Here is a 55,752-nt window from a genome sequence, read left to right as displayed (position 1 = left end):
TGACGGCCAGCTGACCAAACGTGACGTACGGGCCATCACCCTGGCCCGCCTGGCCCCACAACCAGGCGAGTTGCTGTGGGACGTGGGCGCAGGCTGTGGCTCGATCGGCATCGAGTGGATGCGCGCCCACCCCGCCTGCCGAACACTGGCAATCGAAGCTGACGAGGGCCGTCAGGGCTTCATCGAGTACAACCGTGATGCCCTCGGCGTTCCCGGCCTGCAACTGGTGCGCGGCACGGCACCGCAGGTCTTGGCCGGGCTGGAGCGCCCCGATGCGATCTTCATCGGCGGCGGCGTCACCCGTGAAGGCGTGCTGCCGTTGTGCTGGGAGCGGCTGCGCCCCGGGGGGCGCCTGGTGGCCAATGCCGTGACACTGCAAAGCGAACTGGCACTGGCGCACTTTCGCCAACAGCATGGCGGTGAACTGACGCGCATCCATGTCGCCCAGGCCCAGCCATTGGGCGCCTTCGACACGTGGCGCCAGGCATTGCCGATCACATTGCTCGACGTGGTGAAGCCCCACGATGCGTGAAGAAACCCGCGAACAACCTGCGCCACTGCGCAGCGGCCTGACCACTGGCAGCTGCGCCACTGCCACCAGCCTGGCGGCAGCGCGCCTGCTGCTCACCGGTGTGTGCGCTGACGCCGTGAGCATCACCCTGCCCAAGGGCAAGGTGGTGCAGATGCGCCTGGAGTTCTGCCGCCGCGAGGGCGCGCGCGCCGAAGCCGGCACACTCAAGGATGCCGGCGACGACCCCGATGTCACCCATGGCGCGTTGCTCTACAGCCAGGTGCGCCTGCAGGAAGAACCGGGCATACGCTTTGTCGCAGGCGTAGGTGTCGGTACCGTCACCCGCCCCGGGCTGGTGCTCGCCGTGGGCGAGCCGGCGATCAACCCGGTACCGCGGCGCATGATCAGTGAGCACCTGCAGCAACTGGCCGACGACTGCGCCTACCGCGGCGGCTTCGAAGTCACGGTCAACGTACAGGGCGGCGAGCAGTTGGCGCTCAAGACCATGAACCCGCGCCTGGGCATCCTTGGCGGGCTGTCGATTCTCGGTACCAGCGGCATCGTGCGGCCCTTCTCCTGCGCAGCCTACATCGCCTCCATCCACCAGGGCATCGATGTGGCCCACACCAATGGCTATACCCATATCGCCGCCTGCACCGGCAATGCCAGCGAAGACACCATGCGCCGCGTGTACGGCCTGCCGGAAATTGCCCTGATCGAGATGGGCGACTTTGTCGGCGCGGTGCTCAAGCACCTGCGCAAGGTGCCGGTGCCACGCCTGTCACTGTGCGGTGGCTTTGGCAAGATCAGCAAGCTGGCCGCCGGGCACATGGACCTGCACAGCCGCCACTCGAGCATCGACCTGCCGCAACTGGCCGGGTGGGCCGCGGACATCGGCGCCGATGCCGACCTGCAGGCAGCGATCATGGCCGCCAACACCAGCCAGCAAGCCCTGGCCCTGGCACACGCCGCCGGCATCGCCTTGGGCGACGCGGTCTGCGCCCACGCCCTGGCGTTCGCCCGCAGCGTGGTGCCCGCACAGGTGCAGGTGGAAGTGTTCGCCATCGACCGCCAGGGCGGCATCGTCGGCATGGCAGGTGTGCAATGAACCGGCGCATCCTGCTGCTGGGCGGTGTCACCGAGGCACTGGCCATCGCCCGTCAGCTTGGCCCGGAGCATGTCTACAGCCTGGCTGGCATCGGCCGGGTGCCGCAGGGCCTGGCCTGCCAGGTGCGGGTCGGCGGCTATGGCGGGGCCGAAGGCCTGGCCGCCTACCTGCGCGAGGCGGGTATCACCCTGCTGATAGACGCCACCCACCCCTATGCCGCGCAGATCAGCCACAATGCCGCCGCCGCCGCACGGGCCGTGGGCATCCCGTGCTGGGCCTTGCGGCGCCCGGCATGGCAGGCCCAGCCCGGTGACGACTGGCGCGAAGTGGAGGATTGGGCGGGGCTGATCCATGCACTCAAGCCGTTCCGTCGGCCTTTGTTCACCTTGGGGCGCGAGCCGCTGCAGCATCTGGACGAGATTCCGCCAGAGCAGTTCTGGACCCTCAGGGCGTTGCAGGCCTGCCCTGGTAATGATCGCTGCGAAGTGATCGGTGCGCGGGGGCCGTTTCACCTTGACGATGAGCGGGTGCTGTTCGCACGGCGCGATATCGATGTGCTGGTCAGCAAGAACAGCGGCAGCGTGGCGACCGAGCCCAAGCTTGAGGTGGCGCGGGAGCTGGGGGTTCCAGTACTCATTCTGAAGCGCCCCACACTTCCACAGGTCGATGCTGAGTTCACCCGGTACTGCCTGTTGCTCAGCGCCCTGCATCTATGACTGGCAGCCTTTGGCAACGTATATCCCATTGACATATACCTTGCGGAATTTAAACTTCAGTCACAGTTTGCCGCTTCCAGGGAGGCCCATCATGGAGCAAGGTGCTGTCTTCAAAAGCAATCGTAGCCAGGCCATCCGCTTGCCGAAATCTGTCGCATTTCCCGAAGAGGTGACCCGCGTGGACATTGTTGCAGTGGGTCGAACCCGCATCATCACTCCCGCTGGTGAATCATGGGATAGCTGGTTTGACGGCGAAGATGCGAGCCCGGACTTCATGGCCAGCCGCGACCAACCTGCCGACCAGGAACGTGAAGGGTTTTAATGCTCAAGTACATGCTCGATACGAATATCTGCATCTTCACGATCAAGAACAAACCCCAGGTAGTTCGTGAAGCGTTCAACCGCCACCATGGTCAGCTGGCAATCAGCACCGTCACACTGATGGAGCTGGTTTACGGTGCAGAGAAATCGGCCGCTCCTGCACGAAATCTCTCGATTGTGGAGGGTTTCGTAGCGCGTCTTGAAGTACTCGACTATGACAGCCATGCAGCAGAACACAGCGGGCAGCTTCGCTCAGAACTGGCAAAGGCCGGTACGCCCATCGGTCCTTTCGATCAGTTGATTGCCGGGCATGCCCGCGCGCGGGGGCTTACCTTGGTAACCAACAACCTGCGAGAGTTCATGCGCGTTCCGGGGTTGCGGGTTGAGGATTGGCTGGCCACGCCAGGGTAAAAGACGTAGCCCTTTCCATATTCCGACAGTGGCTATCGACCATCGCTGCGCTGTGACCAGATACATTCATATGGCCGCTGGCCTGTCGTCAGTCTTAAACTCAACCCCCCTCCCCTCCGGAAAGCGTCAACCATATGGAAATGCAATGGTGGATCTGGCTGGTCTTCGGCATCGCGCTGATCCTGCTCGAACTGGTCCTGCCCACGTTCTTCATCATCTGGTTCGGCATCGGTGCCGTGCTGGTGTCGCTCATCTCGCTCGCCGCCCCCAGCCTGCAACTGGACATGCAGGTACTGTCGTGGGTGCTGTTCTCGTCGGTCACCACGGCACTCTGGTTCAAGCTGTTCCGGCGCAAGCAGCCGGATGTGCGCTGGACCGCCGAAAGCGTGATCGGCGAAGTCGGGCTGCTGATCAGCAGCGTTTCGCAATTCCAGAAAGGCCGTGTGCGGTTCCAGAAACCGATCCTGGGCAATGAGGAATGGATCTGCGTCGCTGACAGCGACATCCCGTCAGGCGAGCGTGTACGTCTCGTCGCCATCGAAGGCAATACTGCCCGGGTCATCCGGGCCTGACCGCATTAAAAGGAAGTTCGCATCATGACCAGCCTTATCGTCGTCGGCACCCTCGCCGTTTTCGTTCTGATCACTGTTTTCAAGGGTGTACGCATCGTACCCCAGGGGGAGGAGTGGATCGTCGAGCGCCTGGGCCGCTACCACAGCACACTCAAGCCCGGCCTGAACATCGTCATCCCGTACATGGACGTGGTCGCCTATCGCCTGCCGACCAAGGACATCATCCTCGATGTGCAGGAGCAGGAAATCATCACTCGCGACAATGCGGTGATCGTCGCCAATGCACTGTGTTTCGCCAAAGTGGTCGACCCGCAGAAGGCCTCCTATGGCGTGCAGAATTTCTCGTTTGCCGTCACCAGCCTGACCATGACATCGCTGCGCGCCATCGTCGGTGCCATGGACCTGGACGAAGCGCTGTCCAGCCGCGAGCAGATCAAGGCACGCCTGCGAGAGGCGATGTCCGAACAGACCGAAGACTGGGGCGTGACCGTGCGCTCGGTAGAAATCCAGGACATCAAGCCATCGGAAAACATGCAGCTGGCCATGGAACGTCAGGCGGCGGCCGAACGTGAACGTAAAGCCGACGTGACCCGTGCCGAAGGTGCCAAGCAGGCCGCCATTCTCGAGGCCGAAGCCCGCCTGCAGTCGGCCAAGCTCGATGCCGAGGCGCAAATCAACCTTGCCGAGGCTTCGGCAAAGGCGATTTCGCTGGTCAAGGACGCGGTGGGCAACGAGACGGTGCCAGCCATGTACCTGCTGGGTGAGCGCTATGTCGGCGCCATGGAGAACCTGGCCAGCAGCAACAATGCCAAGGTGGTGGTGCTGCCGGCTGATTTGCAAGAGACCGTGCGTGGCTTGATGGGCCGTAACAAGGCTTGATAGCTGCTGTAGCTTCATGGCCGGCTTGCCGGCCATGGGCTGCACAGCAGCCCCATCGACCCGCCTGCGTCACTTCACCGCACCCCATCATTTTTACCTATACTGCGCCGTACAATACCCGCCACGATTCCTGACCGGATCTCTCCATGCCCCCACGTCGGCACATCGCCTGGATAGCCTGCCTCGCAGTGCTGTTCAACCTGCTGGCCATGCCGCTGTCCTCTGCCGCGCCCAAGGGCCCGGCCGAACAGCTGCTGTGGGGGGCTTTCTGTTCCAGCATGGCAGGCAAGGCCAAGGTCGACGTCCAGGCACTGGCCAAGATCGACCTCGGCACGCAAAACGACGAGCATTCCAACATGCAGCACTGCTGGTGCTGTTCGGGAGCCTCGCCGCTGCTGGCCCTGCCAGGTTATCCGCCACAACTGCACAACCCGCCCACGTTGCTGGCCGCGCATGTTCCACCGCCAGCCGATTACCAAATGACGCCGCGCCAGCTCTGGCCCGCGCTCAACCCCCGCGCCTCTCCCCTGGTCTGAGTTCATCACGCTGTCTGCCTGAACCTGAACAGAACGGAGACTTACACCATGCTCAAGCAAGCTCTCGTAGTGGCCGCACTGCTGCTGCCCGGCGCCTTCGCCAACGCCCATGAATACACTGTGGGCGACCTGCATATCGCCCACCCCTGGTCGCTGCAACTGCCGCCGAACGCGCCCAATGTGGCCGCCTATTTCATCGTGCACAACAACGGCAAGGTCGATGACCGCCTGCTCAGCGTGGACAGCCCCATCACTGCTGACGCACAACTGCACGAACACGTGATGAGTGCCAACGGCGCCATGAAGATGCAGCAGGTGCCCAATGTAGTAGTGCCCGCCGGCAAGGACGTGGTCTTCGCCCCCAGCGCCTATCATGTGATGCTGATGCAGCCCAAGGACCGTAGCCTGCTCAGCGACGGCAAGCGCTTCCCGCTGACCCTGCATTTCGAGAAGGCAGGCGACATCACGGTCGACGTGGCTGTGCAGAGGCAGGCCCCGGCGGACCAGCCGCACGAACACGCACACTGACCCTTCGCTGACTGGCGCTCGCCTTCATGAGCCTGCCATGCAACAGACGCAGCCGTACCACCCGCCCTGAACGCAGACGCGTCGGTGGCGGCTGGCTGAGCCTGTTCGCCATGTGGATGATCTTTATCGGCCCGCTGATTTCCCAGTCGATGCCGATGGATCATCACGCGGGCATGAGCATGCCGATGGGCATGGCTCTGTCCTCGGAACACGGGCACGCCAGCGACTCGCATCACGGCCACGGCGACGATGGCCAACTGCATGTGATGTGGGAAAAATGCGGCTACTGCAGCCTGCTGTTCAACTGCCCTGCATTACCGCAGACCTTCAGCCCACTCGTTGCCGGGCACGCCCTGCCCGTCACCCTCATCCCTGCGGCAACCCTTCAGGGCCATGCCCGACAGGCCATATTCCCCGGTGCGCGCAGCCGCGCGCCACCGCCTTCGATCAGCGTCTGAATCCCTGCTGCCGCACGGAGCCTGAAGGCTCCGTGCCCACCCATGACTGATCGACTGGAATCACTATGTCCGGCTGCACCCCTGTATTCGCCCCCTCTCTGCGAGGGACATTCGCCGTGTTGTGCGGGTCGCTGCTCGCACCCATGGCCCTGGCCGCCGAACCTGGCCATGAAACGCACGAGCAAGCGCCGCCCGAGCTGAGCCCGACGGTGATCACCGCCATCGCGCCCAGCTCGCCCCTGACGGTCGTCACCAACCCCAAAGACCCGCGCCAGCCCGTGCCGGCCAGCGATGGTGCCGATTACCTCAAGACCATCCCTGGTTTTTCAGCCATCCGCGCCGGTGGCACCAACGGTGACCCGGTGCTGCGCGGCATGTTCGGTTCGCGCCTGAACATCCTCACCAACGGTGGTGTGATGCTCGGTGCCTGCCCCAACCGCATGGACGCACCGACCTCTTACATCGCGCCGGAAACCTATGACCGCCTCACCGTTATCAAAGGCCCGCAAAGCGTGATCTGGGGCCCCGGCGGCTCGGCCGGGACCATCCTTTTCGAACGTGAACCGGAAAAATTCGGCACCCTCGGCAGCCGGATCAACGCCAGCCTGCTGGCCGGCTCCAACGGCCACTTCGACCAGGTGCTCGACGCCGCCGCAGGCAATAGCCAGGCTTATGCGCGCTTCGTCGGCAACCAGTCGCGCTCGGACGACTACCACGACGGCAACGGCGACACCGTGCCTTCGCGCTGGGACAAATGGAACGGCGATGTGACCCTGGGCTGGACGCCCGACCAGGACACCTTGCTCGAACTCACCGCCGGTAAGGGTGACGGCGAGGCCCGCTATGCCGGCCGTGGCATGGACGGCTCGCAGTTCAAGCGCGAAAGCCTGGGCCTGCGCTTTGAAAAGTCCAACCTGGGCGAGGTGCTCGACAAGGTCGAGGCACAGGTCTATTACAACTACGCCGACCACGTGATGGACAACTACAGCCTGCGCACCCCATCGGGCAGCGGCATGATGGGCATGCCCATGGTCAGCAATGTCGACCGCCGCACAATGGGCGCACGCATCAAGGCCACCTGGCGCTGGGCCGACGTGCAACTGATCAGTGGCATCGACGCACAGACCAACGAACATCGCCAGCGTGGCGGCATGGGCGTTGATGCGCACAAGGGCCAGCCCTGGACCAAGGATGCCGACTTCCATAACTATGGGGCCTTTGGTGAACTGACCTGGTACGCCACAGGGGTTGACCGGCTGATCACCGGCGCCCGTCTCGATCGCGCCTCCGCCCGCGACTTCCGGGCTGGCAGCGCTACCGAAGGTGATACCCGCGCCGATACCCTACCCAGCGGTTTCGTACGTTATGAGCACGACCTCGCGGCGGTGCCGGCCACCACTTACATCGGCCTTGGCCATGCCCAGCGTTTCCCCGACTATTGGGAGCTGTTCTCGCCCAAGCTGGCGCCCTCTGGCGCCGCCAACGCCTTCGACGGCATCAAGCCAGAAAAGACCACCCAGCTCGACTTCGGCATCCAGTACCGCGACGAGCGCCTTGAAGCCTGGGCTTCGGGTTATGTCGGGCAGATCCGCGACTACATCCTGTTCGACTACCGTACCGGCATGATGGGCATGAGCACCTCCCAGGCGCAGAACATCGACGCCCGCATCATGGGTGGCGAACTGGGCGCCGCCTACAAGCTGACGGAAACCTGGAAGGCCGATGCGACCTTGGCCTACGCCTGGGGCAAGAACAGCAGTGACGGCAAGGCACTGCCGCAGATGCCACCACTGGAAAGCCGCATGGGCCTGACCTACAGCCGCGACACCTGGAGCGCCGGGGCCTTGTGGCGGCTGGTGGCTGCACAGAACCGCATCGCCGAAAACCAGGGCAATGTGGTCGGCAAGGACTACGAAAAAAGCGCCGGGTTCGGCGTGTTCTCGCTCAATGGGGCCTACAAGGTGAACAACAACCTCAAGCTCAGCGCAGGCGTCGACAACCTGTTCGACAAGGCTTACGCCGAGCACCTGAACCTGGCCGGGAACGCCGGGTTCGGCTACCCGGCTTCCGATCCACAGCCGGTCAACGAACCGGGCAGGACGTTCTGGACCAAGGTCGATTTCAGCTTCTGACAACAACAACGGGCGCAGCCGCTGGTTGCGCCCCTCAGCTGGTCAAACAGGAGGTTCCCATGAGCGGAACACGCGTTTCATTCTACAACCTGGCCTGGCGCTGGCATTTCTATGCGGGGCTGTTCGTCGCTCCGTTCATGATCCTGCTGGCGATTACCGGGATCATCTACCTGTTCAAACCGCAGCTGGACCCACTGCTGTACCGTGACCTGATGGTGGTCGAGGCCAGCCATCACCGCCAGGGCGCCGACGTGATGCTGGCCGAAGTGCGCCAGGCCTACCCCAAAGGCCATGTGGGCCAATATCTGCCACCCATCGATGCCGAGCGCAGCGCGCAGTTCGTGGTGCATGACGGTGGGCGCGAACTGAATGTGTTCGTCAACCCGTATAGCGGCAAGATCCTGGGCGAACAGGATGCCAAGCAGAACCTGCAGGCGGTCGCCCGCGCCCTGCATGGCGAGCTGATGGTCGGTACGCTCGGTGACCGACTGGTGGAACTGGCAGCCGGCTGGGGCATCGTGCTGGTGGTGTCCGGCCTGTACCTGTGGTGGCCGCGCGGGCGCAGCGGCAGTGGCGTGCTGTGGCCACGGCTGTCGGCGCGTGGCCGGCTGCTCTGGCGCGACCTGCACGCGGTCAGCGGCTTCTGGGGCTCGGCCCTGCTGCTGCTGATGCTGCTCAGCGGCATGACCTGGACCGGCCTGTGGGGCAAACAGTACGCCGACCTGTGGAACCGCTTCCCGGCGGCCATGTGGAATGACGTGCCCAAGTCCGATCAACAGGCCGGTGAACTGAACAGCGCCCACCGCCAGACGGTGCCCTGGGCCATGGAAAACACGCCGATGCCGCAGTCCGGTGCGCATGCCGAACATGCCGGGCACCACATGATGTCGAACAGGCCAGCGGCACCTCAGGTGAGCCTGCAGCAGGTTCAGGACCTCGCCACCGCGCGCGAGGTGGAACCCGGCTACAGCATCACCGTGCCGACCACTGCCGATGGCGTATTCACCATCGCCGTGTTCGCCGACGACCCGCGCAACGATGCCACCCTGCATGTCGATCAGTACACCGGCAAGGTGCTGGCCGACGTGCGCTGGCAGGACTACAGCCCGGTGGCCCGGGCGACCGAGCTGGGCGTCATGCTGCACGAGGGCAAGATGTTCGGCGTGCTGAACCAGATCATCATTCTGCTGGTGTGCCTGATGATTTTGCTGGGTTCGGTGAGCGGGCTGGTGATGTGGTGGAAACGCCGGCCGGCCGGTGGCCTGGGGGTGCCGGCGCTGCGCCATGACCTGCCGCGCTGGAAGGCGGCTGTCGGGGTGATGCTGGTACTTGGGGTGATGTTCCCGCTGGTGGGGGTGTCGATGGTCGTGATGTGGGTGGTGGACAGCCTGGTGGTAAGGCGCAGGGTGCTGGCCAGCACTTGAGGCCATTGGGGCTGCTGCGCAGCCCTTTCGCGACACAAGGCCGCTCCTACAGACGACCGCGTTGGCCTTGTGTCGCGAAAGGGCCGCACAGCGGCCATCTGCTACTGAAAAGTCGAGTCGATCTGTCGCGCCCCGATTTGGGACGCGCGTGTTAGCCTACGCGGCTTTCACAAAAAGACTGACCCTCAATGGAATGCAGCCAATGACCCGGACCTCTTCCCCTCCTGCTCAAGCGCAGCACCTGCAGCGTAACCTGACCAACCGCCACATCCAGCTGATCGCCATCGGTGGCGCCATCGGCACCGGCCTGTTCATGGGCTCGGGCAAGACCATCAGCCTGGCGGGGCCGTCGATCATCTTCGTCTACATGATCATCGGCTTCATGCTGTTCTTCGTCATGCGCGCCATGGGCGAACTACTGCTGTCGAACCTCAACTACAAGTCGTTCATCGATTTCTCGGCCGACCTGCTCGGCCCCTGGGCCGGCTACTTCACCGGCTGGACCTACTGGTTCTGCTGGGTGGTCACCGGCATTGCCGACGTGGTCGCCATCGCCGCCTACACGCAGTTCTGGTTCCCGGACCTGCCACAGTGGATACCCGCCCTGACCTGCGTTGCAGTACTGCTGTCGCTTAACCTGGTTACCGTGAAGATGTTCGGCGAGATGGAGTTCTGGTTCGCCCTGATCAAGATCGTCGCCATCCTCGGCCTGGTCGCCACCGGCCTGTACATGGTCATCACCGGTTTCGAGTCGCCGAGCGGGCGCACCGCGCAGCTGGCCAACCTGTGGAACGACGGCGGCATGTTCCCCAACGGCCTGATGGGCTTTTTCGCCGGCTTCCAGATTGCCGTGTTCGCCTTCGTCGGCATCGAGCTGGTCGGCACCACCGCCGCCGAAGCCAAGAACCCTGAACGCACCCTGCCAAGGGCGATCAACTCGATCCCGATCCGTATCATCGTGTTCTACGTGCTGGCACTGATCGCGATCATGGCTGTGACCCCATGGCGCGATGTGGTGCCGGGCAAGAGCCCGTTCGTCGAGCTGTTCGTGCTGGCCGGCCTGCCAGCGGCGGCGAGCATCATCAACTTCGTGGTGCTGACCTCGGCGGCCTCGTCGGCCAACAGCGGCGTGTTTTCCACCAGCCGCATGCTCTTCGGCCTGGCCCAGGAAGGCGACGCACCGCGCGCATTCGAAAAACTGTCGAGCCGCGCCGTACCGGCCAACGGCCTGTACTTCTCGTGCACCTGCCTGCTGCTTGGCGCGGTGCTGATCTACATGGTGCCGAACGTGATCGAAGCATTCACCCTGGTCACCACGGTTTCGGCAGTGCTGTTCATGTTTGTCTGGACGCTGATCCTGCTGTCGTACCTGAAGTACCGCAAAACCCGTGCGGCGCTGCACCAGGCATCGACCTACAAGATGCCGGGCGGTCGCTTCATGTGCTACGTGTGCCTGGCGTTCTTCGCCTTTATCCTGGTGCTGCTTAGCCTGGAAGCGGACACCCGCTCTGCGCTGATCGTCACGCCGATCTGGTTCGTGTTGCTGGCGGTCACCTACCAGGGTGTGCGTAGCAAGCGGCATCCGCGCACAGCTGTGCGCAACAGCTGATGCACTACGGGGCTGCCTTGCAGCCCCAATCCTGTGCACACAAGCACCTCAGGCACCAACCTGGACCTTGCAAACGCCCCATCACCTCGCACGACCCTTCTATTACGCACCTTTTGCCGTTCGGCACACCCCTTGCAACGGCCCTCCCCGCTTGGCCAACACCAAAAAAACTCAGCGGAGAGAGCACATGAAGCGTCGCAGTCTGATCAAGGCCTTTACCCTCAGCGCATCGATTGCGGCGATGGGCCTTAGCTGGAGCATCCAGGCCGCCGAGACCATCAAGGTCGGCATCCTGCATTCGCTGTCCGGGACCATGGCGATTTCCGAAACATCGCTCAAGGACATGGCGCTGATGACCATCGACGAGATCAACGCCAAGGGCGGGGTCAACGGCAAGATGCTCGAACCGGTGGTGGTCGACCCTGCATCCAACTGGCCACTGTTCGCCGAAAAGAGCCGCCAGTTGCTGACCCAGGACAAGGTCGCGGTGGTGTTCGGCTGCTGGACCTCGGTGTCACGCAAGTCGGTGCTGCCCGTGTTCGAAGAGCTCAACGGCTTGCTGTTCTACCCGGTGCAGTACGAAGGTGAAGAGATGTCGCCGAACGTCTTCTACACCGGCGCCGCGCCCAACCAGCAAGCGATCCCGGCCGTGGAATACCTGATGAGCGAAGACGGCGGCAGCGCCAAGCGTTTCTTCCTGCTCGGCACCGACTACGTCTACCCGCGCACCACCAACAAGATCCTGCGCGCCTTCCTGCACAGCAAAGGCGTGGCCGACAAGGATATCGAAGAGGTCTACACGCCGTTCGGCCACGCCGATTACCAGACCATCGTCGCCAACATCAAGAAGTTCTCGGCAGGCGGCAAAACCGCCGTTATCTCCACCGTCAACGGCGACTCCAACGTACCGTTCTACAAGGAGCTGGCCAACCAGGGCCTGAAAGCCACCGACGTACCGGTGGTGGCGTTCTCGGTGGGTGAAGAGGAACTGCGCGGCATCGACACCAAGCCGCTGGTAGGCCACCTCGCCGCCTGGAACTACTTCGAATCGGTGGATAACCCGGTCAACCAGAAGTTCGTCGCCGACTGGAAGGCCTACGCCAAAGCCAAGAACCTGCCGGGTGCCGACAAGGCCGTGACCAACGACCCGATGGAAGCCACTTACGTGGGCATCCACATGTGGGCGCAAGCGGCGGAAAAAGCCAAATCCACCGATGTCGACAAGGTACGCGAAGCCCTGGGTGGGCAAACCTTCAAGGCACCGTCCGGCTTCACCCTGACCATGGACAAGACCAACCACCACCTGCACAAGCCGGTGATGATCGGCGAAATCCAGGATGACGGGCAGTTCAGCGTGGTCTGGGAAACCGAACAGCCGCTGCGCGCGCAGCCGTGGAGCCCGTTCATTCCGGGCAACGACAAGCGCCCTGACTATGCAGTGAAAGGCAACTGAGTGCACTGGGGCTGCGCTGCAGCCCCTTCGTTGGCAAGCCAGCTTCCACAGGGCCCTGAGAACAGCACCACCCTGTGGGAGCCGGCTTGCCGGCGATGAATCCACCGCCGATTTCCAGGATTGCCCGCATGCTCAGACTCCTCCTCACCCTGCTGCTCCTGCTGCCCCTGGCAACCCAGGCCAGCGAGGGCGAATTCTTCCTCACCGCCAAGCCCGCCGAGCAGGCTCGCCTGCTCGAAGGCTGGGCGGCGCAACCCGACGCCGCGCGCCTGCCGCTGCTGGAAAACCTGCGCCAGGGCCGCATCGCAGCCGATGACACCCGCAAGGTGCGCCTTAACAACCGCCTGCGCGGCCTGATCGATAACGCCCTGGCCAGCCACCAGTTGCTCAGCGACAACAGCGACACTCGCCTGACCGCCGCCCAGCAACTGCAAAAAAGTGCACAACCGGCGCAAATGGCATTCCTCGACCGGCGCTTTGCCAGCGAACCCGACACTACCGTGCACGCAGCGCTTGGCCTGGCACTGGCCAACCTGCAACTGGGCGCCAGCGAGCCAGCCGTGCGCCTGGCGGCGGTACGCCTGCTCGGCGAAACCGGCGACCCGCTGGCCCGCACCCGCCTGGAGGCCTTGCTGCAACCCGATGTGGAAACCGACGCAGGCGTGCGCACTGCCGCTGAAACAAGCCTGGCGCAGGTCAAACGCAAACTGCTGTTCGGTGAGCTGCTCGGCCAGGCTTTCAGCGGCCTGTCGCTGGGTTCGATCCTGCTGCTGGCGGCCCTTGGCCTGGCGATCACCTTCGGGCTGCTGGGCGTGATCAACATGGCCCACGGTGAGATGCTCATGCTCGGTGCTTACAGCACCTACATGGTCCAGGTGCTGCTGCAGCGCTACGCGCCAGGCGCAATCGAGTTCTACCCGCTGATTGCCCTGCCAGTGGCCTTCGCCGTCAGCGCCGGGGTGGGCATGGCCCTGGAGCGCACGGTGATCCGCCACCTCTACGGCCGCCCGCTGGAAACCCTGCTGGCGACCTGGGGCATCAGCCTAATGCTGATCCAGGCCATCCGCCTGCTGTTCGGCGCGCAGAACGTCGAGGTCAGCAACCCGGCGTGGCTGTCTGGTGGCATCCAGCTGCTGCCCAACCTGGTGCTGCCCTATAACCGCCTGGTGATCATTGCCTTCGCCCTGGCGGTGGTACTGCTGACCTGGCTGCTGCTCAACCGCACGCGGCTGGGCCTGAACGTACGTGCGGTCACCCAGAATCGCAACATGGCTGCCTGCTGTGGTGTGTCCACCGGGCGGGTGGACATGCTCGCCTTCGGCCTGGGCTCGGGCATCGCCGGGCTTGGTGGTGTAGCGCTGAGCCAGGTCGGCAACGTCGGCCCGGACCTTGGCCAGAGCTACATCATCGACTCGTTCCTGGTAGTGGTGCTCGGCGGTGTCGGGCAACTGGCCGGTAGCCTCTGGGCCGCCTTCGGCCTAGGGATAGCCAACAAGCTGCTGGAGCCGCAAATCGGCGCGGTGCTTGGCAAGATCCTCATCCTTGCGTTGATCATTCTGTTCATCCAGAAACGCCCGCAAGGCCTGTTCGCCCTCAAGGGACGGGTAATCGACTGATGAACCAGCCACTGCTTGTCACCGCTTCGCAAAAAGCCGGGCCGCGCCTGTCGCTGGCCATCGGTACCGTCGTCGTCCTGCTGTTGCTGGCCATGGCGCTGCTGTCGTTGCTGCCGCCCGACCATGCCTTGCAGGTCTCGGCCTACACACTCACCCTGGTCGGCAAGATCCTCTGCTACGCCATCGTCGCCCTGGCCCTGGACCTGGTCTGGGGCTACGCAGGGCTGCTGTCGCTCGGCCACGGGCTGTTCTTCGCCCTCGGTGGCTACGCCATGGGCATGTACCTGATGCGCCAGGCCGCCGGTGACGGCCTGCCGGGGTTCATGACATTCCTGTCGTGGAGCGAACTGCCGTGGTACTGGGCCGGTACCCAGCACTTTGCCTGGGCGCTGTGCCTGGTGGTGCTGGCACCGGGCCTGCTGGCACTGGTGTTTGGCTTCTTCGCCTTCCGCTCGCGGATCAAGGGCGTGTATTTCTCGATCATGACCCAGGCCCTGACCTTCGCCGGCATGCTGCTGTTCTTCCGCAACGAGACAGGGTTTGGCGGCAACAACGGTTTCACCAGTTTCCGCACGATTCTGGGCTTCGACATTGCCTCCCAAGGCACCCGCGCCGTGCTGTTCCTGCTGACCGTAGGTTTGCTGCTGGCAAGCCTGTACCTGTGCTGGCGCCTGACCCAGAGCAAGTTCGGCCGCCTGCTCACCGCCGTACGCGATGCAGAAAACCGCATGATGTTCTGTGGCTATGACCCACGGGGCTTCAAGCTGCTGGTGTGGGTACTGAGCGCCGTGCTGTGCGGCCTGGCGGGTGCGCTGTATGTGCCACAGGTGGGCATCATCAACCCCAGCGAGATGTCGCCGACCAACTCCATCGAGGCTGCTGTCTGGGTAGCCTTGGGCGGGCGCGGCACACTGATCGGCCCGCTGCTGGGCGCGGGCCTGGTCAACGGCATGAAAAGCTGGTTCACCGTGGCCTTCCCCGAGTTCTGGCTGTTCTTCCTCGGCGCATTGTTCATCCTCGTCACCCTGTACCTGCCCAAGGGCGTGGTCGGCCTGCTGAAGAAAAGGAGCCAGCCATGAAAGGCGTGCCCCCAGTGCATCCGGAATTCATGCTCGAACCGGTATTCGACAACCTTGGCAGCGGCCGTGACGCCATCGGCCTGGGCAGCCGCCGTGAAGCGGGGCTGGATACCCGTCACGGCACGGTGCTGAGCCTGGAAGGCATCAGCGTCAGCTTCGATGGTTTCAAGGCACTCAATGCCCTGAACCTGTACATCGGTGTGGGGGAGTTGCGCTGCATCATCGGCCCCAACGGTGCCGGCAAGACCACCATGATGGACGTGATTACCGGCAAGACGCGCCCCGACACCGGCAGTGCCTTCTTCGGCGATACCCTGGACCTGACCCGCATGAGCGAATACCAGATCGCCCAGGCCGGCATTGGCCGCAAGTTCCAGAAGCCCACGGTGTTCGAAGCACTGACCGTGTTCGAGAACCTTGAGCTGGCACTGAAAACCGATAAGTCAGTCTGGGCCTGCCTGACGGCACGCTTGAGCGGTGAGCAACAGCAACGCATCGAAGAAGTGCTGACCACCTTGCGCCTGCTACCCCTGGCCCAGCGCCAGGCAGGCCTGCTGTCACATGGGCAGAAACAGTTCCTCGAGATCGGCATGTTGCTGGTACAGGAGCCGCAACTGCTACTGCTCGACGAGCCGGTGGCCGGCATGACCGATGCCGAAACCGAGTTCACCGCTGAGCTGTTCAAAGGCTTGGCCGGCAAGCATTCGCTGATGGTGGTGGAGCACGACATGGGGTTTGTCGGCAGCATTGCCGACCATGTGACCGTGCTGCACCAGGGCAGCGTACTGGCAGAGGGATCGCTGGAGCAGGTGCAAGCGGATGAGCGGGTGGTCGAGGTTTATCTAGGGCGCTGACGCGCCTCAAGTGGCATGCATCAAGCCGCAAGCAGTAGCCGTGCGCTCCCTCTTGCCGCTTGAAGCTTGAAGCTTGTAGCTGACAAGAACGAGGAATTGAAAGTGCTTGAAGTCAGTGAATTGCACCAGTACTACGGCGGTAGCCACATCCTGCGCGGCCTGTCCTTCGAAGCCAAGGTCGGTGAAGTCACCTGCCTGCTCGGGCGCAACGGCGTGGGCAAGACCACCCTGCTGCGCTGCCTGATGGGCCTGGTGCCGCCACGCGAAGGCCGCGTCGAATGGGAAGGCCAGCCGATCACCACGCTCAAGCCACAGCAACGGGTACACGCAGGCATCGCCTATGTGCCCCAGGGGCGTGAGATATTCGCGCGGCTCAGCGTCGAGGAAAACCTGCTGATGGGCCTGTCGCGCTTCCCGGCGCGCGAGGCCCGTGAGGTGCCTGCGTTCATCTACGAACTGTTCCCGGTGCTGGAACAGATGAAGCAACGCCGCGGCGGTGACCTGTCCGGCGGCCAGCAGCAACAGCTGGCCATCGGCCGCGCCCTGGCCAGCCGGCCACGCCTGCTGATCCTCGACGAACCCACCGAAGGCATTCAGCCATCGGTCATCAAGGAGATCGGTGCGGTCATCCGCCGCCTGGCAGAGCGTGGCGACATGGCCATCCTGCTGGTGGAGCAGTTCTATGACTTTGCCGAGGAGCTGGCCGACCAGTATCTGGTCATGGCCCGTGGCGAAATCATCCAGCGCGGGCGCGGTGAAAACATGCAGGCCGAAGGTGTGCGTGGGCTGGTAACCATTTAATCTGCAGCCCTCGACCTTGTGAGACGCAGCAATGAGCCACGAAATTCGCGATGCCCTGCCCGCCGACGTGCCGGGCATCCTCGACATCTATAACGACGCAGTGCGCAACACCACGGCGATCTGGAACGATACGCCGGTGGACCTGGGCAACCGAGAGGCCTGGTTCGAGGCCCGGGCACAGCAGGGCTATCCGATTCTGGTGGCAGTGGATCACAGCGGTGTGCTGGGCTATGCGTCGTTTGGCGATTGGCGGCCGTTCGAGGGTTTTCGCAATACCGTGGAGCATTCGGTGTATATCCGTGGCGATCAGCGCGGCAAGGGCCTGGGGCCGCAATTGATGGCAGCACTGATCGCGCGCGCGCGGGGGTGTGGCAAGCATGTGATGGTCGCGGCCATCGAGAGTGGCAATGCCGCGTCGGTCCGCCTGCATGAGCGTCTGGGCTTCGTGGTGACAGGGCAGATGCCCCAGGTGGGGGTGAAGTTCGGGCGGTGGCTGGATTTGACTTTCATGCAGCTGGTGCTCGACCCGGGGGCAGAGCCAGCCTGAGTTTTTTGCTGATTGCAGCGGCCCCATCGCCAGCAAGCCGGCGATGGGGTCGCTGCAATCGACATCACATCTGGGTAAACCTGCCCAGCCGCTGTTTCAGCATGCTGTTCTCGCTGCGCAACTGCTGCACTTCCTGCAACAGCTCCAGCGCCAGCGCCACCCCTTCCCACTCCAGTTCCAGCTCCTGGTGCAGCTTTGCCGCACGCCTGGCCAGCAGCGGCGCCTGATCATCGAACAACCATTCCTCCGGCGTTCGCCCCGAAGGTTCAACGATGCCGTGCTCGACGATCTCGACCACGTAGTCGGCCGTGATATCGGCCTCCTGGCAAAGCGTGCGCATGTCCAGTTGAACGATCAGGGTGCTGCTCATGATCACTTACTCCATTGTGTCCTCGGATTGAACGCCGCCTTCTCGGAAAGCTGGGTCCACAATTGGCGGGTAGAGGCGTCGGATGCCGGCGGCATGACTACCTTGAGCTGGGCGTAGAGGTTGCCGCGCTCACCCTGCTTGTTCGCCAGGCCTTTGCCAGGCACACGCAGGCGCTGGCCACTCTGGCTGTCGGGGCGGATGGTCAGGTTGATCTTGCCGTCCAGGGTCGGCACCGCCACCTTGGTGCCCAATGCCGCCTCCCACGGTGCCAGTGGCACAGTGATGATCAGGTCCTGGCCCTCGACATCGAACAGCGGGTGCGGTGCCATGCGGATGGTCAGGAACAGGTCGCCGTTGGCGCCGCCAGCGCTGCCCGGCGCTCCTTGGCCCTTGAGGCGGATGCGCTCACCGTCGCTCACGCCGGCCGGGATCTTCACGTTCAGGGTCTTGGTCGTGAACCCGGTACGCTGGCCGGCGGCGTTGGTCTGCGGCACCTGGAAGCTGATCTGCTTGGACTCCTTGCTCAGGGTTTCCTCAAGGAAGATCGCCAGTTCCAGTTCCACATCCTGCCCTCGCCTGCCGGCACTGCGTTGTTGCCGAGCGCCGCCAAAGGGGTTGCCGCCCCGTGCGCCGAAGATCGAGCTGAAGAAGTCGGAGAAATCACCGCCCTCGAAACCACCGCCCGCACCGCCACGGTTCTCCCAGCCCGGTGGGGCCTGGAATGGACGACCATGCTGGCCGCCGTACTTGCGGATCTCGTCGAACTCGGCGCGTTTCTGGGCGTCGCCAAGCACCTCGTAGGCCTCATTGGCCTCCTTGAATTTCTCCTCGGCGTCGCGCTCCTTGCTGACGTCAGGGTGATACTTGCGCGCCAGCTTGCGGTACGCGGCCTTGATCGCCTTCTCGTCCGCCGTGGGCTCTACGCCGAGTATCTTGTAGTAGTCTTTGAAGTCCATCTATGGATCACCAATGTGAATTTTCGTGTTGCATCTGAAGATAAGGGTCAAGCATAGCCTTTCAAGGTGCGCTTGGCTTTGCTTCAAGGCAGACGACCGGTCTTGATTCTCTGGCCAAGTGGCATAAACTGCGCGGCCGTTTTGCCTCCGGAAGCCCTTTTCCCATGTCTGACGTATCCCCGGCCCGTGCCCTTGGCATCGACTTCGGCACCTCCAACTCCACGGTCGGCTGGCACCGCCCCGGGGTCGAGTCGCTGATAGCCCTGGAAGACGGCAAGATCACCCTGCCCTCGGTGGTTTTCTTCAATATCGAAGAGCGCCGCCCTGTGTATGGCCGGCTGGCACTGCACGAGTACCTGGAAGGCTACGAAGGCCGCCTGATGCGCTCGCTCAAGAGCCTGCTGGGCTCCAAGCTGATCAAGCACGACACCAGCGTGCTGGGCAGCGCCTTGCCATTCAAGGACCTGCTGGGCATGTTCATCGGCGAACTGAAAAAGCGTGCCGAAACCGCCGCCGACCGCAGCTTCGATCAGGTGGTACTGGGCCGCCCGGTGTTTTTCGTCGACGAGGACCCGGCTGCCGACCAGGAGGCCGAAGATACCCTGGCCGACGTGGCCCGCAAGATCGGCTTCAAGGACGTGTCGTTCCAGTACGAACCGATTGCCGCCGCGTTCGACTACGAGTCAGGTATCAGCCGTGAAGAGCTGGTACTGATCGTGGATATCGGCGGGGGTACCTCGGACTTTACCCTGATACGCCTGTCACCCGAGCGTCACCAAGTGGCCGAGCGCCAGAGCGACATCCTCGCCACTGGCGGCGTGCACATCGGCGGTACCGACTTCGACAAGCAGTTGAGCCTGCAGGGCGTGATGCCGCTGTTCGGTTACGGCAGCCGGATGAAGAGCGGTGCGCTGATGCCTACCAGCTACCACCTCAACCTGGCCACCTGGCACACCATCAACGCCCTGTACTCGCAGAAGTCGCAACTGGCGTTGGGCAGCATGCGCTATGACATCGAGGACACCCTGGGCATCGACCGTCTGTTCAAGCTGATCGAGCAACGGGCCGGGCACTGGCTGGCGATGGAGGTCGAGGCCAGCAAGATTGAGCTGACCGACCACGAAAGCCGCCGTATCGACCTCGGCCGCGTGGAGCGCGAATTGGGCGTGGACCTGACCCGTGCGGTGTTCGAAGGCGCGATCGAAGGGCTGCTGGAGCGGGTGCGTGGCAGCGTCACCGAGCTGCTGGCCAAGGCCGGTGTAAGCGAAGGTCAGGTGGACACGGTGTTCTTCACCGGTGGTTCCAGCGGCATTCCGGCGCTGCGCAACAGTGTGGCGGCGATGCTGCCGAATGCGCGGCATGTGGAGGGCAATATCTTCGGCAGCATCGGCAGCGGGCTGGCAATCGAGGCGCGCAAGCGTTACGGGTGAGCTGCGAGCTACAAGCTGCGAGCTACAAGCCGATTGGCGATGGAAGGCCCACCGCGTTCGGCTTTATCTTGCAGCTTGCAGCTCTCAAACCAGCTCAGCCCGCTTCAGCTCGCTCTTCATGTACGCATAGTACACCGGCCCCGCTACCACTCCCGGCAACCCGAACGCCGCCTCGAACACCAGCATCGCCAGCAAAAGCTCCCAGGCCTTGGCACTGATCTGCCCCCCCACGATCCGCGCGTTGAGGAAGTACTCGACCTTGTGGATAACGATCAGATACCCCAGCGCGGCCGCAGCCACCCAGATCGACAGCGACATGCCAACAATCGTGATCAGCGTGTTGGACATCAGGTTGCCGATCACCGGCAACAGCCCGAGCAGGAAGGTCAGCACGATCAGCGTCTTGGTCAGCGGCAGGTGCACACCGAACAGTGGCAACACCACAGCAAGGAAAATGCCGGTGAACACGGTGTTGAGCAGCGAGATCTTGATCTGCGCGAAGACGATGTTGCGAAACGCCTGCACCAGCAGGCTCAGGCGCTCGAACAAGGCGGCAGCCAGCGGTTTGCGCCGCGAGATGTCGGGGATGCGCTGCAGGGCAATGATAGCGCCGAGTATCATGCCGATCAGCAGCGTCACGAACATGTGCGCCATGCCCTTGCCTACAAGCTGCAGGTCGCTGAGGTGGCTCTTGATCCACTCACCGATGGCCACTTTGAACTCCGCGGCACTGGCCGGCAGGTAGCCCTCGATGAACGGCGGCAACTGGCCACGGGCACGCTCGAACAGGGCCATGAACTTGTCCAGCGATGCGCCGGGGTTCTCTGCCTCGTGCAGCAGGAAGCTGAACGCGCCGGCGATCAGCAAGGTCAGGGTACTGACCACCAAGGTACCCAGCAGCGCCACCGCCAGCCAGCGTGCGCGTTGCCCGGCAATGATCGGCTGCAGCCGTGGCGTGAGCATGTTGACCAGCTCGAACACCAGCAGCCCGGCCAGCAGGCTGGGTAACAATTTCAGGGGGAGCGCCAGCAGCAGGCCGGCAAATACGATGATCCAGCTGGCCAGGGTGACCTGGCGGGGGGTGAAAGTCATACAGCCTCAACGGCAGACAACGGAAAAGAACCGCAGTCTGCCAGCCTTCGTCCTACAGGCATAGGCGCAGGTCATTTCTTCTTCAGGCAGTCACTCATGTAGGCCTTGCGCTCGTCGCCCTTGAGGGCCTGGGCGCTGGCGTCAGCGTTGCAGATCTTCATCTTTTCCTGCTGGGTCGGCGGTACGCTTTTCTTCAGGCAGTTGCTCATGAAGGCTTTGCGCTCATCGCCCTTGAGCGCCTTGGCAGAAGCGTCGGCATTGCACGAGGTCATCTTTTCCTGTTGCGCGGTGGCAGCGAATCCCTGCGCACTGAACATAACGGCCAACGCCAGCAATGGCATGTGCAGCATCTTCATGGAGTGGTCTCCTTGTCTCCCGCGCCCGATGCACGGTGTCGCAGGTGAGTGTAGACAACAAATTTTACACACCCGTCCGCGCTTGCCGCCGGTACTGCTCCGGCGTGCAATGGGCCTGACGCTGGAACATGGCGATGAATGCCGAGGCGCTGCTGTAGCCCAGGTCGAAGGCGATGGCCTGTATCGGCAAGCCGGCCTCCAGCGCCTCGATGGCCCGCAAGAACCTCAGGCGCAGGCGCCACTCACCAAAGCTGATGCCCAGTTCGCGCAGAAATTGCCGCGCCAGGGTGCGCTCGCTGACATGCACCTGCGCCGCCCAGTCCGCCAGCGGGCGGTTGTCACCAGGTTCAGCGCCGAGGGCATCGAGCACCTGGCGCAGGCCCTCGCTCTGAGCAAAGGGCAGGTAGCAGGTCTGGGTGGGTGCCAGCAGCAACTGATCGAGCAGCACCTGCACCAGACGCTGGTCGCGTTCGTCCTTGGCCACCTTGACGTCCCGGCGGGCGAAGTCGCCGAGGATGGCCTTGAGGATATCGCTGATCACCAGGCTGCACGGCTGCTGCGGTAGGCCGGCGCACAGGCTGCGGTCGAGATAGACCGAGCGGTAAACGATGGCCTGAGGGTTGTAGCAACCATGTTCGGTATCCGGCGGCACCCAGACCGCGTAATGCGGGGGTGACAGAAAACGCTGGCCATTGACATCCAGGTGCATGACGCCGTGGGCGGTGTAGTTGAGCTGGCCCCAGGTGTGGCGATGGGGCGGGCTGTGAGTGTCGGCGCCAAATTCGTCGTGGCGCAGGTAGACGGGCGCGGGAAGCTGGTCGAACTGCGGGATATCGAGGTATTTGCGGCGCATGCTGTCTGCTTCAAGGGGCAGGTTGTCTGGATAGGAGTATAGGCTTGCTGACAGACAAACGATAATACGGGGCCATCATACAACCTCTGTGAAAGCGGGCACGCTCCCACGGAGGCTTATGAGCATCCAAGAGCCTTTGCGTCATGAATTATCTGTACCCCCTCACCGCCATCCTCATTTGGGCCGGCAACACTGTAGTCACCAAGCTGTCCGCAGGTGCCATTCACCCTGCCGAGATCGGCTTCTACCGCTGGCTGCTCGCAGGGCTGCTGTTCACCCCGTTCCTGCTGCCGGCCGTGTGGCGCAACCGCCTGGCCATCCGTCCGCACCTGCCCAGAATCTTCGTCCTTGGCGTGCTCGGCATGGCCCTGTACCAAAGCCTCGCCTACTTCGCGGCCAGCATCACCAGCGCTACCAACATGGGCATCATTCTCTCGCTGATGCCCTTGATGTCGCTGGCCCTGTCCATCGCATGGCTCGGCCAGCGGCTGAGCTACGGTGCCCTGACGGGCGCGGCGGTGTCCTTCATCGGTGTGCTGGAAGTCGTCTCCGCCGGCCATCCCAGTATCCTGCTGGAGCAAGGCCTGAACCGCGGTGACCTGCTGATGCTGGTGGCCACCCTGGCCTACGCGCTGTACAGCTTCCTGCTGAAGAAATGGCAGCTGCGCCTGCCGCCCTTGCAGCTGCTGTACCTGCAGGTGCTGGTGGCAATCATTGTCTTGCTGCCACTGTTCCTGCTTTCGGACAAGACCGGCCTGAACGTGCATAACGTGGGCCTGGTGCTGTACGCCTGTGTGCTGGCCTCGATGGTCGCGCCGCTGGTGTGGATGCAGGCCGTGCACCGCCTGGGGCCAAGCCGCACCACGCTGTTCTTCAACCTGCTGCCGCTGGTGACCGCGCTGATCGCAGCCGCAGTGCTCGACGAGCAACTGGCCAGCTACCACCTGATCGGCGGCTTGCTGACCCTGGCCGGGGTGGTCCTCGCCGAACGCTGGACCACCCCCGTGCGCCGCAGCGCTACAGCCCCGCAGCCTTGAGGCGGGCGGCGTGCTCGGTGAACAGCCGCACCGGCTCGGCGCCCTTGCCCACGGCGCCGAGCGACTGGTTGACGATGTCCAGGTGATCGAGCGGGTAGTCATCACCGATCACCTGCCCCAAGTGTGAACTGAAGCGCCCGACCATACCGTCACACTGGCCCTTTTCCTTGACGAAACTGCGGGCGAACAGGCGGCAGAAGCGGTTGCTGCCGTCAAAGCGGTTACGCCCCTGGTCGGTGATACCCGGCTGCAAGGTGCCTGACCACGAATAGTAACGCACGCCGTTGACCTCTCCCGCGCCCTCACCGCCCCAGGTGTCGGGCAGGCCCTGTGGATAAGCCTGGTTGAACAGCGCTACGCCGGCGCTGGTCAGCGATTGGTGCGAGGCATGCACGTCGATAGGCAATGAGTCGCGGCGCCAGCCGGTTTCCAACCACCCCAGCAGCACCGCCAGGCCATGCAAAACAGCCCTGAGGATGCGCCCTTGGGGTGAATCGCCCGGCGCTGTGCGAGCCAAGTGGTCGGCCAGTTCCGAGCCGTGGTTAGGCCCGGCCACCGAAGTCACTGATGCCACCCGGTCAGGCCGCTTGGCTGCGGCATAACGCGCGCTCAGGGCGCCTTGGCTATGGCCGATCAGGTTGACCTTGTCAGCGCCGGTACGCTGGCAGATGTCTTCGATGATTGCCAGCAACTGCTCACCGCGCACTTCGCTGGAGTGCAAGGGCGATACCTGCACGGGGAACACCTGCGCCCCGCCCTTGCGCAAGGCCGGCACGATGCCGAACCAATAGGGATAGAGCAATGCCCTGACAAAGCCGAGCATGCCCGGTACCAGCACCAACGGGTAGCGCGTAGCCAATTCCTGCTGCATGGGCCCAACCCCTTTGCGTGGACGACCGGCCAACACTACAGCGGCCTGAATGACCATCGCAATCGAACTCCTGACGCGCCGCGCGGTTCCAAACCAGAACAGACCCTTGAGCAAGGAGCGGGACCATGTACAAACAGACCCTGGCAATCCTTCTGGCAAGCGCGACCCTGGCCGCCTGTGGCAGCCGCCCGGAAAACCCGGTGGACTACGTCACCTACCGCGACGAGCCGCTGGTCAAGCAAGTCGAAAACGGCATGACCATGCAGAAAGTCATCGCCATCGGCGGCAGCCCATCGAATGCGACCGACCTGCCGCACGGAGGCACTTGCAACGACTACATCCTCAACCGCGATGGCCATCAACAGCCTTACTACGTGCGCTTCGATGCCACCGGCCATGTCGATGCCAAGGGTTTCAAGACTTGCAAACAACGAGAAGAGGACAGCGAAGCCGTACACGGCGCCTGAGCCTGCGCAACATCCTGACCACCCGTCCTGATTTGTCTGGAGATAACCATGAGCAACGTTGAACTGACCGATGTGCAAACCCTGCGCAAGCGTGCCCGTGAGCACGTCGAGCAAGGTGCGGTGACCGAGGGTTACCACGCCGACCGCCAGGAAATCCTGCGCCTGCTCAATGAGTCGCTGGCCACCGAGCTTGTCTGCGTACTGCGCTACAAGCGTCATTACTTCATGGCCAGCGGGATCAAGGCGAGCGTGGCTGCCGAGGAGTTTCTCGAGCATGCCAACCAGGAAGCCGAGCACGCCGACAAACTGGCCGAGCGCATCGTGCAGCTGGGCGGCGAGCCGGACTTCAATCCGGACAACCTGACCAAGAATTCCCATGCCCAATACGTAGCAGGCAATTCGTTGAAGGAGATGGTGCTGGAGGACTTGGTGGCCGAACGCATCGCGATCGACAGCTACCGCGAGATCATTCAGTACATTGGCGACAAAGACCCGACTACGCGTCGCATCTTCGAGGACATCCTGGCTCAGGAAGAAGAACACGCAGACGACATGTCCGATCTGCTGCAAGGCTTGTAATCGCCAGGGGCCGCTTTGCGGCCCCGGTTCACTTATTGCTTGCCCTTCACCTCAGCCGGCGCCTTGCCGGCTTTCATCTGCTGCAGCAACGGCGTGCACTGGTTGGGCTCATCGCCACTGCTTGGCGCCACCAGCGCCAGCAGCCCCGCCGCAGGCCCTGCAACTACCCCCAGTGCCACCATGCCCACGCCGCGCAATGCCAGCGGCACCGCCTGCACGCCCGCACCGGGCTTGGCGAACGGCCCGCGGACATACAGCGGCGAACGCAGCGAGAACAGCCGCAAGCCTTTCGATTCAGGAGTGATCTCAAGGTCCAGCTGCTCGCTGGCGAAGTTGGCCGTGCCGTTGACGTAGATGATCGCGTTCTCGGTATCGAATATGAACAGGCGCGTGCTCGCCAGCCCGTCCTTGATACCAACATCAGCTGCTGCGCAGTTGATCTGCACATCCTCATCGCCAAACAGCTTGCCGATCACGTAGTTGCCCACGTTCAACCCTGCAATCTCCATCAGGCTGCGGCTGATCGCACCATCGTTGATCAGCATGCGCAGGTCACCATTGGCCGTGCCCAGCAGGGCTGCCACCGAGTTGCCGCGGCCGCTGATATCGGCATCGCCGTTGAGCTCACCGAAGCTGGTCTGCATCGGCGCAAAGGTGGGGAACAGCTGCTTGAGCTTGAAGCCACGTGCGGTCAGCCGAGCGCGCCCCTGCAGCGGTACGCTGCGGCCATCCAGGCGTATCCTGGAGGCCAGGTTGCCACCGGCCACCCCAAAGCGCAGCGGCTCCAGGCGCAGCAGGCCGTCCTCGAGGATTACATGGGCAGAGAGGTCTTTGAACGGCAATTGCTCACTGTGGACGATTCGTTTGCCGGCAAACTCGACGTCGGCGTCCATGGTGCGCCAGCGATCAGTGCGGAACTCCTCCACCGGCAGCACCTTGCCGGCAGGCTGCTTGCTGGCGCCCCCGCGGGCTTTCTGCTCGGCGTTGGAGTCGGCACCGATCAGCGGTGCCAAGTCTTTGAACAACAACTGGTTGGAGACCAGCTTGCCAGATAGCTTAGGCCGCGGCTGGCTGGCGACGAACGCCAGGTCGCCGTGGATGTCACTGTTGCCGATCTTGCCGTTGAATCCTTCGTAGTTGAACGTCGCACCTTCGGCCGCCTGCAGGTTGGCCTTCAGGTGACCATCGGTTTCGTAGGCTGGTGTGTCTGGCAGGGTCACCCCCGTCAGCGGATAAAGGTTACCCAAACTGGCGCCTGACAAGCGCAGGCGAAGATCCAGCGCCCCCAGGTTGCGAGGGTCGGTCAGGGTGCCTGCGAGCACTACGTGGGTATCGGCAACGCGCACGTCGGCCTGCAACGGAAATGGCTGGCTGGCGTCCTGCAGCGCCAGCAGGCCACCAATCTTGCCAGTACCGGAGATTGGCTGCCCCTTGTAACGGCCCTGGGCCTTGAGCCCGAAGGCATAGTCCTGAGCGCCGCCGGCCTTGTCGGCACTTGCCTTACCCACGATCTCGCTGAACGGTATGGGTTTGCCCAGCGGATCTATCTGTACCTTCATGCTGGTTTTCAGGGTCTGGTCGTCGAAGCTGACATTACCTTGGTCAAAACCGATGGCACCGATATCCAGCTGCCACTTGGAGGGCTGTGCATTCTCATCCTTGGGGCCGAAATCGAAGGTCCAGTTGGCGCGGCCATCGGCCAGGCGAGTAAGGCTGGCGGTGGGTTTGACCAGGTCGATGCGCGGGATGACGATCTGCTGGAATACCAGCGGCAGCGGCGCCAGTCGAAATTCCACACGCTCCAGGCCGACCATCTTCGGCTCCTTCAGCCACTCGGGATTGCCTAGGGTCAGGTCCTCGGCAATGAAGTGCGGCCACGGAACCCAGGCGCGCCACCCGCCTTCTTCCGGCTCAGTGCGCCAGTGCACCGACAGGTTACCGTTGATCGCGAACGGCCGGTGCAACGCTTCGGAGACTTTCTCGTTAAGCAATGGCTTGACCCGGTTCCAGTCGAAGGTGGCGATCACAACCACCAGTATCGCCAGCAAGGTCAGCAGGCTGGTAAGGGTCCAGACGAGGATTCTGGCGGGACGCGTCATTGCGTTATTCTCCTGACGGCTTGGGGCAAAACGGGCGCAACGATCGCACTCAATATCTCCGACTGATGAAAGCCCCCAGGGTTTTATCCATGAAGCCCATGATGGTGAAGTTTTCTTGCCTACCTGCTCAGCTTTTTATCACAGGATGCCTTGAAACACCTGCGTTAGAGCCTTGACACTGCGCTATCAATACCATCGATTGTTACCATTACCCGTATGAACTTCTCTCTGGCGTTGCCGAGCGTAGCATTGGCTTCGTACCCACTTTCCAGCCCCCGAGAGGAGCACCGAAATCATGAAACGCCAATTGCTGACCCTGACGCTGTCCATCCTTGCTGCCAACGCCTTCGCCGTTCCAGCTGCCGATCAGCACCTGACCGCCGAATCGCGCTCCAGCGCTGTTGAAATGGCCCAACCGCTGAAAACCGTTGCCGAAGGTGGTGCCGAGCGTCTGATCGAACGCAGTGGCCGTGTTGCCGAAGGCGGTTCGGATCGCCTGATCGAGCGCACTGGCCGTGTTGCCGAGGGTGGTTCGGATCGTCTGATCGAGCGCACCGGCCGCGTTGCCGAGGGTGGTTCGGATCGCCTGATCGAGCGCACCGGCCGCGTTGCCGAAGGCGGTTCGGATCGCCTGATCGAAATCAGCCGTGTGAGCTGATCTCCATGGCCGAAAACAACAACCTGCATCAAAGTGCCTACCCACCTCCCAGCCCGGTCAATTGACCGGGCTTTGTTTTCAGGTAACACCGCCCCGCGCAACTGGTAATTCTGCTAGTTCCACATCGCCCATCGCCATTGCTAGGTTACTGAAGGTATGGCTACGGAGCGTTCAAATGAGAAACCCGGCAACCGATCTGATAGCACTCAGGCCTGACTGGCTGGACGAAAGACTGCTGGCGCTCATCGCCCGGCCGATCGAGAACAGCGAAGAGGCCAAACGAACCTTCATTGAACTGTTGGCGCAGCCAAGCCTGCAGGGGGATGCATTGCTTGCCGATCTGCCTAAGTTGCTTCGGTTTCATACAACCTGTGCCATGCATGACGGTGCTCTGGCATCGATGATCTCGATTCACTACAACTTGTGCATGGGCTCGATCAAATCGATGGGCAATGACAGTGACTATGTGCGCAGCCTGTACAAACAGTTGAACGAAGGCACGGCAATCGGTGTATACCTCGCCACGGAACTGGGGTATGGCAGCAATCTTTTCTCACTGGAAACAGAAGCACGCTATTGCCCCGAGCGACAGATATTCGTGCTTGATTCGCCCAGCCGCCAATCCTACAAGTTCATGCCAAACAGCACGCATAGCCCCTTGCCCAAGATTGCAGTGGTGATGGCGCGCCTGATGGTCAACGACAAGTTCATCGGTATCTTGCCGTTTCTTGTGCCACTGCATGCGGGCGACACGGCCTTCCCCGGTGTTCGTATTACTGCACTGGGCCACAAACCAGGGATGCACCTGGACAATGCCATGACCTCGTTCGAAAACGTTGAACTCCCTTACGAGGCGCTCTTGCAACGAGGCACCATCGAACTGGACCGCGATGGGCAACTGCGCACGCTGGCCACTACACGCAGCCAACGCTTCATGCGCTCCATCGAACGTGTCCAGTCCGGCAAGCTGTGCATGGCCAGTTGCGCCCTGGCGGTGGCGATGGCCGGCTTGCATATCAATTACATCTACGCACAAAAACGCCAGACCTTCAGCCCGGCCGGTCCGGTCAACTTGCTTGCCCATCCCACCTATCGCCACCCACTGGCCATTGATGTCGTGACCAACCTAGTTCATGCCGCGTGGCTTGAACAGATCGTCGCCAGGCACGGCAAGGATGCGCTCAAGCCTTTAGCGCCTGACGTACTCAACGAAGTGGCAATTCTCAAGGCAGTTTCAACCTGGGCCAGCCAGGACATTCTGGTGCGCTGCCGTGAACGTTGTGGCGCACAAGGCATGTTCGCGGCGAACAAGATCATCGGTTACCTGTTGAACAATAACGGCGCGATCACTGCCGAAGGCGAAAATCTGGTGATCATGCTCAAGGCCGCTGCCTACTTCATGAAACACGCGGCCCCAGCCCCAGCCAGCGCGCACGCAGTGAAGGGCAAAAAGCGCCAGCGTCTGCTCGAACACCTCGACACCTGTATCGACCTCATCCGCTCAGGCATTGCCGACAAGCGTGACCGGTTCTTGCAAAGCGAGGACATGCTGCTGCTGGCCAAGCTGCTGGGGGTACGCATGGCCAGTGTGCGCTACCTGGCCCATATCGATGAAAGCCCACTGGATGGCGTTATCCTCGATGTGTTTCTGCTCAGCCAGTTAGAGCAACACGCTGTGGCGCTGGTACGGACCCAGGCAGCATCCTCCAGGCAGATCAGGAGCTGGGCAAACCGCAAACAGGCACTGCTGGTGCAGCATGCACCCTTGATTCTGGAGCGGTTGAAACGCATGGACATGAGAATGTTGGAGGTGCCGATCAGCAGCGACAGCTACATCGAGCATTACGCTTCCCGCCACCACGACGGGCAGGCCGCGTGAAACCTTTTTTTGACTTTTGTCCATGAGCCAATAAAGTGCAGGTTTCCTTCGCGATCAATGGCCTGACATGCTGCCGCGCGCCGAACAGAAGCTACAGACTCGCCAGGCCCTGCTCGACGCGGCCTGCCAGCTCATGGAAAGTGGCCGTGGTTTCGGCAGCATCAGCCTGCGCGAAGTGGCCAAGGCCGCCGGCATCGTGCCCACCGGGTTCTATCGGCACTTCACCGACATGGACGCCCTGGGCCTGGCCCTGGTGGCCGAGGTCGATGACACCTTCCGCCAGACCATCCGCCTGGTGCGGCAGAACGAGTTCGAACTGGGCGGTATCACCGACGCCTCGGTACGCATCTTCCTCGACGTGGTAGCCGCCCACCGGGCCCAGTTCCTGTTCCTGGCCCGCGAGCAGTACGGCGGCTCGCAGGCGGTGCGCCAGGCTATCGGCCGCCTGCGCCAAGGTATCAGCAACGACCTGGCTACCGACCTTGCGCGAATGAAACGCTGGCAGCACCTGAACGGAGCAGCGCTGGCGGTGATTGCCGACCTGGTGGTGAAGACCGTGTTCGCCACCCTGCCGGAACTGATCGACAACCCTGAACAAGGTTATCCACAGGCGCTGAGTGCACGGGACAAGATCACCCAGCAGTTGCGCTTCATCTTCGTCGGTGCGCGGCATTGGCAGGGTTTGGGTAATCCGGGCTGAAGCGCACTTCTGCTACCATGGCGCACTGCCGATTGTGACGAGCGCATTCATGTCCGACCCCCGCCCCACTCCAGCCGAACTGGCCCGCTTCAACCAGCACTTCGCCGAACGCATCGTGCCAGTGTGGCTGGGCCCCGGCTGGAATCCCGAAATGGCCCTGCCCTACGAGGCCCTGGATGCTACGCACCGCCCGCTGCCAGTGCAGCGCTACCGGGCGATGGCCTGCGCGCGTCAGTTGTACCTGTTCAGCAGCCGTATCGAGCAACCGGGAGCGGCAGAGCGGGCCGCAGCCCTGTTTCGCTCGCTGCAGCGGCATTTCCACGACGCCGAACATGGTGGCTGGTTCTACAGCATCGATGCCCAAGGCAAACCGCTGGACCGGCGCAAAGACCTCTACACCCACGCATTCATCGTGTTTGCCTGCGCTCATTACTGGGGAAAAGTCCGCGAAAGCCTGGTGGAATCGGCGCTCAATGCTGCCCTCGAGATCGTCAGCGAGCAGTTTGCCCGCGATGACGGCCTTTACGAAGCGAGCCTCGGTGAAGACTGGTCCGACCTCGGCAGCGGCCCGCTGCAAAACCCACAGATGCACCTGGCCGAAGCCTTCCTGCAGGTTCTCGCCGTGCGTGCAGATCAAGGTGTGCAACAGGCACTGCTGCAACTGTGCCAAGCCCTGCAGACGCACTTCATCGAACCGCAACATGGCCTGATGCTGGAAAAACCCCGCGGTGCTGTGGATAACTGGTTCGAGCCGGGGCACCAGTTCGAGTGGTTCTACCTGCTGCATACCTCGGCACTGCTGCGCGGTACGCCGCTGCATGCGTCCATCGACCGCGCATTCGCTTACGCCGAGCAGTGCGGAGTGAAGGATGCTGCCGTGCTGGCGATGCTGGCTGTGGATGGCCAGGTGATCGATGCGACCCAGCGCATCTGGGCACAGGCGGAGTACCTGCGGGCGCTGGCCTTGCGGTCAGGGAGTGAAGTGAAGGTGGCTGAACAGTTGCAGGCAATGGAACAGCGCTTCCTGCACGATGGTGGCTGGTATGAGTGCCGCGATGGTGAAGGTGCGGTCAGCCGCCATGACATGCCTTCGACTACGCCCTATCACCTGGCGACTTGCCTGGAAGGCTTGCACCGGCTGAACTGACGCAATTGCCGGCAAACTGGCTTCCACAGAGCAAGCAGAGCCGCAACACCTGTGGCAGCCGGCTTGCCGCCGATTGGGCGGCGAAGCGCCCTTACTGCATCAGCCTTTCACCGAACGGTCGATCGATAACCCAGCCCAGTCCTGGCTCACCGGCATCACCTCCAGGCTGTTGATGTTGATGTGAGCCGGCTGATTGAGGATCCAGAAGATAGTCTCGGCGATATCCTGCGGCTGAATAGGCTCGGCACCGGCGTAGGTGGCATCATACTTGGCCTGGTCCCCACCGAACCGCACCAGCGAAAACTCGCTTTCGCACAGCCCTGGCTCAAGGTTGCTGACACGCACGCCCGTGCCACGCAGGTCACAACGCAGGCTGAGCGAGAACTGGCCGACGAACGCCTTGGTACCGCCATAGACGTTGCTGCCAGGGTACGGATAGTTGCCCGCCACCGACCCCACGTTGAGGATCGACGCCCCCCGGCCGTGGGCGATCAGGCGTGGCAGCAGCAAGCGGGTGGTGTACATCAGGCCCTTGATGTTGGTATCGACCATGGTTTCCCAGTCGTCCAGGCTGCAGTTCTGCGCCGCATCGACGCCCAGCGCAAGGCCTGCGTTATTGACCAGCCCGCGCAGCTTGTCAAAGCCCGCTGGCAGGTTGGCTATGGCGTGTTCCATGGCCTTGCGGTCACGTACATCGAGCACCAGGCCGTGCACTTCGGTCTTGGCCGACAGTTCGGCGCACAGGGCATCCAGGCGATCCTTGCGCCGGCCGGTGAGGATCAGCTTCCAGCCGGCGTCGGCGAAGAGGCGAGCCGTGGCCTCGCCAAAACCGGAAGTCGCGCCAGTGATGAATACGGTGGACGTCATGCTCTGTTCCTCGCTGTGGATTATTTTCGGCAAGCTTTGCAGCATGCCCGCGACGGGCGTAGTCAGCAAGCCATCGAGGCACTTGGTCATTTTTTGTACATTACCCGCAAAGCCGCATGGCAGAGGGTCCAGCGCGAGCTATGCGCATGTTATCCACAAGGCTTTCCCCACGGATTGGGGGCAACTTGACCATCAGGCGGAACCCTTTCAGCCACCTACGGTCAGGATCACGCGTTGCGGTAATGGCGCACCCTTTCAAACATGCCGCTTACAGCAGTCTGTCCAAGGGTTTCGCACAGAGTTATCCACAGGCTGGTAGCCTATCGTTAGTGCTCTAAGACGTCTGCGAAAACCCGCGCTGAATGACTCATAACAGCAACTGATCAAAATATGAACAGAACCGTGCAGGCCTTGATTTCAGTGGTTTGCAGCTAGATGCCACCATGTTTTCCACAGGCGGCTCCACATTATCCGTGGACAACAATGAGCCTGTGGAAACAATGGCTTGCGTAGGGGTTGTGGCAAAGCTCAAGAAAGATATGCGACAAGTTGTCCACATTCGCCAGGTGATGCCGATCGGGGCCGCACAGCAGCCCCGGATTCAGCTTAGTGCCCGCCAAGATAGGCGCTGCGAACCTCTTCGTTGACCAACAACTCCTGACCGGTGCCGGTCATGCGAATCTCGCCGTTCACCATGACATAAGCCCGGTCGGACAACTTCAAGGCATGGTTGGCGTTCTGCTCCACCAGAAAGATGGTCATCCCGGTCTTGGCCAGTTCGCGCAGGGTCGAAAAGATCTGCTTGACCACGATCGGCGCCAGCCCCAGCGACGGCTCGTCGAGCAACAGCAATTTGGGCCGACTCATCAGCGCACGGGCAATGGCCAGCATCTGCTGCTCTCCACCGGACATGGTCATCGCACGCTGGTTGCGCCGCTCCTTCAACCGAGGGAACAGCTCGAACATGCGTTGCATGTCCTCACTGGCATATTTGTCACCGATAGGGATGGTACCCATCATCAGGTTTTCCTCGACGCTCATGTCGGGGAACACCCGGCGCCCTTCCGGCGACTGGGCGATGCCATTGGATGCGATGTAGTGCGACGACTTGCGGGTAATGTCGGTGCCACGGTAGACAATCTGCCCGGAGGCTGCGCGCGGCTGGCCGAAGATGGACATCAGCAGGGTCGACTTGCCGGCACCGTTGGCGCCGATCAGGCTCACGGTCTCACCTTCATCGATGTGCATCGAGACCTTTTTCAACGCCTGGATCGGCCCGTAGAACACGTCCAGGTCCTTCAGTTCCAGAATGGGTGCACTCATACCAGCTCCTCTTCGTCGGCACCCAGGTAGGCGGCGATCACCGTCGGGTTGTGGCGGATATCCTGCGGCGCGCCTTCGGCGATCACGTTGCCGTGGTCGAGCACGACGATATGGTCGGAAATGCTCATGACCATGCCCATGTCGTGTTCGATCAGCACCACGGTGATGTCGTGCTCGTCACGCAGCACGCGGATCATACGGCTAAGTGCTTCGGTCTCCTGCGGGTTGAGGCCGGCCGCCGGTTCGTCCAGGCAGATGATCTTCGGCCGCGTGCACATGGCCCGGGCGATTTCCAGGCGGCGTTGCTGGCCATACGACAGCTCCCCGGCCAGGCGGTTGGCACAGTCGACCAGATCGACTACCTCCAGCCAGTAGAATGCGTGGTCCAGGGCATCACTCTCGGCCTTGCGGTAGGCCTTGGTGTTGAGCACGCCGGCCAGCAGGTTGCGGTTGACCCACATGTGCTGGGCGACCAGCAGGTTTTCCACCACCGACATTTCCTTGAACAGGCGAATGTTCTGGAAGGTGCGCGCCAGCCCCGCGCGGTTGACCAGGTGGGTGCCACCGAACATCTTGTAGTACAGGCGCGAACCAAAACGTGCCGGCGAAACGAAGTCCGCCGCCTGGAAGCGCTCACCAAGCAACTGGATGACGTTGGTATGGCTGCCGCGCACGTTCAGCTCGATGCGCCCGCCGCTGGCCTTGTAAAAACCGGTCAGGCAGTTGAACACCGTGGTCTTGCCGGCGCCGTTGGGGCCGATCAGGGCGAAGATCTGGTTACGCTTGACCTTGAGGCTGACGTCGCTGAGCGCCTTGATGCCACCGAACTGCATCATCAGGTTGTCGACCGAGAGAATGATTTCGTCGCTCATGGCGCCACTCCTTTACGCGGGACCACACCGGCGCGGCTGATGCGGATCAGCCCACGCGGTCGCCAGATCATCATCAGCACCATCAGCACACCGAACAGCAGCACCCGGTATTCGGAGAAGCTGCGCAGCAGCTCCGGCGCTACGGTCAGTACGAACGCAGCGATCACCACGCCCACGGTCGAGCCCATGCCGCCCAGTACGACAATGGCCAGAATCAGCGCCGACTCGAAGAAGGTGAACGAGGACGGGTTGACGAAGCCTTGGTAGGTGGCGAAGAACACCCCGGCGAGGCCCGCAGTGGAGGCCCCCAGGGTGAAGGCCGAAAGCTTGACCAGCACATGGTTCAGGCCCATCGAGCGGCAGGCGATTTCGTCCTCACGCAGCGCTTCCCAAGCGCGGCCAACCGGCATGCGGGTCAGCCGATGCTTGATGTACAGCACCGCCAGCACGACCAGGAACAGCACGGCATAGATGAACACGAACTTCAGATTGGCGTGGTAATCGAAGCCGAAGTACTCGTGGATCGGCACCCCGCCATCCTTGGCTCGACGGCCGAACTCCAGGCCAAAGAAGGTCGGCGCCGGGGCCGGCATGCCGTTCGGGCCACCGGTGAACGACAGCCAGTTGTTCAGCACCAGGCGGATGATCTCGCCAAAGCCCAGGGTCACGATCGCCAGATAGTCACCGTGCATGCGCAACACCGGGAAGCCCAGTATGCACCCCGCCAGAGCCGCGGCGATTGCCGCCAGTGGCAGCACACTCCAGAACCCCAGCCCCAGGTACTGATAGCCCAGCGCCAAGCCATAGGCGCCAATGGCGTAGAACGCCACGTAGCCCAGGTCGAGCAGGCCCGCCAGGCCCACCACGATGTTCAGGCCAAGGCCCAGCAGCACGTAGATCAGGCCGAGGATAACCACGGTCAGCAGGTACTTGTTGGCGAAGATGGGGAAGACGATGGCGATCACGATCAGCGCCGGAATGATGTAACGCAGACGCGACTTGTAGTTCGGTGCATTGACGTGCACCCCCGAGCCGCCGCTGTCGAAGCCTTGCAACATGCGCTTGCCTGCGGCGGTCTGCAGGTACAGGCTGAGCAGGAAGCGCCCGGCCATCACGCCACCGACCAGCCAGGCCACGCGGCGGGGTTCGGCATTGAAGCTATAGCCGTCGAGCACCACGCCGACGACCGGACCAAAGACAATGAGCGCGAGCAGGCCGGCGACGATGGTCTCGAGCAAGCTGCGTTTGAGATCGAAACCTTGGGTTTCGGAAACGGAGGCAGTTTTGGCAGTGGACATGTTCACACCTTAGCCACGAGCGGGCGACCCAACAGGCCTTGTGGGCGGAAGATAAGGATCAGCACCAGCAGCGAGAAGCTGAACACGTCCTTGTAGTCGGAGTTGATCAGGCCAGAGAACAACGACTCGGAAATACCCAGGATAATCCCGCCCAACATGGCGCCGGGCAGCGAGCCGATGCCGCCGAGCACCGCAGCGGTGAATGCCTTGATGCCGATGATGAAGCCGGCGTAGAAGTCGAAGGTGCCGTAGTTCATGGTGATCAGCACACCGGCAAGCGCAGCCATCACCGCGCCGATGACGAACACGTAGGAGATCACCCGGTCGGTGTTGATGCCAAGGATCGAGGCCATCTTGCGGTCTTGCTGGGTAGCGCGGCACATGCGGCCGAGCTTGGTGTACTTGATCACATAGGTGAGCAGCCCCATGCCGACGAATGCGGCAATCAGGATGAAGATCTTGGTGTAGGTCAGTTGCACGAAGCCAGTGCCCACTTCGACGCGCCAGGCGCCTTCGAGCAGGGTCGGCACGCCTTGCTGGCGGGCGCCCTGGCTGATCTGCGCATAGTTTTGCAGGATCAGCGAGATGCCGATGGCACTGATCAGCGGTGCCAGGCGGGTAGAGTTGCGCAGGGGTTTGTAGGCGATGCGTTCAATGGTGAAGCCATACACACCCGTGACGACGATGGTGAACAACAAGGTGCCCAACATCAGCAGGGGGAACGACTCGATACCGAAATAAGCCAGCAATGCCAGGCTGATTGCCGCGAGGTACGCGGAAATCATATACACCTCGCCGTGCGCGAAGTTGATCATGCCGATGATGCCATAGACCATTGTGTAGCCGATGGCGATCAGGCCATAGACCGACCCGAGGGTCAGGCCGTTGACCAGTTGCTGCAGGAAAATACCATCCATAACGCAATCTCACCTGAGCGAGACTGCACAAGCGCCGAGCACGCCAGGCCACGGATAAAGCGGCCCTCGCAGCGCAGAACCGTGCAGGTCTCCGAATAAAGACAGGTACCGCAGGGGCATCGGCCCGGGCGCAGGCCCGGGCTGGCTGCCGTTGTTATTTTTGTTTTTCCAGCTGGTGGTACTTGCCGTCCTTGTCCCACTGGTAGACCACGTAGTCAGAGACAGTCAGGTCGCCTTTGCTGTCCCACTTCTTCTCGCCCATGACGGTCTGCACCGGGTTGGCCTTGAGCCACTTGGCAGCGTCTTCGCCCTTGTTCGACTTGGCGCCGTTGAAGGCAGCGGCCAGGGCTTGCAGCGAAGCGTAGGCGTAGAGGGTGTAGCCTTCAGGCTCGGTGCCGGCTTTGCGGAATTCTTCCACCACCGCCTTGCTGTCTGGCAGCATGCGCGGGTCGGCACCGAAGGTCATGTACACGCCGTCCACGTACTGGGCGCCGCCCGCGGTTGCGACCAGTTCGTCGGTGACGATACCGTCATCGGACATGAACTTGACGTCCTTCAGGCCTTGCTCGCGCAGCTGACGCACCAGCGGACCGGCTTCGGGGTGAAGGCCGCCAAAGTAGACCACATCGGCACCGGTGGAACGGATCTTGGTCACCACGGCGCTGAAGTCTTTCTCGCCACGGGTCAGGCCTTCATACAGCACCGGCTTGACGCCACGCTTCTCCAGCTGCGCCTTGGTTGCATCGGCCAGGCCCTGGCCGTAGGTGTCCTTGTCGTGCAGCACCGCCACCTTCTTGCCCTTGAGCACATCGACGATGTAGTCACCGGCAACGATGCCCTGCTGGTCGTCACGGCCGCACATGCGGAACATGGCGCTCAGCCCGCGCTCGGTGACTTGTGGGTTGGTAGAGCCAGGGGTGATGGCGATCACGCCTGCTTCGTCATACACCTCGGAAGCTGGAATGGTGTTGGAGGAGCAGAAGTGGCCCACCACACCGATTACCTTGTCCTGATCGACCAGACGGTTGGCAACCGATACAGCCTGTTTCGGCTCACAGGCGTCATCGCCTTTGACCAGGATGATTTTTTCGCCGTTGACGCCACCGGCAGCGTTGATCTTGTCAGCTGCCGCCTGGGCACCTTTCATGTATTGCTCGCCAAACGCTGCGTTAGCCCCGGTCATCGGGCCCGCGACACCGATCTTGACGTCGGCCTGAACATACGAAGAAACACCCAGTGCCGTAGCCACGGCCAGTGCCAGGAAACCTTTCTTGTAAAACGTCTGCGACATGAGGTGGTGCTCCTAGAGTTTTTTTTGGTTGGCACTACAACTTCTCAGCCCTGTGCTCAGAGCAAGGGCCGTGCCATCGGTTTTGTCTTCCGGGAAATCACACTGTTGGGGCCGCGTCGAGGCGACCGACGGCCTTTTCTTTACTGAGTGTGCAACCGTCTGCCACGCGACAAGCGCCACCATGCGCACAAACAAGGAGCAACCACCGAGTGCCATCATTGCAACCCTGACAAGTGTTTACGTGCAACCACCCTGTAACAGCAGACGTCACCGAACTGCACACCCCTGGTGCGCAACTGCTACAGGCGGCACCGTTTCAAGGCTAGCTGGTGCACGGAAAAACACCTGATTTGTCTGTTTCGGCCTCTTCACACACGCACCCGCTCCCGCCGGTAACGCGTTGCCGGCAAGTTCGGCGCGTTTCCTGTGGCACAATGACCGCCATTCGCCGCTTTGGAGCCCACCCTGATGAGCGAGAGCGCATTCGCTGAGCGCATCGTGCACAACCTGCTCGACACCGACTTCTACAAGCTCACCATGATGCAGGGCGTGCTGCACAATTACCCGGATGCCGACGTGGAGTGGGAATTCCGCTGCCGCAATGGCGAAGACTTGCGCCCCTATCTGGGCGAGATCCGCAACCAGCTCGAACGGCTGAGCGAACTTACCCTCGATGATGGCCAGCTGGCCTTCCTCGAACGCATCAGCTTCCTCAAGCCCGATTTCCTGCGCTTTCTGCGCCTGTTCCGTTTCAACCTGCGCTATGTGCAGGTTGGTATCGAGGGCGACCAGCTGTACCTGCGCCTCAAAGGGCCCTGGCTGCATGTGATCCTCTTCGAAGTCCCGCTGCTGGCCATCATCAGCGAAGTGCGCAACCGCCACCTGCACCCACGCATGCGCCTGGCCGAGGCCCGTGACCAACTTTACCGCAAGTTCGACTGGCTACAGGCGCATGCCAGCGCCGACGAACTGGCCGAACTGCAAGTGGCCGACTTCGGCACCCGCCGGCGTTTTTCCAGCCGCGTGCAGGAGGAGGTGGTGCGGGTACTGCGCGATGACTTCCCGGCCCGCTTCGTCGGTACCAGCAACGTCGATTTGGCATGGAAACTGGATATCAAGCCGCTGGGCACCATGGCCCACGAATGGATCATGGCCCACCAGCAGCTCGGCCCGCGGCTGATCGACAGCCAGATCGCCGCCCTGGACTGCTGGGTCCGGGAGTACCGCGGCCTGCTCGGCATCGCCCTGACCGACTGCATCACCATGGATGCCTTCCTCAGCGATTTCGACCTGTACTTCGCCAAGCTGTTCGACGGCCTGCGCCACGACTCGGGTGAGCCGGTGGCCTGGGCGGAAAAGGCCATCGCCCATTACCAGAGGTTGGGGATCGACCCGATGACCAAGACCCTGGTGTTCTCCGACGGCCTCAACCTGACCCGCGCGCTGCAGATCTTCCGTGCCCTGCGCGGGCGCATCAACGTCAGTTTCGGCATCGGCACCAACCTGACCTGCGACATCCCCGGCGTGGCGCCGATGAATATCGTGCTTAAAATGACCGACTGCAACGGCTCGCCGGTGGCGAAGATCTCTGACGAGGCCGCCAAGACCCAGTGCCGCGACGAGAACTTCGTCGCCTACATGCGTCACGTGTTCAAAATCCCCAGCAAGGAGTAACCCATGCAAGCCGTTCAGCAAGAGATTGCCCAGGCGCTCAACGTGCAGCCGCCGTTCGCAGACGCCGCTGCGCTCGAGGCCGAAGTCGCCCGGCGCGTGGCGTTCATCAAGGATTGCCTGGCCAACGCCCGCCTCAAGACCCTGGTACTGGGCATCAGCGGGGGCGTCGATTCGCTGACTGCCGCCCTGCTCGCCCAACGCGCCATCAACGAGTTGCGCGCCGAAAGCAGCGACCCGGCCTACCGCTTCATTGCCGTGCGCCTGCCGTACCAGGTACAGCATGACGAGCACGACGCCCAGGCGTGCCTGGAAGTGATCAACGCCGATGAAGTGCACACCGTTGATATTGCACCTGCCGTGCGTGCACTGGCCGCAGAGGTGCAAGCATTGAAAGACGGCTCGCCGTCACTGGTGGACTTCGTCGTGGGCAACGTCAAGGCGCGTACGCGCATGGTCGCGCAGTACACCATCGCTGGCGCCCGCGCTGGCCTGGTGATCGGCACCGACCACGCCGCCGAGGCAGTGATGGGCTTCTTTACCAAGTTTGGTGACGGTGCCTGCGACCTGGCCCCGTTGAGCGGCCTGGTTAAGAACCAGGTGCGGGCCATTGCGCGCAGCTTTGGGGCGCCGGAATCGCTGGTGGAGAAGGTGCCTACTGCGGACCTGGAAGACCTGGAACCAGGCAAGCCTGACGAGGCGTCGCATGGCGTGACCTACCAACAGATCGATGCCTTCCTGCATGGGCTGCCGGTTGAGCAGGAAGCGTTCGACATCATCGTCGCCACCTACCGCAAGACCCAGCACAAGCGCGAACTGCCGTTCGCACCGTGAGACCTCTGGGGCCGCTTTGCGGCCCTTTCGCGACACAAGGCCGCTCCTACAGGACTGTAGGAGCGGCCTTGTGTCGCGAAGGAGGGCAAAGCCCTCCCCTGCTTCAAAGTGTCATTACTTGACGACTACCGTGCCTTTCATCATCGAGATATGGCCTGGGAATGAGCAGAAGAAGCCGTAGTCTGTACCAGCAACCAGCTTGGACACATCAAAGGTCACCGCGTCTTTTTCGCCCGCCCCAATGATCTTGGTGTGAGCGATGACACGCTCATCACCTTCTTTCAGATAGGACTTCTCGATACCGGCGCTCAGACCATCGGTCGCGATCGGCTGCATGTCAGCTGCCTTACTGATGACAATGTTGTGACCCATGACATTCTTTGGCAATTTGCCCGAATGTTCCAGGTTCACGGTGAATTGCTTGCAGCTCTTGTCGATGACGATTTCCTTGGTATTGAAGGACATCTGGTCAGTCGAGTCGACAGTTACCGAGCACTCGGCGGCGAAGACGGAGGCGCTGGCGAGGGTCAGCAGGGATACCGCTACAGCTTTCGCAAACATCATGAATCTCCTTGGCAGGGTTTTATCAATTGCGAGACTGCCTGAAACCGTTCAGCCCCTTGCTGACATGCATCAAAGGGTGTCAAGTGGCCAGCCAGTTGAATTGTTCAATGGATTGTATACAACCAATCTAAGGGCACATCATGCCCTTTTAATGGACGATGGGACAACCTCTCATTCAGGAGCAACTGCAATGGCCCTCTCAAGTTTCATGAACAGCCTGCTCGCCGCCTACGCCCACGGGGCCAGCGGTGCGATCTGTGAATTCTCCCGCCCGGAGTGACAACTGCCTTCGAACATTAAGGCCAGGTTTGTTTGATGCGAATGGACTCAACGAGAAGTCGCGTGGTTTTCTCGGCCTTGGCGGCGAAGTGGGTCGACAAGAAGCCTGATTGACCCAGAGGCTTTGGGGACCGCTTTGCGGTCCTTTCGCGACACAAGGCCGCTCCAACATCGACCGCGCTGCCAAATGAATTGTGCTTGCGCGGACATTGCAGGAGCGGCCTTGTGTCGCGATGGGCTGCAAAGCAGCCCCAAGAATCAATCAGCGCGGAATGACAGGCTGGCGCGGCTTCTTGCTGCCTTTGCCACCACCTTTTGCCGCTTCCTTGCGTTCCTTGGCCGCCTGCTGGTTGCGGGCGAACGCTTCAGCCTTGGCCTTCTCACGCTTGTCCCACGGCTTGCTGCCGTCACTGCCACGCGGCGGCAAACCGGTGTGCTGGGTGAGGATCTTCTGATCCTTGCCCACCTTGTGGCTGCCGGCCGGCGTCGAGTTCTTGCGCCGTGCACTCTGGTAGGTGTCGGTCTGCGGCTGGTGCAGCGGGATCAACTGATGCTTGCCCGGGCCAATGAGGTCGGCACGGCCCATACGCTCTAGTGCCTCGCGCAGCATCGGCCAGCCCTTAGGATCGTGGTAGCGCAGGAACGCCTTGTGCAAGCGGCGCTGCTCGTCGCTCTTGACGATCTCCACGCCTTCACTCTTGTAAGTGACCTTGCGCAGCGGGTTCTTGCCCGAGTGGTACATGGCCGTGGCCGAGGCCATGGGCGACGGGTAGAACGCCTGCACCTGGTCGGCGCGGAAGCCGTTGCCCTTGAGCCACAGGGCCAGGTTCATCATGTCTTCGTCGGTGGTGCCTGGGTGCGCAGCGATGAAGTACGGGATCAGGTACTGCTCTTTGCCCGCCTCTTTCGAGTACTTCTCGAACATGCGCTTGAAGCGGTCGTAGGAGCCGATGCCGGGCTTCATCATCTTGTCCAGCGGGCCACGCTCGGTGTGCTCCGGGGCAATCTTCAGGTAACCGCCCACATGGTGGGTGACCAGCTCCTTGACGTACTCCGGCGATTCCACTGCCAGGTCATAGCGCAGGCCCGACGCGATCAGGATCTTCTTCACACCCGGCAGGGCGCGTGCCTTGCGATACAGCTCGATCAGCGAGCTGTGGTCGGTGTTGAGGTTTTCGCAGATGCCCGGGAACACGCACGACGGCTTGCGGCAGTGCTTCTCGATCTCCGGGCTCTTGCAGGCGATGCGGTACATGTTGGCCGTCGGCCCGCCAAGGTCGGAGACCACGCCGGTGAAGCCAGGCACCTTGTCACGCATCTCCTCGATTTCATGCAGGATCGACTCGTGGGAGCGGTTCTGGATGATCCGGCCTTCGTGCTCGGTGATCGAGCAGAAGGTACAGCCGCCGAAGCAGCCACGCATGATGTTCACCGAGAAGCGGATCATCTCGTAGGCCGGGATGCGCTCCTTGCCGTAGGCCGGGTGCGGAATACGGGCATAGGGCATGCCGAACACGTAGTCCATTTCCTCGGTGGTCATTGGAATGGGTGGCGGGTTGAACCACACATCCACTTCGCCGTGCTTCTGCACCAGCGCACGAGCGTTGCCCGGGTTGGTCTCCAGGTGCAACACACGGTTGGCGTGGGCGTAGAGCACCGGGTCGTTACGCACCTTCTCGAACGATGGCAGGCGGATCACCGACTTGTCGCGGGTCATGCGCGGGCTGTCGAGGATCTGCACGACCTTGGCTTCGTTCGGGTCTTCCTGGTCGCCCTTGGCCTGCTCGATGGCGCAGGCCTGGGTGTCCTGGGTATTGACGTACGGGTTGATGATCTTGTCGACGCGGCCAGGGCGGTCGATGCGGGTCGAGTCGATCTCGTACCAGCCCTCGGGCGTGTCACGACGCACGAATGCGGTACCGCGCACATCGGTGATGCTTTCGATGCTCTGGCCACTGGACAGGCGCTGGGCGACCTCGACGATCGCCCGCTCGGCGTTGCCGTACAGCAGGATATCGGCGCTGGCGTCGATCAGGATCGAATGGCGAACCTTGTCCTGCCAGTAGTCATAGTGGGCGATGCGGCGCAGCGATGCCTCGATGCCACCGAGCACGATCGGCACGTGCTTGTAGGCTTCCTTGCAGCGCTGGCTGTACACCAGGCTGGCGCGGTCAGGGCGCTTGCCGGCCATGCCGCCCGGGGTGTAGGCATCGTCAGAGCGGATTTTCTTGTCTGCGGTGTAGCGGTTGATCATCGAGTCCATGTTGCCCGCCGCGACGCCGAAGAACAGGTTCGGCTCACCAAGCTTCATGAAGTCGTCTTTGGACTGCCAGTTCGGCTGGGCAATGATGCCCACGCGAAAGCCCTGGGCTTCCAGCAGGCGGCCGATGATGGCCATGCCGAATGACGGATGATCGACGTAGGCATCACCGGTCACGATGATGATGTCGCAGGAATCCCAGCCGAGCAGATCCATCTCCTCCCTGCTCATCGGCAGGAAAGGTGCTGGCCCGAAGCATTCGGCCCAGTACTTGGGATAGTCGTAGAGTGGTTTGGCTGCTTGCATGTCAGTGACCGGTTCTGTTGTGCAGGGAAATCGCGGGCGCGGAATATAGCACAAAATTTGACCAAATCCGACTGCCTTCGTGGGGATTGGCGGGTGGGGCGACGGTTGGGGCGGGAAGCGCCACGTGGCTGGCTTGGGGGTTTGTGGTTGGGTCGCCAGTATTTACCAAAACAGTTTCGGCGCCGATGAGATCGGGACGGGCCCAAGGATCAGAGCGACTGCCCGCAGGAAACTCGTACCCGCTCAGCTCTATGATGATCGCACCTCCTCTTTGAGGAGCGACCGTAATCCTTCCAGATTTTTTACAGAATATTTAGCCCCTCTAACCCTCAGCAAACGCTAACTTGTTAATTGTTAGAACGTTTTCTTTGCCTCTTAAAAAATTGTAGGAATCGAACTTCAAACACCGGGAAGAAATCCTACGATAACTTTCCGCCACGAATCCCGACCAGTTCTTGAACCCGCAAAAAAATAAGTGATACAACACTCATGCGCGGAAAGCGCACTCAAACCAACTCTGAAGGAGTACTAACCATGGGACGTCGTCGTTCTGAAATCAACACGCTGCAGATCCCTCGCGTGATGAACTACACATTCATCGAATCCGAGATTGACTTCCTCAACCTCCTGTAAGCGATAAGCCAGAAGGGGCTACCCCTTCTGGCACTACCAAGGAGTCATAGATGATTACCGAGCGCGAGCTGAACATAGACGAAGCCTACGATCGCCTGACCAGGCTGCATCAGCACTTGGGACTTAATTCAAGAACAACATTAGCAAGAACCAACAAACTGGTCGCCACCTGCCACTTGTACGACAGCGCCTACAAAGAGGTCTCTTGCGGAGCAGGAAAGGGCGAGTACTGCGAACTTGGAGCGCTTGCCGAAAGCCTGGAGCATTACTTCGTCGACGATATAACTTCTACCATCATCGACAGCGACCAAATATTGAAGTCGATAGAACCATTTGACGACTGGTTGCTCAACTCACTACCGCCTGGTTGCCAGGTACCTTATCTCAGACTTCAAGGCCTGGACAGCTACGACGAAATAAAAATACCTGCAATAATAATAGCACCATCAACCAGAAACATTGATGACATAGAAAAAACGGCAGCGGGCTTTCTTTCCAAATATGCCACCAACTCTGGCACAGCTCTTGGTTGCACAGAGAACGAGGCTCTGCTACACGCCATTAATGAAGCGATCGAACGCCACGCCCTCTCGGTTTACTACCTGTCACTCTGCGGACTGGCCTCACCGCCAGAACTCTACCGCCCCTCTACTTCATTCTTGGAAGAGACCTTCGCTCATGATGCCGAGCTTCTTCGTCACGCAAAGAAACTGAAAATATTCTTGACCCACGATTTCTATGAGGTGCCATTTTGCATCGCTGTTTCTCCCGATAAAACAGAAGGCTCACTCAGTAGCGTAGGCTCCGGTAGTTCACTCGACCCATACACTGCAATGTATCGTGCCGTAACCGAGCACCTTCAGTGCAAACAACTTTATGGCCCAAGAGAAAAACAAGAAGACCTCTCTGCGGAAAAAATGCTTGCCCACTCAGCCCGGCTGGCTTCACTTATAAATCCCTGCCCCACGTACGCCGTGCCCACGCTTCACCCTCCGCACACCGAGCTCAGCGTGCGCGGGCAAATCAAGCGCATACACATCAATCTGAAAAAACAAAATAAGGCCGTATTTTATCGCACACTTTATGAACACCCGAATCTCGCCACGGTTCTGCAGGTTTTCATACCCGGACTGGAGCGATTCCACCTGATCAGATCAGGTATTCCAGTCGCGCCGCAGAGCGCATTCAAAGGCATTAGGGAATGACATGCATATCTATCGAGGAATCATCGCCGCCTTGAGCGCGACATTGGTCCTGAAAGTCGCGACCGTCGTACCCGCCCTGATACTGGCCGACATCATTGACAACATATCCAGCTCAGCCGCGCCTACCCAGCTTCTACTCGGAGCCTTCATATGCCTTATCGCATTACAAGCCTCAATGACCCCTTTGCAAGCCTGGTGTCTTGCACGGCTCTGCCAGGATCGCGTGAAACAGCTCTCCATCCGCTGGTGCCGAGCGTTGTTGGACAAACGCTTCGAGGCCTATGGACAACTCCATGGCGGAACACTGGTAAAGGTGCTGGATAGGGGAATTACGGCACAGGAGCGCTGGCTAGGCTTTCTGATTGGTTCAGCTTGGCCGGTACTAGCTGAAGCTACAGTGCTGATAACGCTCTTCGCATATCTGGGGGCTACCTCGGTATTGATCGGTCTCATCCCCTTGAGTCTGGCGTATCTATGGGCAAATGATCGACTGGTGCGCTGGCGCCGACCACATATAGAGGCAGTGAACTCGCGAGAGGATGAACTGGCGGAACAATGGGTGGATACCTTCGCGAGCGCGGCGACGGTCAAACTGGAAAAGGCGGAGCATGCGGCGATGCTCCCGGTCAACCATACACTCTCGGCCTATGCCGACTCAGCGGTGAGGGTAGCCCACAGCGGGGGCTGGGTTCAGGGCTTGCGCACTTTGTTCATTGGCCTGGGCAGTGGCGGTCTGCTCATGTGGGGCATCCAGGATCAGGCTCTGACAACACCGCAATTGAGCTTGGGCGAACTCGTTGCTCTTTTCACCTTGGTGAGCGGATTGCTGGCAGGGGTTGCGCAACTGGCTGAGGCCTGGCGACTACTAGACCAGTTCAGGCTCGACAAACAAAAACTTGAACACTGGCTCCGACTCCCGCCGTTCGGTCCGACATGCTCTGCTGAGTCGAAATCACATGATAATAACGCAGGGCTGCGCATCGCCCCGTGCCTGCTAAGCGCTCGGAACAGTGTGCAACTGGAAATCGAAGAACCCTTGGTGCTGCACAAAGGAGAACGGGTCGCGCTGATAGGGTCCAGCGGGTGTGGCAAATCGACGCTTCTGCATGCGCTGGCTGGAACGGTATTCCAGTTGCGCGAGCATGTTCAATTGTACGGCAGGTGCCTGGCTGAGCTCGATGCTTGCGCGCAGTTCAGTCGCTTAAGACTCTGCCCTCAGGATGCGCACTTTCTACCCGGCCCACTGCCCCGTGCAGTACTGTTCGAGCATGATCATGATCGCGCTCAAATCGAACGATGGCTTGAGCGGCTGGGCTTGGATAAAGACTGGTACGAACTTGACCTGGATGCACGCGCAGAATCCATTTCGGGCGGCGAAGCACGAAGGCTGACGCTGCTACGCGTTCTCAATCAGCCAGGCGAATTCAATTTCTTTGACGAACCCACAGCTGGGCTCGATGCCGGATCGGCCGAGCGTACCTGGGATCTGTTGTTCGAAGCGTTCCAAGGGAGAGGGCTGATTTGCGTGACGCATGATCAAAGCGCGCTGTCACGATTTGACCGAGTGATCACACTGAGCGAGGGGCGGATAGTTAGCCAGGTGCAAGCGAAAATTGCTCAGAACCCTGAGCTAGCCGGCGCGTCGCACACCTTGCGGGACCGGCTTTAGCCCCGAACAACGGCGCAGCCGGTGCGACCCGCCGCACTGAATTCTTCACGGCTGAAGCCGCTTCGAACGGGCCTTGCAAACTCAGTGAGTTATGCGCAACTGCATGAAAGCAGATTTATTCGTCGTCGTCGAAGTTGTACATGCCCGGTGCGAGGTTCTCGAAGCGGGTGTACTTACCGATGAACGCCAGGCGGACGAAGCCGATGGGGCCGTTACGCTGCTTGCCGATGATGATTTCGGCAACGCCTTTGTGCTCGGTCTCCGGGTGGTACACCTCATCCCGGTACACGAACATGATCACGTCGGCGTCCTGCTCGATTGCACCCGATTCACGCAAGTCGGAGTTCACCGGGCGTTTGTTCGGGCGCTGTTCCAGGGAGCGGTTGAGCTGCGAAAGGGCGATGACCGGGCAGTTGAATTCCTTGGCCAAGGCCTTTAGCGAGCGGGAAATCTCGGAAATTTCGTTGGTCCGGTTGTCACCGGCCGAGCCCGGGATCTGCATCAGCTGCAGGTAGTCGACCATGATCATGGCGATCTCGCCGTGCTCACGCGCCAGGCGGCGGGTACGCGCCCGCATCTCCGAGGGGCTGATGCCGGCGGTATCGTCGATGAACAGCTTGCGGTCGTTGAGCAGGTTGACCGCCGACGTCAGGCGCGGCCAGTCGTCATCGTCCAACTGACCGGAACGCACCTTGGTCTGGTCGATGCGGCCAAGGGACGAGAGCATACGCATGATCAGCGATTCACCTGGCATCTCGAGGGAGAACACCAACACCGCCTTGTCGGTACGCAACACGGCATTTTCCACAAGGTTCATGGCGAAGGTGGTCTTACCCATCGACGGACGGCCGGCCACGATGACCAGGTCGGCAGCCTGCAGGCCGCTGGTTTTCGCGTCCAGGTCGGTGAAGCCGGTGGAAACGCCGGTGATGTCGCTGTCGGAGTTGAACAGCGTGTCGATCCGGTCGATAGCCAGGGTCAACAGTTCGTTGACGCCCACCGGGCCGCCGGTCTTGGGCCGCGCCTCGGCGATCTGGAAGATCTGCCTTTCGGCATCATCGAGGATTTCGGCGGCATTGCGCCCTTGCGGGTTGAAGGCGTTGTCGGCGATGTCGGTACTGATGCTGATCAGCTGGCGCAACGTTGCCCGCTCGCGAATGATCGCGGCGTAGGCCTTGATGTTGGCAACCGACGGGGTGTTCTTGGCAAGTTCTGCCAGGTACGCCAGGCCGCCAACCTGGGTCGACAAGCCTTCCTTGTCAAGCTGCTCGTGCAGGGTGACGACGTCGAATGGCTGGTTGGCGTCGGCCAGCTTGTGCACGGCACGGAAGATCAGGCGGTGGTCATGCCGATAGAAATCGCCATCCGAAACCTGATCCAGCACCCGCTCCCAGGCGTTATTGTCCAGCATCAGGCCACCGAGAACGGCCTGTTCGGCCTCGATGGAATGCGGCGGCACCTTGAGGGCAGCGGTTTGCAGGTCTAGCTGTTCGGGATTGGTGATCTCGTTCATGGCCACGAAAGAATTCTGGAGGATGAAAAAGACAAAGGGCACGGCCTGTTCAGAGACAGGACGTGCCCGATGTTAACCGGGCAGCCCGCGAGGAGCTACCCAGTCAGCGCAGCTTAGGCAGCTACGACGACCACACGTACGGTGGCTTCAACGTCGCTGTGCAGGTGCACGGCTACGTCGTATTCGCCAACCTGACGGATGGTGCCGTTCGGCAGACGAACTTCAGCCTTGGCCACTTCAACGCCGGAGGCGGTCAGGGCGTCAGCGATGTCGTGGGTGCCGATCGAACCGAACAGCTTGCCTTCGTCGCCAGCGGTGGCAGTGATGGTCACTTCCAGCTCGGCCAGTTGGGCAGCGCGGCTTTCAGCCGACGATTTACGGTCAGCAGCTGCTTTTTCCAGCTCGGCGCGACGCTCTTCGAACGCAGCCAGGTTGGCGGCGTTGGCAACGGTGGCCTTGCCGAATGGCAGCAGGAAGTTACGGCCGTAACCAGCCTTAACCTTAACTTTGTCGCCCAGGTTGCCCAGGTTAGCGACTTTTTCCAGCAGGATCAGTTCCATTTGGTAAAACCTCTTAACTTTTAACCTTCACCGTTCGCGGAGTCATTCCCCTCAGGGGACTTGCGACCGCGAAAATCAATCAGGCTGTCGACAATGGCCAGAACCACGAGCAACGGATAAATCAGCTGCAGTATCAGCGGCAGTGTCACGTACATGCCGACCAGCCAGAAACCGGCCAGCCGACCCTGTGCCACCAGCCCATGCATCAAGGCGATGCCGGCCAGGACGAGCACCAGGCTGGACGCGGAAGCCAGGACGATGAACTGCGGGCCGATGAACGGACCCAACACCATCGCGGCAACCAGAGCCAGCATGACTGCCCGCGGCAACTTCAGGGCGCGAAACTCGCGACCGAAGCCTCCAGGGTTGTACAACGCTGCTTGCCAATAACGCGCCAGCATCAAAGCCAGCACGCTGAACAACTGCAGCATCACCGCTGTGGAAGCGACCAGCACAGGGCCGATCAGCTCACCGGGAATGACTGGCTTGCCTTCGATTTGCGGCAACGCTTCGGAAAGCGCCTTGGCCAACACTTCGAAGGTTTCGCGCAGTACCGCGTCCAGGATGAGGCTGTAGACCAACCCCAACACAACACTGGACAACAACACCCGGCTCCAGGAATGCCCGGCACGCAACAAGGCGGCCAGCCCCAGTGTTCCCAACAGCACCAGCAAGGTGCTTGGATCACCGAAGGCCCAAATGGCCACCGCCGGCAAAAGGCCGAAAGCGATGACCGTTGAAGCGTCCTTGAACCCGCGCCGCAGCAGCACAAGGCTCCCGGCAGCGGCACTCAACCAGAACAGCAGCGGTAATACCGCACTCACGACCACCACCAAGGTGGCCTGCACACGACCGCGCATGATGAAATCAGCCAACGCTCGCATGCTTATCCCTTACTACTTGTCGACAACCCGGTCTCAGCGGCCGTGGCTGTCGGTGTAGGGCAGCAGGGCCAGGAAGCGGGCGCGCTTGATAGCGGTAGCCAGCTGACGCTGATAACGAGCTTTGGTACCGGTGATACGGCTTGGAACGATTTTGCCGGTTTCGGATACGTAAGCTTTCAGGGTGTTGAGATCTTTGAAGTCGATCTCTTTCACGTCTTCAGCAGTGAAGCGGCAGAATTTACGACGACGGAAGAAACGTGCCATGTAATAGGCTCCTCAAAAGGTCCGTGGATTACTCGTCAGCGTTATCGCTGGAGTCGCTGTCATTGCTGTCGTCGCCTTCGGCGGAGTCAGCATGCTCAGGACGCTCACGACGCTCACGGCGCTCGCTGCGGTTCTCTTCGGCCTTCAGCATCTCGGACTGACCGGTTACGGCTTCGTCGCGACGGATGACGAGGTTACGGATCACGGCATCGTTGTAGCGGAAGTTGTCTTCCAGCTCGGCCAGGGCCTTGCCGGTGCACTCAACGTTCAGCATCACGTAGTGAGCCTTGTGAACATTGTTGATTGCGTAGGCCAGTTGACGACGGCCCCAGTCTTCCAGGCGGTGGATCTTGCCACCATCTTCTTCGATCAGCTTGGTGTAACGCTCAACCATGCCGCCGACTTGCTCGCTCTGGTCCGGGTGAACCAGGAAGATGATTTCGTAATGACGCATGAATGCTCCTTACGGGTTAGTAGTCTGCCAGCGTATCTGGTCAGACAAGGAGTGAATGACACTGTATGTCTTGCCATGGAGGGGAGGCACATGTGCGCCTGCCAGCTCGGCAAGGGGCGCAATTGTAGAGAAGGCGGTGCACACAAGCAAGGTGATTGGCGATTATTTGAACAGCCGGAAACACTTTACCTTGGGCGAGCCCTACCGCCAGCTCGCCGGCTTGCAGCGAAGCACCACAGCCATTGAACCTGGCGTGGTGCTTTGGGGAGCCGGCTTACCGGCGATAGGGCCGCTACAGTGTCGACAGATCAGCGCTTGGCCTGGCGCTGGCGCACTGCCTCGAACAGGCAGACGCCCGTAGCCACTGAAACGTTCAGACTGCTGACGCTGCCCGACATTGGCAACTTGACCAGGAAATCGCAGTGTTCACGGGTCAGCCGGCGCATGCCCTTGCCTTCCGCGCCCATGATCATCACCAACGGGCCGGTCAGGTCCTGCTGATAGATCTCCTGCTCGGCCTCACCGGCCGTACCCACCACCCACAGGCCACGCTGCTGAAGCTTCTCCAGGGTACGCGCCAGGTTGGTCACCGCCACCAGCGGAATCACTTCCGCTGCGCCGCAGGCCACCTTGCGCACCACCGGTGTCAGCGTCGCCGATTTATCCTTGGGCACCACCACTGCCGTAGCCCCGGCAGCATCGGCGGTGCGCAGGCAGGCGCCGAGGTTGTGCGGGTCGGTGACGCCGTCCAGCACCAGGATCAGCGGTGGCGTTTCGGTGCGCTCGAGCAACTCCTCGAGCATCAATTCGCCCCACACCTGGCTTGGGCTGACCTCGGCAACAACGCCCTGGTGCACGCCCTCGACCCAGGCATCGAGCTCACGGCGCTCGGCCTGGCCAACCTGCACACGGTTTTCTGCGGCCAGCGCCAGCAACGCCTGGATGCGTGGCTCGCTGCGCCCTTCCGACAGCCAGATCTGCTTGACCCGCTTCGGATGGTGCTGCAGCAGCGCCTGCACGGCATGCACACCGTAGATTTTTTCCAGCTGACTCATGACTTGTTCTTGCTCTTGCGTGGCGCGCCGGATTTCGGCGGGCCTTTACGGTGCTTGGTGGGCTTGCCGGAGGGCTTGCCGCCTTTGTCCGACTTGCTGCCGGCGTTGCCGCCAGTGCGCGCGTCGGTCATCAGCGCCTTCTTCATTTCGCGACTTTTGCGCACTTCAGCATTACGCTGCACGGCATCTTTCGGGAAGTAAGCCTCGGCGGTCTCGCTCTTGCGGCTGCGCGGTTTCGGAGTGGCCTTGGCCTCCACCACTGGCTGCTGCTCGGCCTTTTCTGCGGCCGGTGCGGCGCCACGGCCCTTGCGCCCTATCGGCGCAGCGAGCTGCTGATCGGACACTTCGAAGTCGATCTTGCGCTCGTCTAGGTCAACGCGCATGACCTTGACCTCGATGGTGTCGCCCAGACGGAAGCTACGCCCGGTGCGCTCACCCGACAAGCGGTGATGCACGGGGTCGAAGTGGTAGTAGTCACCCGGCAGCGCACTGACATGCACCAGACCTTCGACGTAGATATCGGTCAGCTCGACAAACAGCCCAAAACCGGTGACCGCAGTGATCACACCCGGGAAGGTCTCGCCCACACGGTCCTTCATGAACTCGCACTTGAGCCAGTTGACCACGTCACGGGTGGCTTCGTCGGCGCGGCGCTCGGTCATGGAGCACTGCTCGCCGAGCTGGTCGAGGGTGTTCACGTCGTACGGATAGATACGCGCTTTGGGAATGCTCATGGCGCCGGCACGCTTGACGTGCGGAGTATCGACCTTGGAACGGATGATGCTGCGGATGGCGCGGTGCACCAGCAGGTCCGGGTAACGACGGATCGGCGAGGTAAAGTGCGTGTACGCCTCGTAGTTCAAACCGAAGTGGCCGTTGTTGTCGGTGCTGTACACCGCCTGGCTCAGCGAACGCAGCATCACCGTCTGGATCAGGTGGAAGTCCGGGCGCCCGGCAATGCTTGCAAGCAGTGCCTGGTAGTCCTTGGGCGAAGGGTCCTTGCCTTTGTGCAAGCTAAGGCCCAGCTCGCCGAGGAAGGCACGCAGCTTTTCAAGGCGCTCCGGTGGCGGGCCATCGTGCACGCGGTACAGCGCCGGCACGCCATGCTTGTTGAGGAACTCGGCCGTGGCGACGTTGGCCGCCAGCATGCATTCCTCGATCAGCTTGTGGGCATCGTTGCGCACGGTCGGGCGGATTTCCGCGATCTTGCGCTCTTCACCGAAGATGATGCGGGTTTCCTGGGTTTCGAAGTCGATGGCGCCGCGGGCGTGACGGGCATCGAGCAGCACCTTGTACAGGTTGTACAGGTTCTTCAGGTCCGGCAGGACCTCCTGGTACTCCTCGCGCAGCGCCTTGCCCTCGCGGGTACGGGCATGCTCGAGCATGCTGCTGACCTTGTTGTAGGTCAGGCGGGCATGAGAATGGATCACACCTTCGTAGAACTGGTAGTCGACCATCTGGCCGGCCTTGTTCATGGTCATTTCGCAGACCATGGCCAGGCGATCGACGTGCGGGTTCAGCGAGCACAGGCCGTTGGACAGCTCCTCGGGGAGCATCGGGACAACACGCTCGGGGAAGTACACCGAGTTGCCACGCTGCTGCGCCTCGACATCCAGGGCAGAGCCCAGACGCACGTAGCTGGACACGTCAGCGATGGCCACATAGAGGCGCCAGCCACCAGAGAACAGCCGCAGCTTGCCAAGCGGCTCACAATAAACAGCGTCGTCGAAGTCGCGGGCATCTTCGCCGTCGATGGTGACGAAGGGCAAGTGGCGCAGGTCGATACGCTTTTCCTTGTCCTTCTCTTCGACATCGGAGCGGAACTTGCGCGCTTCCTTGATCACGTCCTGGGGCCAGACGTGCGGGATGTCATAGCTGCGCAGGGCAACATCGATTTCCATGCCCGGCGCCATGTAGTTGCCGATCACTTCGACCACATCGCCTTGTGGCTGGAACCGCGGGGTTGGCCAGTGGGTGATCTTGATCTCGACGAACTGGCCGATCTTGGCGCCACCGTTACGACCCGCGGTCACCAGCACTTCCTGCTGGATCTTCGGGTTGTCCGGCGTCACGTAACCGATGCCGCCTTCTTCGAAGTAGCGGCCGACCACACTTTCGTGGCCGCGGGAAATGACTTCTACCAGCACACCTTCACGGCGGCCACGGCGGTCGAGCCCCGAGACACGCGCCAAGGCACGGTCGCCATCGAATACCAGGCGCATTTGCGACGGGCTGAGGAACAGGTCGTCGCTGCCATCGTCAGGGATAAGGAAGCCGAAACCGTCGCGGTGGCCGGAGATACGGCCGCAGATCAGGTCCAGTTTGTCTACCGGGGCATATGTGCCGCGCCGGGTATAGATAAGCTGGCCGTCACGCTCCATGGCGCGCAGACGACGGCGCAAGGCTTCGATCTGGTCTTCTTCGTAAAGACCGAACTCGGCCGCCAGCTCCTCGCGCGCGGCCGGTTCGCCACGGTCGGCAAGGCGCTGCAGGATCAGCTCACGGCTGGGGATAGGGTTGTCGTATTTTTCCGCTTCGCGAGCGGCCTCGGGATCGAGGGATTGCCAATCGGCCATCAGAAGGGGTTCACCTTGGGGTATATAGATATGAATTCTGGCATAGGCCTATTGAAACCGGAAATGTCGGGCTTGGACAGCCCCAGCAGCATGTCCGCAGTGCGGCAATAGGCGTGTGGAATCAACAAGTTGAATTTTTTGAAATTTTTTTTGATCAAGGGCTTTACAGCCCCTGGGAGCGTCCGTATAGTGCGCACCACAACGACGGACAACCCCGAAGTTGTAGTAGAGATGAACGGCGCTGTAAAGCATCTTTTTATCTCGAATGTGTGCCCAGGTGGCGGAATTGGTAGACGCGCTGGTTTCAGGTATCAGTGACCGCAAGGTCGTGGAAGTTCGAGTCTTCTCCTGGGCACCAAGTATTTCAAGTAACAGATGACCAAGGATCTGTTACTACTGTGTGAAAGC

Annotated in this window: 54 protein-coding genes and 1 tRNA gene (1 of these 55 only partly in view); 33 read left to right on the top strand and 22 right to left on the bottom strand. The window is 61.5% G+C overall.

The window, feature by feature from the left end; translation table 11 throughout:
- From cbiE to ACMGGN_RS24935, 19 genes are all read left to right on the top strand, one after another.
- Positions 1–532, top strand: partial view of a precorrin-6y C5,15-methyltransferase (decarboxylating) subunit CbiE gene (cbiE, locus tag ACMGGN_RS25025; RefSeq protein ID WP_414156350.1) — the final stretch only. The gene continues 680 nt to the left of window position 1, outside the view; only the last 532 of its 1,212 coding nucleotides appear in the window; its start codon lies off the left edge, out of view; the stop codon is at positions 530–532.
- Positions 525–1,619, top strand: coding sequence for a cobalt-precorrin-5B (C(1))-methyltransferase (locus tag ACMGGN_RS25020; RefSeq protein WP_414156349.1), 1,095 nt, complete (start codon positions 525–527; stop codon positions 1,617–1,619). The genes cbiE and ACMGGN_RS25020 overlap by 8 nt, the downstream gene beginning before the upstream one ends.
- Positions 1,616–2,335: a cobalt-precorrin-6A reductase gene (locus tag ACMGGN_RS25015; RefSeq protein WP_046787836.1), complete on the top strand. Its 720-nt coding sequence runs from the start codon at positions 1,616–1,618 to the stop codon at positions 2,333–2,335. Before ACMGGN_RS25020 ends, ACMGGN_RS25015 begins: the two co-directional genes overlap by 4 nt.
- Before the next feature lie 91 nt (positions 2,336–2,426).
- Positions 2,427–2,657 carry a type II toxin-antitoxin system VapB family antitoxin gene (gene vapB / locus ACMGGN_RS25010; protein WP_012316422.1) on the top strand — a complete coding sequence of 77 codons (231 nt, stop codon included), beginning with the start codon at positions 2,427–2,429 and terminating at the stop codon, positions 2,655–2,657.
- The gene (vapC, locus tag ACMGGN_RS25005; protein ID WP_046787835.1) at positions 2,657–3,067 is read left to right on the top strand and encodes a type II toxin-antitoxin system tRNA(fMet)-specific endonuclease VapC; all 411 of its coding nucleotides are present in this window, start codon (positions 2,657–2,659) and stop codon (positions 3,065–3,067) included. The genes vapB and vapC overlap by 1 nt, the downstream gene beginning before the upstream one ends.
- Positions 3,068–3,201: 134 nt before the next feature.
- Complete coding sequence (locus tag ACMGGN_RS25000; protein WP_237860367.1) at positions 3,202–3,639, top strand: NfeD family protein; 438 nt, start codon at positions 3,202–3,204, stop codon at positions 3,637–3,639.
- A 24-nt stretch (positions 3,640–3,663) separates the two neighbouring features.
- Positions 3,664–4,518 (top strand): SPFH domain-containing protein, encoded by an 855-nt coding sequence (locus tag ACMGGN_RS24995; RefSeq protein ID WP_012316425.1) that lies wholly within the window; start codon positions 3,664–3,666, stop codon positions 4,516–4,518.
- A 146-nt stretch (positions 4,519–4,664) separates the two neighbouring features.
- Positions 4,665–5,054 carry a DUF2946 domain-containing protein gene (locus tag ACMGGN_RS24990; RefSeq protein ID WP_046787833.1) on the top strand — a complete coding sequence of 130 codons (390 nt, stop codon included), beginning with the start codon at positions 4,665–4,667 and terminating at the stop codon, positions 5,052–5,054.
- A gap of 48 nt (positions 5,055–5,102) precedes the next feature.
- Complete coding sequence (locus ACMGGN_RS24985; protein ID WP_046787832.1) at positions 5,103–5,582, top strand: copper chaperone PCu(A)C; 480 nt, start codon at positions 5,103–5,105, stop codon at positions 5,580–5,582.
- A gap of 26 nt (positions 5,583–5,608) precedes the next feature.
- A complete protein-coding gene (locus ACMGGN_RS24980; protein WP_046787831.1) occupies positions 5,609–6,040 on the top strand; it encodes a DUF2946 domain-containing protein in 432 nt (143 codons plus the stop codon).
- A gap of 65 nt (positions 6,041–6,105) precedes the next feature.
- Positions 6,106–8,172: a TonB-dependent copper receptor gene (locus tag ACMGGN_RS24975; RefSeq protein ID WP_414156348.1), complete on the top strand. Its 2,067-nt coding sequence runs from the start codon at positions 6,106–6,108 to the stop codon at positions 8,170–8,172.
- Between the two features lie 59 nt (positions 8,173–8,231).
- A complete protein-coding gene (locus tag ACMGGN_RS24970) occupies positions 8,232–9,596 on the top strand; it encodes a PepSY-associated TM helix domain-containing protein (RefSeq protein ID WP_414156347.1) in 1,365 nt (454 codons plus the stop codon).
- Between the two features lie 202 nt (positions 9,597–9,798).
- Positions 9,799–11,205: a D-serine/D-alanine/glycine transporter gene (cycA, locus tag ACMGGN_RS24965; protein ID WP_012316431.1), complete on the top strand. Its 1,407-nt coding sequence runs from the start codon at positions 9,799–9,801 to the stop codon at positions 11,203–11,205.
- 187 nt (positions 11,206–11,392) lie between these two features.
- A complete protein-coding gene (urtA, locus tag ACMGGN_RS24960) occupies positions 11,393–12,658 on the top strand; it encodes an urea ABC transporter substrate-binding protein (protein WP_012316432.1) in 1,266 nt (421 codons plus the stop codon).
- 95 nt (positions 12,659–12,753) lie between these two features.
- Positions 12,754–14,274 carry an urea ABC transporter permease subunit UrtB gene (gene urtB, locus ACMGGN_RS24955; RefSeq protein ID WP_414156346.1) on the top strand — a complete coding sequence of 507 codons (1,521 nt, stop codon included), beginning with the start codon at positions 12,754–12,756 and terminating at the stop codon, positions 14,272–14,274.
- On the top strand, positions 14,274–15,353 hold the full coding sequence (urtC, locus tag ACMGGN_RS24950) for an urea ABC transporter permease subunit UrtC (protein WP_115273785.1): 1,080 nt from the start codon (positions 14,274–14,276) through the stop codon (positions 15,351–15,353). The genes urtB and urtC overlap by 1 nt, the downstream gene beginning before the upstream one ends.
- Entirely contained in the window at positions 15,350–16,207 is an 858-nt protein-coding gene (gene urtD / locus ACMGGN_RS24945) for an urea ABC transporter ATP-binding protein UrtD (protein WP_069974045.1), read from the top strand. Before urtC ends, urtD begins: the two co-directional genes overlap by 4 nt.
- A 102-nt stretch (positions 16,208–16,309) precedes the next feature.
- Positions 16,310–17,008, top strand: coding sequence for an urea ABC transporter ATP-binding subunit UrtE (urtE, locus tag ACMGGN_RS24940; protein WP_012316436.1), 699 nt, complete (start codon positions 16,310–16,312; stop codon positions 17,006–17,008).
- A gap of 31 nt (positions 17,009–17,039) precedes the next feature.
- Complete coding sequence (locus tag ACMGGN_RS24935; RefSeq protein ID WP_125924584.1) at positions 17,040–17,555, top strand: GNAT family N-acetyltransferase; 516 nt, start codon at positions 17,040–17,042, stop codon at positions 17,553–17,555.
- Positions 17,556–17,619: 64 nt separating this feature from the next.
- Here the strand turns inward: ACMGGN_RS24935 and ACMGGN_RS24930 are convergent, their stop codons facing one another.
- Together ACMGGN_RS24930 and cbpA are read right to left on the bottom strand one after the other, a co-directional pair.
- Positions 17,620–17,925: a chaperone modulator CbpM gene (locus ACMGGN_RS24930; protein ID WP_012316438.1), complete on the bottom strand. Its 306-nt coding sequence runs from the start codon at positions 17,923–17,925 to the stop codon at positions 17,620–17,622.
- A gap of 2 nt (positions 17,926–17,927) precedes the next feature.
- Positions 17,928–18,881 (bottom strand): curved DNA-binding protein, encoded by a 954-nt coding sequence (gene cbpA, locus ACMGGN_RS24925; protein ID WP_012316439.1) that lies wholly within the window; start codon positions 18,879–18,881, stop codon positions 17,928–17,930.
- Positions 18,882–19,045: 164 nt separating this feature from the next.
- Between cbpA and ACMGGN_RS24920 the strand changes: the two genes are divergently transcribed.
- Entirely contained in the window at positions 19,046–20,311 is a 1,266-nt protein-coding gene (locus tag ACMGGN_RS24920) for an Hsp70 family protein (RefSeq protein ID WP_174142028.1), read from the top strand.
- Between the two features lie 84 nt (positions 20,312–20,395).
- Here the strand turns inward: ACMGGN_RS24920 and ACMGGN_RS24915 are convergent, their stop codons facing one another.
- The 3 genes from ACMGGN_RS24915 to ACMGGN_RS24905 all read right to left on the bottom strand — a co-directional run bounded on the left by ACMGGN_RS24915 (position 20,396) and on the right by ACMGGN_RS24905 (position 22,612).
- Complete coding sequence (locus ACMGGN_RS24915) at positions 20,396–21,403, bottom strand: AI-2E family transporter (protein WP_012316441.1); 1,008 nt, start codon at positions 21,401–21,403, stop codon at positions 20,396–20,398.
- A 71-nt stretch (positions 21,404–21,474) separates the two neighbouring features.
- Complete coding sequence (locus tag ACMGGN_RS24910) at positions 21,475–21,759, bottom strand: PsiF family protein (RefSeq protein ID WP_012316442.1); 285 nt, start codon at positions 21,757–21,759, stop codon at positions 21,475–21,477.
- Positions 21,760–21,823: 64 nt separating this feature from the next.
- Positions 21,824–22,612, bottom strand: a complete 789-nt coding sequence (locus ACMGGN_RS24905) for an AraC family transcriptional regulator (protein WP_119687835.1) — start codon at positions 22,610–22,612, stop codon at positions 21,824–21,826.
- Between the two features lie 143 nt (positions 22,613–22,755).
- On the opposite strand from ACMGGN_RS24905, the gene ACMGGN_RS24900 reads away from it, so the two are divergent.
- Positions 22,756–23,649 carry a DMT family transporter gene (locus ACMGGN_RS24900; protein ID WP_204918993.1) on the top strand — a complete coding sequence of 298 codons (894 nt, stop codon included), beginning with the start codon at positions 22,756–22,758 and terminating at the stop codon, positions 23,647–23,649.
- On the opposite strand, the gene ACMGGN_RS24895 is transcribed toward ACMGGN_RS24900, so the two are convergent.
- Positions 23,630–24,520, bottom strand: a complete 891-nt coding sequence (locus ACMGGN_RS24895) for an esterase/lipase family protein (RefSeq protein WP_251962418.1) — start codon at positions 24,518–24,520, stop codon at positions 23,630–23,632. The genes ACMGGN_RS24900 and ACMGGN_RS24895 overlap by 20 nt on opposite strands.
- Positions 24,521–24,645: 125 nt before the next feature.
- Here ACMGGN_RS24895 and osmE point away from each other — a divergent pair, with 125 nt between their 5' ends.
- Both osmE and ACMGGN_RS24885 read left to right on the top strand, forming a co-directional pair.
- Positions 24,646–24,987, top strand: coding sequence for an osmotically-inducible lipoprotein OsmE (gene osmE / locus ACMGGN_RS24890; RefSeq protein ID WP_039603804.1), 342 nt, complete (start codon positions 24,646–24,648; stop codon positions 24,985–24,987).
- Positions 24,988–25,035: 48 nt separating this feature from the next.
- Complete coding sequence (locus tag ACMGGN_RS24885) at positions 25,036–25,566, top strand: ferritin-like domain-containing protein (protein ID WP_012316447.1); 531 nt, start codon at positions 25,036–25,038, stop codon at positions 25,564–25,566.
- Between the two features lie 32 nt (positions 25,567–25,598).
- Here ACMGGN_RS24885 and ACMGGN_RS24880 read toward each other — a convergent pair whose 3' ends face one another.
- Positions 25,599–27,665, bottom strand: coding sequence for an AsmA family protein (locus ACMGGN_RS24880; RefSeq protein ID WP_414156345.1), 2,067 nt, complete (start codon positions 27,663–27,665; stop codon positions 25,599–25,601).
- A 295-nt stretch (positions 27,666–27,960) separates the two neighbouring features.
- On the opposite strand from ACMGGN_RS24880, the gene ACMGGN_RS24875 reads away from it, so the two are divergent.
- From ACMGGN_RS24875 to ACMGGN_RS24860, 4 genes are all read left to right on the top strand, one after another.
- A complete protein-coding gene (locus ACMGGN_RS24875) occupies positions 27,961–28,323 on the top strand; it encodes a hypothetical protein (RefSeq protein ID WP_404602286.1) in 363 nt (120 codons plus the stop codon).
- A 175-nt stretch (positions 28,324–28,498) separates the two neighbouring features.
- The gene (locus ACMGGN_RS24870; RefSeq protein WP_281870271.1) at positions 28,499–30,202 is read left to right on the top strand and encodes a hypothetical protein; all 1,704 of its coding nucleotides are present in this window, start codon (positions 28,499–28,501) and stop codon (positions 30,200–30,202) included.
- 67 nt (positions 30,203–30,269) lie between these two features.
- The gene (locus tag ACMGGN_RS24865; RefSeq protein ID WP_046787815.1) at positions 30,270–30,902 is read left to right on the top strand and encodes a TetR family transcriptional regulator; all 633 of its coding nucleotides are present in this window, start codon (positions 30,270–30,272) and stop codon (positions 30,900–30,902) included.
- 49 nt (positions 30,903–30,951) lie between these two features.
- On the top strand, positions 30,952–32,049 hold the full coding sequence (locus ACMGGN_RS24860; protein ID WP_046787814.1) for an AGE family epimerase/isomerase: 1,098 nt from the start codon (positions 30,952–30,954) through the stop codon (positions 32,047–32,049).
- Between the two features lie 99 nt (positions 32,050–32,148).
- On the opposite strand, the gene ACMGGN_RS24855 is transcribed toward ACMGGN_RS24860, so the two are convergent.
- The 6 genes from ACMGGN_RS24855 to ACMGGN_RS24830 form a co-directional block, all read right to left on the bottom strand.
- Positions 32,149–32,916 carry an SDR family oxidoreductase gene (locus ACMGGN_RS24855; protein WP_414156852.1) on the bottom strand — a complete coding sequence of 256 codons (768 nt, stop codon included), beginning with the start codon at positions 32,914–32,916 and terminating at the stop codon, positions 32,149–32,151.
- 606 nt (positions 32,917–33,522) lie between these two features.
- Positions 33,523–34,239, bottom strand: a complete 717-nt coding sequence (locus ACMGGN_RS24850; protein ID WP_012316454.1) for an ABC transporter ATP-binding protein — start codon at positions 34,237–34,239, stop codon at positions 33,523–33,525.
- Complete coding sequence (locus ACMGGN_RS24845; protein WP_012316455.1) at positions 34,236–35,111, bottom strand: ATP-binding cassette domain-containing protein; 876 nt, start codon at positions 35,109–35,111, stop codon at positions 34,236–34,238. Before ACMGGN_RS24845 ends, ACMGGN_RS24850 begins: the two co-directional genes overlap by 4 nt.
- On the bottom strand, positions 35,108–36,409 hold the full coding sequence (gene livM, locus ACMGGN_RS24840) for a high-affinity branched-chain amino acid ABC transporter permease LivM (RefSeq protein WP_414156344.1): 1,302 nt from the start codon (positions 36,407–36,409) through the stop codon (positions 35,108–35,110). Before livM ends, ACMGGN_RS24845 begins: the two co-directional genes overlap by 4 nt.
- 2 nt (positions 36,410–36,411) lie before the next feature.
- A complete protein-coding gene (locus ACMGGN_RS24835) occupies positions 36,412–37,326 on the bottom strand; it encodes an ABC transporter permease subunit (protein ID WP_012316457.1) in 915 nt (304 codons plus the stop codon).
- 154 nt (positions 37,327–37,480) lie between these two features.
- Positions 37,481–38,617, bottom strand: a complete 1,137-nt coding sequence (locus ACMGGN_RS24830) for a branched-chain amino acid ABC transporter substrate-binding protein (RefSeq protein ID WP_012316458.1) — start codon at positions 38,615–38,617, stop codon at positions 37,481–37,483.
- Between the two features lie 468 nt (positions 38,618–39,085).
- On the opposite strand from ACMGGN_RS24830, the gene pncB reads away from it, so the two are divergent.
- Together pncB and nadE are read left to right on the top strand one after the other, a co-directional pair.
- Entirely contained in the window at positions 39,086–40,291 is a 1,206-nt protein-coding gene (pncB, locus tag ACMGGN_RS24825; RefSeq protein ID WP_046787811.1) for a nicotinate phosphoribosyltransferase, read from the top strand.
- 3 nt (positions 40,292–40,294) lie between these two features.
- Positions 40,295–41,122 carry an ammonia-dependent NAD(+) synthetase gene (nadE, locus tag ACMGGN_RS24820; protein ID WP_012316460.1) on the top strand — a complete coding sequence of 276 codons (828 nt, stop codon included), beginning with the start codon at positions 40,295–40,297 and terminating at the stop codon, positions 41,120–41,122.
- A gap of 114 nt (positions 41,123–41,236) precedes the next feature.
- Here the strand turns inward: nadE and azu are convergent, their stop codons facing one another.
- A complete protein-coding gene (azu, locus tag ACMGGN_RS24815) occupies positions 41,237–41,683 on the bottom strand; it encodes an azurin (protein ID WP_046787810.1) in 447 nt (148 codons plus the stop codon).
- Positions 41,684–42,227: 544 nt separating this feature from the next.
- Positions 42,228–44,531, bottom strand: a complete 2,304-nt coding sequence (locus ACMGGN_RS24810) for a YgiQ family radical SAM protein (protein WP_046787809.1) — start codon at positions 44,529–44,531, stop codon at positions 42,228–42,230.
- A gap of 534 nt (positions 44,532–45,065) precedes the next feature.
- Here ACMGGN_RS24810 and ACMGGN_RS24805 point away from each other — a divergent pair.
- From ACMGGN_RS24805 to ACMGGN_RS24795, 3 genes are read left to right on the top strand one after another with little or no spacing between them, the layout of a single operon-like run.
- Positions 45,066–45,164 (top strand): alginate O-acetyltransferase, encoded by a 99-nt coding sequence (locus ACMGGN_RS24805; protein WP_115273771.1) that lies wholly within the window; start codon positions 45,066–45,068, stop codon positions 45,162–45,164.
- A 50-nt stretch (positions 45,165–45,214) separates the two neighbouring features.
- Positions 45,215–46,369, top strand: coding sequence for a YcaO-like family protein (locus tag ACMGGN_RS24800; RefSeq protein WP_115273770.1), 1,155 nt, complete (start codon positions 45,215–45,217; stop codon positions 46,367–46,369).
- 1 nt (position 46,370) lies between these two features.
- The gene (locus ACMGGN_RS24795; protein WP_115273769.1) at positions 46,371–48,038 is read left to right on the top strand and encodes an ATP-binding cassette domain-containing protein; all 1,668 of its coding nucleotides are present in this window, start codon (positions 46,371–46,373) and stop codon (positions 48,036–48,038) included.
- Between the two features lie 115 nt (positions 48,039–48,153).
- Here ACMGGN_RS24795 and dnaB read toward each other — a convergent pair whose 3' ends face one another.
- The 7 genes from dnaB to rnr all read right to left on the bottom strand — a co-directional run bounded on the left by dnaB (position 48,154) and on the right by rnr (position 55,344).
- Entirely contained in the window at positions 48,154–49,551 is a 1,398-nt protein-coding gene (gene dnaB, locus ACMGGN_RS24790) for a replicative DNA helicase (RefSeq protein ID WP_046787808.1), read from the bottom strand.
- A 113-nt stretch (positions 49,552–49,664) separates the two neighbouring features.
- On the bottom strand, positions 49,665–50,111 hold the full coding sequence (gene rplI, locus ACMGGN_RS24785) for a 50S ribosomal protein L9 (protein WP_012316464.1): 447 nt from the start codon (positions 50,109–50,111) through the stop codon (positions 49,665–49,667).
- A 20-nt stretch (positions 50,112–50,131) separates the two neighbouring features.
- Positions 50,132–50,995, bottom strand: coding sequence for a hypothetical protein (locus ACMGGN_RS24780; RefSeq protein ID WP_046787807.1), 864 nt, complete (start codon positions 50,993–50,995; stop codon positions 50,132–50,134).
- 33 nt (positions 50,996–51,028) lie between these two features.
- Entirely contained in the window at positions 51,029–51,259 is a 231-nt protein-coding gene (gene rpsR / locus ACMGGN_RS24775; protein WP_003249563.1) for a 30S ribosomal protein S18, read from the bottom strand.
- Between the two features lie 28 nt (positions 51,260–51,287).
- On the bottom strand, positions 51,288–51,713 hold the full coding sequence (gene rpsF, locus ACMGGN_RS24770; protein ID WP_003249557.1) for a 30S ribosomal protein S6: 426 nt from the start codon (positions 51,711–51,713) through the stop codon (positions 51,288–51,290).
- Between the two features lie 308 nt (positions 51,714–52,021).
- Entirely contained in the window at positions 52,022–52,768 is a 747-nt protein-coding gene (gene rlmB / locus ACMGGN_RS24765) for a 23S rRNA (guanosine(2251)-2'-O)-methyltransferase RlmB (protein ID WP_012316466.1), read from the bottom strand.
- Positions 52,765–55,344: a ribonuclease R gene (rnr, locus tag ACMGGN_RS24760; protein WP_115273767.1), complete on the bottom strand. Its 2,580-nt coding sequence runs from the start codon at positions 55,342–55,344 to the stop codon at positions 52,765–52,767. The genes rlmB and rnr overlap by 4 nt, the downstream gene beginning before the upstream one ends.
- 271 nt (positions 55,345–55,615) lie before the next feature.
- Between rnr and ACMGGN_RS24755 the strand changes: the two genes are divergently transcribed.
- Positions 55,616–55,702 (top strand) — tRNA-Leu (locus ACMGGN_RS24755).
- The last annotated feature ends 50 nt before the right edge of the window (positions 55,703–55,752 follow it).

The sequence above is a fragment of the Pseudomonas sp. BNK-30 genome, assembly GCF_047456185.1.
GTDB lineage: Bacteria > Pseudomonadota > Gammaproteobacteria > Pseudomonadales > Pseudomonadaceae > Aquipseudomonas > Aquipseudomonas putida_E.
The sequence above is the reverse complement of the archived record's forward strand: the minus strand, read 5'-3'. Positions and strand labels throughout refer to the sequence as shown.

What these genes read in the sequence shown, in the direction of transcription:
- ACMGGN_RS25020 (WP_414156349.1), top strand. Translation starts at nt 525, where the DNA reads ATGCGTGAAGAAACCCGCGAACAACCTGCGCCACTGCGCAGCGGCCTG.
- ACMGGN_RS25015 (WP_046787836.1), top strand. Translation starts at nt 1,616, where the DNA reads ATGAACCGGCGCATCCTGCTGCTGGGCGGTGTCACCGAGGCACTGGCC.
- vapB (WP_012316422.1), top strand. Translation starts at nt 2,427, where the DNA reads ATGGAGCAAGGTGCTGTCTTCAAAAGCAATCGTAGCCAGGCCATCCGC.
- vapC (WP_046787835.1), top strand. Translation starts at nt 2,657, where the DNA reads ATGCTCAAGTACATGCTCGATACGAATATCTGCATCTTCACGATCAAG.
- ACMGGN_RS25000 (WP_237860367.1), top strand. Translation starts at nt 3,202, where the DNA reads ATGGAAATGCAATGGTGGATCTGGCTGGTCTTCGGCATCGCGCTGATC.
- ACMGGN_RS24995 (WP_012316425.1), top strand. Translation starts at nt 3,664, where the DNA reads ATGACCAGCCTTATCGTCGTCGGCACCCTCGCCGTTTTCGTTCTGATC.
- ACMGGN_RS24990 (WP_046787833.1), top strand. Translation starts at nt 4,665, where the DNA reads ATGCCCCCACGTCGGCACATCGCCTGGATAGCCTGCCTCGCAGTGCTG.
- ACMGGN_RS24985 (WP_046787832.1), top strand. Translation starts at nt 5,103, where the DNA reads ATGCTCAAGCAAGCTCTCGTAGTGGCCGCACTGCTGCTGCCCGGCGCC.
- ACMGGN_RS24980 (WP_046787831.1), top strand. Translation starts at nt 5,609, where the DNA reads ATGAGCCTGCCATGCAACAGACGCAGCCGTACCACCCGCCCTGAACGC.
- ACMGGN_RS24975 (WP_414156348.1), top strand. Translation starts at nt 6,106, where the DNA reads ATGTCCGGCTGCACCCCTGTATTCGCCCCCTCTCTGCGAGGGACATTC.
- ACMGGN_RS24970 (WP_414156347.1), top strand. Translation starts at nt 8,232, where the DNA reads ATGAGCGGAACACGCGTTTCATTCTACAACCTGGCCTGGCGCTGGCAT.
- cycA (WP_012316431.1), top strand. Translation starts at nt 9,799, where the DNA reads ATGACCCGGACCTCTTCCCCTCCTGCTCAAGCGCAGCACCTGCAGCGT.
- urtA (WP_012316432.1), top strand. Translation starts at nt 11,393, where the DNA reads ATGAAGCGTCGCAGTCTGATCAAGGCCTTTACCCTCAGCGCATCGATT.
- urtB (WP_414156346.1), top strand. Translation starts at nt 12,754, where the DNA reads ATGAATCCACCGCCGATTTCCAGGATTGCCCGCATGCTCAGACTCCTC.
- urtC (WP_115273785.1), top strand. Translation starts at nt 14,274, where the DNA reads ATGAACCAGCCACTGCTTGTCACCGCTTCGCAAAAAGCCGGGCCGCGC.
- urtD (WP_069974045.1), top strand. Translation starts at nt 15,350, where the DNA reads ATGAAAGGCGTGCCCCCAGTGCATCCGGAATTCATGCTCGAACCGGTA.
- ACMGGN_RS24935 (WP_125924584.1), top strand. Translation starts at nt 17,040, where the DNA reads ATGAGCCACGAAATTCGCGATGCCCTGCCCGCCGACGTGCCGGGCATC.
- ACMGGN_RS24930 (WP_012316438.1), bottom strand. Translation starts at nt 17,925, where the DNA reads ATGAGCAGCACCCTGATCGTTCAACTGGACATGCGCACGCTTTGCCAG.
- cbpA (WP_012316439.1), bottom strand. Translation starts at nt 18,881, where the DNA reads ATGGACTTCAAAGACTACTACAAGATACTCGGCGTAGAGCCCACGGCG.
- ACMGGN_RS24920 (WP_174142028.1), top strand. Translation starts at nt 19,046, where the DNA reads ATGTCTGACGTATCCCCGGCCCGTGCCCTTGGCATCGACTTCGGCACC.
- ACMGGN_RS24915 (WP_012316441.1), bottom strand. Translation starts at nt 21,403, where the DNA reads ATGACTTTCACCCCCCGCCAGGTCACCCTGGCCAGCTGGATCATCGTA.
- ACMGGN_RS24910 (WP_012316442.1), bottom strand. Translation starts at nt 21,759, where the DNA reads ATGAAGATGCTGCACATGCCATTGCTGGCGTTGGCCGTTATGTTCAGT.
- ACMGGN_RS24905 (WP_119687835.1), bottom strand. Translation starts at nt 22,612, where the DNA reads ATGCGCCGCAAATACCTCGATATCCCGCAGTTCGACCAGCTTCCCGCG.
- ACMGGN_RS24900 (WP_204918993.1), top strand. Translation starts at nt 22,756, where the DNA reads ATGAATTATCTGTACCCCCTCACCGCCATCCTCATTTGGGCCGGCAAC.
- ACMGGN_RS24895 (WP_251962418.1), bottom strand. Translation starts at nt 24,520, where the DNA reads ATGCAGCAGGAATTGGCTACGCGCTACCCGTTGGTGCTGGTACCGGGC.
- osmE (WP_039603804.1), top strand. Translation starts at nt 24,646, where the DNA reads ATGTACAAACAGACCCTGGCAATCCTTCTGGCAAGCGCGACCCTGGCC.
- ACMGGN_RS24885 (WP_012316447.1), top strand. Translation starts at nt 25,036, where the DNA reads ATGAGCAACGTTGAACTGACCGATGTGCAAACCCTGCGCAAGCGTGCC.
- ACMGGN_RS24880 (WP_414156345.1), bottom strand. Translation starts at nt 27,665, where the DNA reads ATGACGCGTCCCGCCAGAATCCTCGTCTGGACCCTTACCAGCCTGCTG.
- ACMGGN_RS24875 (WP_404602286.1), top strand. Translation starts at nt 27,961, where the DNA reads ATGAAACGCCAATTGCTGACCCTGACGCTGTCCATCCTTGCTGCCAAC.
- ACMGGN_RS24870 (WP_281870271.1), top strand. Translation starts at nt 28,499, where the DNA reads ATGAGAAACCCGGCAACCGATCTGATAGCACTCAGGCCTGACTGGCTG.
- ACMGGN_RS24865 (WP_046787815.1), top strand. Translation starts at nt 30,270, where the DNA reads ATGCTGCCGCGCGCCGAACAGAAGCTACAGACTCGCCAGGCCCTGCTC.
- ACMGGN_RS24860 (WP_046787814.1), top strand. Translation starts at nt 30,952, where the DNA reads ATGTCCGACCCCCGCCCCACTCCAGCCGAACTGGCCCGCTTCAACCAG.
- ACMGGN_RS24855 (WP_414156852.1), bottom strand. Translation starts at nt 32,916, where the DNA reads ATGACGTCCACCGTATTCATCACTGGCGCGACTTCCGGTTTTGGCGAG.
- ACMGGN_RS24850 (WP_012316454.1), bottom strand. Translation starts at nt 34,239, where the DNA reads ATGAGTGCACCCATTCTGGAACTGAAGGACCTGGACGTGTTCTACGGG.
- ACMGGN_RS24845 (WP_012316455.1), bottom strand. Translation starts at nt 35,111, where the DNA reads ATGAGCGACGAAATCATTCTCTCGGTCGACAACCTGATGATGCAGTTC.
- livM (WP_414156344.1), bottom strand. Translation starts at nt 36,409, where the DNA reads ATGTCCACTGCCAAAACTGCCTCCGTTTCCGAAACCCAAGGTTTCGAT.
- ACMGGN_RS24835 (WP_012316457.1), bottom strand. Translation starts at nt 37,326, where the DNA reads ATGGATGGTATTTTCCTGCAGCAACTGGTCAACGGCCTGACCCTCGGG.
- ACMGGN_RS24830 (WP_012316458.1), bottom strand. Translation starts at nt 38,617, where the DNA reads ATGTCGCAGACGTTTTACAAGAAAGGTTTCCTGGCACTGGCCGTGGCT.
- pncB (WP_046787811.1), top strand. Translation starts at nt 39,086, where the DNA reads ATGAGCGAGAGCGCATTCGCTGAGCGCATCGTGCACAACCTGCTCGAC.
- nadE (WP_012316460.1), top strand. Translation starts at nt 40,295, where the DNA reads ATGCAAGCCGTTCAGCAAGAGATTGCCCAGGCGCTCAACGTGCAGCCG.
- azu (WP_046787810.1), bottom strand. Translation starts at nt 41,683, where the DNA reads ATGTTTGCGAAAGCTGTAGCGGTATCCCTGCTGACCCTCGCCAGCGCC.
- ACMGGN_RS24810 (WP_046787809.1), bottom strand. Translation starts at nt 44,531, where the DNA reads ATGCAAGCAGCCAAACCACTCTACGACTATCCCAAGTACTGGGCCGAA.
- ACMGGN_RS24805 (WP_115273771.1), top strand. Translation starts at nt 45,066, where the DNA reads ATGGGACGTCGTCGTTCTGAAATCAACACGCTGCAGATCCCTCGCGTG.
- ACMGGN_RS24800 (WP_115273770.1), top strand. Translation starts at nt 45,215, where the DNA reads ATGATTACCGAGCGCGAGCTGAACATAGACGAAGCCTACGATCGCCTG.
- ACMGGN_RS24795 (WP_115273769.1), top strand. Translation starts at nt 46,371, where the DNA reads ATGCATATCTATCGAGGAATCATCGCCGCCTTGAGCGCGACATTGGTC.
- dnaB (WP_046787808.1), bottom strand. Translation starts at nt 49,551, where the DNA reads ATGAACGAGATCACCAATCCCGAACAGCTAGACCTGCAAACCGCTGCC.
- rplI (WP_012316464.1), bottom strand. Translation starts at nt 50,111, where the DNA reads ATGGAACTGATCCTGCTGGAAAAAGTCGCTAACCTGGGCAACCTGGGC.
- ACMGGN_RS24780 (WP_046787807.1), bottom strand. Translation starts at nt 50,995, where the DNA reads ATGCGAGCGTTGGCTGATTTCATCATGCGCGGTCGTGTGCAGGCCACC.
- rpsR (WP_003249563.1), bottom strand. Translation starts at nt 51,259, where the DNA reads ATGGCACGTTTCTTCCGTCGTCGTAAATTCTGCCGCTTCACTGCTGAA.
- rpsF (WP_003249557.1), bottom strand. Translation starts at nt 51,713, where the DNA reads ATGCGTCATTACGAAATCATCTTCCTGGTTCACCCGGACCAGAGCGAG.
- rlmB (WP_012316466.1), bottom strand. Translation starts at nt 52,768, where the DNA reads ATGAGTCAGCTGGAAAAAATCTACGGTGTGCATGCCGTGCAGGCGCTG.
- rnr (WP_115273767.1), bottom strand. Translation starts at nt 55,344, where the DNA reads ATGGCCGATTGGCAATCCCTCGATCCCGAGGCCGCTCGCGAAGCGGAA.